The sequence below is a fragment of the Algoriphagus chordae genome, assembly GCF_003254055.1.
GTDB classification, from domain to species: Bacteria; Bacteroidota; Bacteroidia; order Cytophagales; family Cyclobacteriaceae; genus Algoriphagus; species Algoriphagus chordae.
Genome location: NZ_QKZT01000003.1, coordinates 1 through 57,671 on the forward strand (window position 1 = coordinate 1; position 57,671 = coordinate 57,671).

The following is a 57,671-nucleotide window of genomic DNA, read 5'->3' on the forward strand; positions in this document are numbered from 1 at the left end:
AAAAATAAGGAGGTGAATTATGAACAGTGATAACAAGTACCCAGCATAAGTCCGGAGGAAACTTTTTCAAGAAGTAGTCCGGCATTTTAAACAAAATTTCAACTACTAAACACGAAGGAAACATGACTGATACAATCACAGTGGATAAACAAGCCTACTACCTGGCCTTAGAGGACCACCAATGGAAGCGCCTGAGAATGGCAGTACTAGACAGAGATGGGCATCAATGTAGACTTTGCGCAAGCAAGTCTCAGCTACAGGTTCATCATAGGCAGTATCATAGATACAAGCATAGCGGAGAGTGGCTAAAGCCATGGGAATACCATCCTGCATTATTAGTTACGCTATGCGGAACCTGCCACGAGCAGGGACATTCACAATATTCAATTCCAATTAAAGAAATTATTAAAAAGACACAATTATGACATTCTTCAGCAAATTATTTAGCAAAACAGCTCCCACTATGGTTGAGCAAACTACTTCAACGGATCAAATGATGGCTACTGTGCCTCAGGTTGACAGATCTATCTTTCTGGAAGAGCGAGATCCATCCTTTCTAATCTCATCCCAAGAGACTCCTATCAAAAAGGCTCCAAAAGGCATCTTAGAAGATCTCAAGTCGGAAGACTATTACGGGATGGGTAAGCGAGATGGGTATGATGATCACGAACTCACTTTAATGGAAATGCATGTGGATATTATTGCTTCCAGATTTAAGGAGGTATTTCACAAAGCCTTAGAAGATATAGAAGAGCGGATCGCCATGATGGGGATGTACCTGACGCCAGAATTTGAGGCAGCAATGCCAGAGCAACATGAATTGGTTCATACTAAGCACGATCTATTGGTAAAACAAAGACGAGAATTGTCACTTCAATTAGACCTAGCCGTGACAGGTGAAGGATATATAGAGAAGTCGGTCCGGTATTATAAAGCCGGTTTTAGAAAAGGCATGGCCTTACACTTAGAAGAAAAAGTATTATTTCACAAACCTAAATTCCAGTAACCATGACTGTTAAATTATTTTCAAAACTATTCGGCTACAGCTATGATGCTGTCAAGACGCAGACTACGGTTTCGCGGCAAAAAATTGTCACTTTAGGTACCCTTTTGTTAATTCCTGTATTTCTATGGACTTTCTCTGGGTTTTACTTAGCACACTACGTGTTGGAAGTTTCCCTTTTCAAATCGATCATTACAGGTTTAGTATTGGGAACCATGATATTCTTTGTTGACCGCTCCTTTATTGCTACGCCAAAGGTAAAAGGTGGGAAATTCCTTGTCGCATTTAGACTGGCGTTTGCTTTGGTCTCGACGATATTGGGCTCCTTGACTATAGACCTGGTGGTTTTCTCAGGGGATCTAGAAGAGTATAGGGAAGCTAAGGCCGTCAAGTTAAAGACGGATGTTGCAGACGAATACTACGCTAGTCATAGACAGGAACTAGATCGAGTTGCAAGTGAACGCCAAGAAGCAGAGCAGCGATACCTAACATTGGACGATGCCCATATTGCAGAAATGGATGGGTCTTATGGAACTGGAAAATATGGTTCGGGTAAAGTAGCGGCGGCAAAAGGTGAAAAGGCAGCAGCAGCTTTAGAGAAATGGGGAGTGCTAGATGAGGACTATCAGAGGGAACAGAGTAAGTTGAGAGATGAGTCCTTAGTTCATGCGGAAGAGGCGGTGAGTAAAAGAGGTGATGCGCTGTTGTCTAAAGTGACTGATCTTCATGAATTCGCTATGAGCACGAAGGAAAGTGCCTTTATCTTTTGGCTATTCTTTGTGTTTGTATTTGCACTTGAGGCATATTTTATAATCTACAAGTCAGCAGTATCAGAGACTCTGTTCGAAAAACTTCTAATGAGTGAAGAAATGATCGGAGAAACTAGAATGGAGACTTTAAAAAGGCAGCGTGAGGAAATGCTTCGGCAGGATGGGCTTTTGGGGCCTCGAGCTGAAAAAATGCGCAGGATCGCCGAGGATGATGGATTCAAGCGAAAAGTTGGTTAATGTTTTAGGCCGAGATGATTTTTACTAGGGGTTAAATTTTTTAACACTCGGCCACCCCTTCAATTTCTTTTCAGACTGTAGTTGGATGTACTAAGTACACATTGACTCAATTCTATATTAAAAATATAAAGATCTAGTACTTTTCCATTAAATGTTGAATTAGGATACTGATTCACATTAGATTTATTTTTTTTCAGATTTCAAATCTTACAATAATGGTTCGAGATGGAATTTCTCTAGTTTGGTCCAAACTTCCAATGAAAAACCCAAAATTGCTAAGCTGTTTAACCTAAAGTAATTTGGGCCTCTGTGCTTGGATCAAATGCTATTTCAAAGTCTTTACCATTCCAGATAGCTTCTGCACTCTCCAAGCGATAAGCACTACCTTGGTTCCACACTTGACCAATAATGTCCTGGATCAAATCACAAATAAATACCCGTTCTCCAATTGTGATATCTTTTGGAATTAAATAGGCTGCAAAAGGTCTTTCAAAATTGTATGGGTAATAGTTTGTTCATGGGATCACTTGCTTCCAGTTAGAATCAGGATGTATGCGAAAGTCACCACTCACCAAAACCTTACCAGTATCCTTATGTTGAAAAACGGAATATTTAGTAAATATCTCGGGGGAGGGAGTCACTTTTTTCATCAAAGGATAAAACCCAGACTGAACTGCATCATTGATTTGCTGTTCATCTCTCCCAGTATAAATTATACGAAGCCCTGTATCCGTTAAGGCATCCATGGCTAAAAATTTTTTGAAGTTTATCATGCTAGGCTTATTGTTAGGTTGTCCTGATTGATATCAACCTTCAAACAGGTATTGGGCTTGGTTTTTATAGTTTGGACTAGTTCTTTTTCAGTTACTTTGGCAGTGTCAAGAATGCTATGCTCACACTGGCTACATGTTCTATGTTTCGAATCCTCAGTGGAAGGCAATGAAGACCATCCAATTCTATATGGGCAATTTAAAGTTTTGATGAGTTCTCCGTTTTCCGTGAAGAGCTTTTTTGATATAGGGTTGTATTGAAGCATTGCTAAACAATTTTAATAATAGAAAATCATATTCGATTACTTAGGCCTTGATCGGTCCCAAGCAATAAGATGTGGGTTTTTCACTTTTCAAAAATGCTTAATTAATCACCAACTCATCCACAAAGAGAAATCCTTTTTGAACATTCGGTGCAAAGACCTTGATGTATCTGCCTTGCTTGCCTTCTAGTGATCCTGTGAAATCCTTGAAAACTTTCTTCTTTTCGCTTGCTGGAATATCATTTTCGATTCGAAGTATAGGCTCAAAGTTTTCTCCATCTGCCGAGATAGAGACTTCCAGATAGTCTGGCATAAAGACTCCTGGGCCGGCTGCCTGCATAAAGGTCGCTGAGAAGGAATTTAAAGTGGTTTCCTTTTCCATATCTATAGTCACATCAAAATCGCTGGTAAAGCCTTGCCAGATGCCGTCATTATAGGATTCGCCACCGCGGTAGCCATCAGTCATAGATCCGGCATCACCTGCTGGATAGGATTTGTTCCAGGATTTTTGATACTGAACGGGTTTCCCAATTGCCTGGTGATAGTCCACCTGCTTCGTAAGTATTGGTTCGGTGATTTTGCCATCCTGAAAAACCGCTGCAACGATAGTAGCAGATCCCTTGACGTAAAACTCGCCTTCATACAGGTTTGATTCCGAAGTTGGCTGAGAGCCATCCGTGGTATAATAAATAGTTGGCTGGCTGATTTCGCTTTCTAAAGTGATCCCGATCTGCTGCTCATCCGTATCCACATGCATAAATGGAATAAGTTTCGTCGTAGGATTGTACTCGTATTTTACCCCTAACTGATCCAGACGTGGTAGCTGATTTTTGAGACGGGTTTTGAAGGAATTCCAATCCTGCGCAGAGTCTGTTGACCAAGCTCTTTCGGCCAAAGCCAAGACATTGGGGAAAAGCATCGCATCAGCTAAGGCTTCGGAAGGAATCGTTTCTGTCCAGAGACAGGCCTGCAAGCCCTTAATCTTATATCTCAATTCTTCAGGGAATTTTGAGCCTAGCAAAGGTTTGTTGTAAATATCAAATAGCTTGGAATTGGGAGTGGAGAAGTAGAATGGATCTCCAGGTGCCAATATCACCTCATTGCCATTTAGAGCTGCTTTATCTGGCACAGCCCCAACCCAGTTTCTCCAGTACATCACTTTCAAGTTGGGATCAATCCCACCTGCCATTGCATCGTCCCAGACCACTACTTCTTTGCCATTTTCTTGAAGAAAGTTTGAAACTCTGTTTACAAAGTAAGATTGCAGTTCATCTACACTTTGCATTTCGTTTTCCTTCATAAATTTTTGGGCCTCAGCTGATTCTTCCCAGGTCTTTTTCTCCACCTCATCCGCTCCGATATGGATGTATTTGGAGGGGAAGATATCCATTACTTCAGTCAAAACATTTTCCACAAAAGTGTAAACTTCCTCATTCACAGGACAGAGAGGAGTGGAAAATAAATCGCCCCAAGCAGCTTCACCATTGCAGGCAAGTTCTGGGTAAATCGCAATGGCAGCCATCATATGACCAGGCATATCAATTTCTGGAATGATCTCTACATGCTTGGATTGCGCATAGCTGACAAATTCGCGGAGTTCGTCCTGCGTATAAAAGCCACCATAATAAGGTGTACCATCTCGCATCTCTATGTGTTTTGGTTCCAAGGCAAATCTTGGATCCTCTTTGGATTTGTCTATACAAATAGAATCCTGACTGTTGAATGTCCTCCATCCGCCTAGCTCAGTGAGTTCAGGGTATTCTTTGATTTCTATTCTCCAGCCTTGATCGTCCGTCAAGTGCAGGTGAAGCTTGTTTAGCTTGTACAAAGACAATAAATCCACATAGCGACGGAGGTAGTCCATAGAGAAGAAATGCCTGGAAACATCCAGATGCATCGCGCGCCATTCGTACTCCGGCTGATCTTTGATCTCTAGGGCGGGTAAATTTATCTCTTCACTTACCTCGCCGGACTCCATGCTTTCAGGAAGTAATTGTCGCAGGCTGATCATCCCATAAAATACACCTTCTGCATTTCCAGCTTGCAAGATGATTTTGTCAGCCTTAATACTAAGCTGATAAGACTCAGGGTTCTCAGGGGCTTCTGTTTTTCGAATTTCTATGATGTTTTCTCCAGCTGTCTCAGAGAGTTTCTGGCCAATAGCCTGCTGCATCATGGATTGAAAAAATGAGATTTCTTCTGAAAATTCTCCCTGATCCTGAATAAGAAGCTGTGTGTTAGCATTCAGGGTAAATTGGCCGTTTCCTCTTTCTAAATGAGCAGGATAGGGGACAAGAGAGATTTCTACTTGTTCTGGAGCGCTGCAAGAGGCAAGAAGGAAAAGGATAATAGCGAAGATAGAAAGGTGCTTCAAGGGGAATCAGTCTAAGTGAGTTTCAAAGGTAGAGTTGATTTGCCAGAAGGGGAAATTGGTGGTGTAATTAGTGAATATATACAAAGTAAAAGCCTAGAATCATGCGAAGGTAGGTTGGGTTCGCGCCTTCTGATTTAGGGAAGTCATCGCGCATTATGATTTGTGGGCTACTATGTTTTACGGATTACAAATCCTACCATAGTGGTTCGCGATAACAAAGCACGAACAGCGGATCAATTAAAAAGTGGAATTCAAAAAGTCTATGAATCAGCAATCTGATTGCGCAGCTTACTTTTATGCTTCGGCAGCTTACTATTGTTGGACGGCATAATGTACTTTTATAGTTCAGATTTGGCAAAGAACAAGAACTTAGTGTTTTATTAAACTAGTGATGAAATGAAGGTGTTTTCGAAAGAAACTTATATAAATCGAAGGAAGGAATTGAAAAGGAAAATGGGTTCTGGGCTCTTGCTTTTTCTAGGAAATGAAGAAAGCAGCATGAACTTCAAGGACAACTGGTATCCTTTTAGACAGGATAGTACTTTCCTTTATTTTTTCGGATTGGATATGCCAGGGCTGGCAGCCGTGATTGATGTAGATCAAGATCTGGATATGGTTTTTGGCGACGATTTGACCACAGTAGAAATAATTTGGCAGGGATCACATACAGCCTTATCCGACTTGGCAGAAACTGTTGGGGTAAATAAAACCAAATCAAAAGCTGAACTTCCAACATTCCTAGACTCAATTTCTGGTCAAAGGATCCACTTTTTACCGCCTTACCGACCTGAAAACTTCCAGAAACTAGAGGCTTACTTAGGCAAATCTCCACAGGAAATCAACTCCGCTGTTTCAGTTCAATTCATCAAAGCAGTAGTCTCTTTAAGGTCCATCAAATCTGAAGAGGAGATCCTTGAGATTACCAATGCGGTGAACATGAGCGTGAAAATGCATAAGCGTCTGATGCGGGAAGCAAAGCCTGGGATGAAAGAATACGAACTCCTTGGCCTAGTAAACTATGAGGCGATTTCCGCAGGAGGAACTGTTTCTTTTCCACCGATAATTACGATTAACGGGCAGATTCTACATAATCATAATTATTCCAATACACTTACGAATGGCAAAATGCTTTTGGGTGATTTTGGTGCTGAATCTGCGATGCATTATGCCGGCGATATTACCAGGACAATTCCCGTATCAGCAAAATTTTCGGATTCCCAGCGGGATATCTACCAGATCGTATTCTCTGCTTATCAAACTGCTGTAGCGCTTATCAAACCAGGAGTCAGGTTTAAGGAGGTGCATCTTGCAGCCTGTAGAAAATTAGCTGAGCGTTTGAAAGATCTGGGAATAATGAAGGGGAACTTGGATGATGCGGTTCAGCAGGGAGCTCATGCACTGTTTTTCCAATGTGGGCTAGGACATATGATGGGCTTGGATGTCCATGATATGGAAGACTTGGGTGAGCAATATGTGGGTTATACTGATGAGCTTCTGAAAAGCAGTCAATTTGGTCTGAAGTCGCTTAGATTAGGGAAAGAACTTGAAAAAGGCTTTGTGGTTACCATCGAACCTGGGTTATACTTTATTCCACAGCTGATCGACCTCTGGGAGGGAGAGAAACGAAACAGTGATTATATAGATTATAAGGCGCTTTCCAATTTCAGAGACTTTGGGGGAATCCGAGTGGAAGATGGTTTTGAAATCACTTCAACTGGCGCGAAAGTTTTGGGTGATCCGCTCGAAATAGAAATAGGGGAAGTAGAAGCACTTAGATAAGTGTTTTGGTTTTTAGAACTCAGGCTTTCAGCCTTTTTTTTAGGAGCAAATCAATGTTTTCTACCACGGTTGCTGCATTCTCTTTGGTAAAGCAGAGCGGGGGTTTTGTCTTCAGCACATTGTCATGAGGGCCGTCGGTGCTAATGAGTATTTGACGGTTTCGCATTTCGTTTTTGATGTAGGCTGCCAATTCAGTATCTGCTTGGCTGGTTCCAGGTTTCACTATTTCCACACCGAGGAAAAGTCCTGATCCTCGGACATCGCCAATGCAGTCATATTTTTCTTTCAATTCTCTGAAAAGACCGAGGTAATAATCACCCACGACTTTTGCATTCTCCTGCAAACCTTCCTCCTCTATCACCTCCAAAACTGAAGTTCCGATGGCGCAGGAAACCGGGTTTCCGCCAAATGAGCTGAAGAACTCCACACCTAGGTTAAAAGATTCTGCAATAGCTTCGGTACAAACGACGGCTCCCATTGGATGTCCATTCCCCATGGGTTTGCCTAGGATAACCATGTCAGGCACCACTCCTTGAGCTTGGTAACCCCAGAAATAATCACCCATTCTTCCAAATCCAGTTTGAACCTCATCGCTGATGCAGATTCCACCTTGGGCTCTGATGGCTGGATAGAGATTTTGTAGATAGCCTTCGGCCAAAGGAACTTGTCCACCGCAGCCGACAATCGGCTCAGTGATAAATGCGCCCACAGTTTTACCAGCATCATGCATGATCTGCATGGCTTCTTCTGCATAAAGCTTTCCTGCACTACCATCATTGGTTTTATGCTTTCCTAAGTAAGTGTCTGGAATCGGGGCTTTGAGAATATTGCTTTTTTGCCCAAAACCCTTTTTGTTGTTGAATTTGTAATCGCTGATATCTATGGAAATCTGCGTATTTCCATGATAGCCATGCTCCATGACGAGTACATTTGGGTTTTTGGTATGCGCAAAAGCCAAGCGCATTGCCAGATCACTTGCTGCACTTCCCGAATTCACAAAATATACTTTAGAAAGCGATGCTGGGAATTTGGCTAAGAGCTTTTCTGCGTATTCTGGTAGCTGATCATAGAGATAGCGCGTATTGGTGTTGAGTTTTGCCATTTGGCGCTGTGCAGCTTCTACCACCTTAGGATGAGAATGCCCAACGTGAGGGATATTATTATAAGCATCCAAAATAGCATTGCCAGACGAATCATACATGTATTGGAAAGCTGCTCCACTTACAGAAAGCGGTGTTTTGTAGCTTATGGATAGCAATGGGCTGATGGAAGTCTGTCTTCTTAGTACTTGTGAATCTAGGCTTGGAGTCTCTGAAATCGGGAAGTTCAGCGCTTTTTTGAATGTGTTTGTAGCGCCAAGTGGATTGATGGCTATCCATTTTTTAAGCATTTGCCAAGCCGAATTTTCGCTTATGGTAGCATAGTTATTCTCGGAATCTACCTTTCGGGCATGGGCCGACTGACATACTGAAATGCATAGCCGAGCTGCAATCAAATAATATAAAACATCCAGTTCCTTGGACTCTATAGGATAAGCCTGATGATATGCTTTTAGGAATTCAGCTGTCCAGTTTAGTGGTTTTTCTTTGTCATAGCAGATATAGGTTAGCGCAATTGCTACCTCATTGATCAGCGGGGAATAGGAGAGGTCTCCGAAATCTATTATGCCCGAGACAGTCTCGTTCTGGGTTAAAATATTCCACTCATTGGCATCGTTGTGGATGACTTGATGCCTTAATTCAGGTAGAACAGCTGTGACATTCTCTTGGAATTGCAGAAAAAAATACCTGACTAAATTTCGGTTTTGAGGATTTTCAATGTCTTCAATTAGAGGTTTATTTAGGTGGAAAAATTGAATGTCCCAATCCAATTTTCTTGCTTTGAGGGTATAACTCTTGAAGTCACGAAGTGATCGATCCAAGGTGCCCAAAAAAGTACCTAAAGATCGGTATAACTCAGGACTTGGTTTCTGATCTCCGAGGAAAGATCCCTCCAGAAATGTAAGCAATCTACATATCGTCTGTTGGTTGTCTATTTCGGTTATAAAGATGGATTCACCTTGCAGGGAAGGCACAGGGCTTGGGTATTTTCCGCTTTCTGTTTGATTGAGATAAAGTAAAGCCTCGTTTTCAGCTTCTAGGGTATCGTAGAGATCTTGGTCAAACTGATATGTTTTAAAGATGTATTTGCCAAAACCATCCTCAACAGCATAATTGACATTAAAATAGCCAGTAAGCTTTTCGATTTTGGGATTTACGATCTGGAATTTTACCTCAAGTATTTTCTTTAATTCTGACATAAAAGTAATGGGCTGATCAATAGCCCTTGAACATTTTTGTATTTGCAATATCTCAAATTCCATCTCGATAAAAAATTGGATAAGTTGAGAGAAGAGAAGGTAGGCTAACCGATTGAGATTTTGGTCATGAATAGCTTTCATGCCTTGCAAATAGGAGGTGATTATTTTGAGGATTACAAATCCTACGAAAGGGTGGTTCGCGATAACAAATCACGAATAGCTACGATAGGAAAGATTTATGGCTCTGAAATGCTAAAAAAAATGTTCACCTTTTTTGCAACCTTTTACCTCAAAAAAGCCACTTCTGATTGAAGAATTCACTATCCCATCAATGCAACTAAAATCAAAAAAGCCTCAAATCTTACGAAATGAGGCTTTTGTTGCTCCTTCTCTTGGGCTCGAACCAAGGACCCTCTGATTAACAGTCAGATGCTCTAACCAACTGAGCTAAGAAGGAATTTGTCGTTTTTCCGATCTAACCTCCCGATAGCTATCGGGATGAGCTAAGAAGGAATTTTGTGTTTCATTCGGAGCTTGTTCCGAATTGGTGATGCAAATGTAGGAGGCTATTCTATTTATTCCAAACTACAGTCATGAAAAACTCCATGTTTTTGCCCTCTTACTCGTTTTTGCATTCAAAATCAGAGACTTAATTTTGCCATTTTTCTAAAAAAAGTATTTCTCCGCCCTCTTAGCTAGACATTTCTCAAAACTCAGGAAGATGTGTAACTTGAAATCTAAGAAATTATTTGTCCCACTAACTTACTTTTCATGCGAAACCCTATCAACAGACGTGACTTTGTCCGTTACTCTGCCTTATCGGCCTTAGGCTTACAGTTTTTGCCATTTCAAGGCCTGAGAGCCGCTCCCTTAGACCGTGTTCGTGTTGCTCATATTGGTATGGGAGGAATGGGACTCAACCATTTGAATTGGTTTGCAAATCTACCAGAGGTGGAAGTGGTAGCAGTCTGTGACGTAGATGAAGATCGTGCGAATGAGGCTTTGCTACAGCTAAAAAAAATCCATTCAAATACCACAGCGCAGGTCTATACGGATTTCCGTCATGTACTTGATAGGCAGGATATAGACGCGGTTACCATCGCTACACCTGATCACTGGCATGCACAGATTACCATTTTGGCTTTTCAGGCGGGGAAGGATGTTTATAGTGAAAAGCCGCTTTCTTATGCCCAGCGTGAGGGGAGGCTAATGCTGGATGCGCAAAATGAAACCAAGCAAGTCTTTCAACTTGGGAACCAGATTCATGCTGGAGATAATTACCATCGGGTAGCCGAAATCATTAAATCAGGTGTGTTGGGAAAGATCAAAAAGGTGCGTTTATGGAAATCTGGAGAACCACCTATTATTCCAAGCTTGACCTATCAGACTCCTCCTTCCAACTTGAACTGGGATATGTGGCTTGGTCCTGCGCCTTTTTCAGAATATGCGCCGGAAAAATGTCATTTCAACTACCGATACTTTATGGCATATTCTGGAGGTGTTTTTCAGGATTTCTGGTGTCATATCGCTGATATCGTCTGGTGGTCTATAGAACCAACTGGCCTCAAAAGTATAAAAGCGCATGGCGAGGTTTCTGAGGGTGTTGGGGATACGCCAAAGTGGATTGATGCTGATTTTAAATTCAAAAATCTTGACTTGTATTGGACCTCTTTTCCTCCAGGTGTGCCGGGAGCTGCGGCTAAATCTATTGGAGCATACTTTGAAGGTAGCAAGGGGACATTGCTATGTGATTATTCTAGCAGGGAAATCAGAATTGACGGGAAAGTCATGGAGGATATTCCAGAAATACCTAAGACGATCATTCGCTCTCCAGGTCATCAGCAAAATTTCATTGATGCGGTGAAAGCCAGAACCCAACCCGAATCCTATTTGGAGTATGCACGCAATATGACCATGCCCATGCATCTGGCACTTATTTCTTTTCAGCTAAAAGAGGAATTGAATTGGAATGCTAAAACTGAGCAGTTCTTGAATAATGATGCTGCGAACCAGCTGTTATTCAGACCATACCGGGAAAAATGGAATTTAATAGGAGCTTGAACATTCAATAAAAAGAGATAAATTATACAGGATATAAAAAAAACACAAATGGCTAAGTATACACTGACCGTCAATGGCGGAAGCAAAGAAGTAGATGCAGCGGCGGATATGCCACTTTTGTGGGTGATCCGAGATCTGTTGGGCATGAAAGGGACTAAGTTTGGCTGCGGTCAATCTCTTTGTGGTGCCTGCACTGTTCACCTGGATGGCGTTGCTATTCGTTCCTGTTCTATTCCGATCTCTGAGGTTGGGGATGGTCAAATCACCACAATTGAAGGGCTTTCTGAAAATGGCGATCATCCTGTCCAAAAGGCGTGGATACAGCATATCGTCCCACAGTGTGGCTACTGTCAATCTGGGCAGATCATGAATGCTGCCTCTCTCCTGAACTCCAATCCGAATCCTACGGACGAAGAGATAGAACAGGGAATGGAAGGCAATCTCTGTCGCTGTGGCACCTATAATCGTATCAAGGAAGCAATTGTGACGGCTTCCAAGTCTCTTTAATTTTTCTAATCTAACAACATCCCCATGCTTCCAAATATTCCATTTCTCAAAAAAGGCAAAAGAGAAGACCAGAGTAAGATATTCGTCGCTTCACGAAGAGATTTTTTGAAACTAGGTTCTCTGGCTACTGGAGGGCTGATTTTAGGAGTGAGTTTCCAATGTTCAGGTCCAAAAGGAGAAACAGTCACTTTTGCACCCAATGTTTACATCAATATCAATTCGGACAATGAGGTGACTTTGGTTGCGCATCGGTCTGAGATGGGAACTGGTATTCGAACGTCCCTTCCACAGATAGTTGCTGATGAACTAGGTGCGGATTGGTCTAAAATCAAGATTGTTCAGGCCGAAGGTGATGAAGAAAAATATGGAAATCAGAATACCGATGGTTCTTTTTCTATCAGAATGTTTTATGAGCCCATGCTCAGAGCAGGCGCAACTGCCAGATACATGCTGATCGCTGCGGCTGCGGCAGACTGGGAGGTAGATGCTTCCGAATGCATTACTCAGGATGGAATGGTTATTCATTCTGGAAAAGGGAAGAAAGTGAATTTTGGAGATTTGGTTGGGAAATTAAAAGATGCTCCAGCACCAGATCCAGCTCAGGTGAAATTGAAGGATTTTTCTAGCTACAAATTAATTGGAACTGATCTGCCAATCTATGATTTGAAAGATATCGTCAGCGGTAAAGCAGTGTTTGGTGCCGATGTGGATTTGCCGAATATGAAAATTGCTGTGGTAAAACGTAGCCCAGTAATCGGCGCTACTGTGATTTCATATAATGATGAGAAGGCTTTGGCAGTACCAGGAGTTCTGCATGTTGTGAAAATAGAAGGAATAGGTTTTCCTCCAGGATTAGATAAGGCTTTGGAAGGCGTGGCTGTTGTTGCTGAGAGCACTTGGTCTGCGATCAAAGGCAGAGAGGCTTTGGAAATAGAATGGGACTTGGGAGAAAATCAGAACTATAATTCTGACGAACAGCAGGCAGCAATGCTTGAGAGTACCAAAAGCAAAGGGAAAATAAGAAGAGAACGAGGGGATTTCGATAAAGCAAGTAGATCAGCTTCCAAATCCATAGAGAGAACATATGAAGTACCATTTTATGCGCACGCTACCATAGAGCCGCCAGCAGCAATTGCTGATGTAAAAGAGGATGGCTCCTGTGAGGTGTGGGCTCCAAGCCAGCATCCCCAATGGGCGAGAGGAGCAGTAGCTGCAGCGATTGGAGCGGATGTCGCCAATGTCAAAGTTAATGTGACCTTATTAGGAGGTGGTTTTGGTCGTAAATCCAAACCTGATTTTGTGGTCGAAGCGGCGGTGCTTTCAAAGGCTGTAAAAGCTCCTGTTAGGGTGCAGTGGACTAGGGAGGATGATTTGCATTTTGACTTTTTTCATTCGCACAGCGCTCAGCGCATCAAAGCCAGTTTGGATGCTGCTGGAAATCTAACAGGCTGGAATCATCATACAGTTTTCCCTGCGATTGGCTCTACGAGCAGCAAGGAGGAGGTACATCCTTCTGATGGTGAAATGGGCCTAGGTTGCACTGACTTCCCGTTCGATGTTCCCAATATTCGGATAGAATCCCATGAGTCCACAGGAAATACACGTGTAGGATGGCTTCGGTCGGTGTCCAATATTCATCATGCTTTTGCCATACATTCTATGATGGATGAAATCGCTGAAGCTAGAGGCAAGGATCCTTTGGAAAATGCTATCGAGCTATTGGGAGCGGATAGAGATATTACTTTCCAATCCGAGATGGTGGATGGAGAATATGGAAACTATGGAGAAAAAATAGAAGATTATCCATGGAATACGGGGAGGATGAAAAATGTCATTCGCACCGTTTCGGAGAAATCAAATTGGGCTACAAATAAGGCAAATGGGAAAATTATGGGCTTTGCTGCGCACAAAAGTTTTCTTACTTATGTGGCTTGTGTGGTGATGCTGGAAAAAGGCGCTGATGGAGGGACAATAATTTCAGATGTGCACTATGTGGTGGATTGTGGCGTGGCAGTCAATACAGATCGAATCAGATCTCAGTTTGAAGGTGGATCTCAATTTGCAACCAGTTTAGCGACTACTTCCAAAATCACTTTTGACAAGGGGCAGGTTCAGCAAAATAACTTTGATACTTATAAGATTATTAGAATGCCTGCATCGCCGAAAAATATCCATGTACACATTATAGAAAGTCAGATTAAGCCTACTGGAGTAGGAGAGCCTCCTGTTCCACCATTTATTCCTGCGCTGGCGAATGCCATGTACCAGTTGAATGGGAAAAGGATTTACAAATTGCCTTTTACCGTTTAATTCAAATTGATTTACTCAACTCCGCTAGAAATAGTGGAGTTTTTTTTACTTCTGATCTTTCACGCTGAATTTCCTTGTTAGTGTCTTAATGTGCTTTTTGTCCCGAAATCGAAGTGCTGACCAATCTTCATTTATGGCAATTTGCCGTACACCTTCATAATCAAATTCTCCCAAATATGCCCAGCCAGAATCACGATTGATTTTGGCCTTGTATCGCTTTGAGCTGCCCTTTGGATAAGCCATCCAGATTTGTTGATCTTTTGGAGCTAGTTTTTGCATCTCAGAAAAGTACTGTTTCACCTCATCTTCGGTCTGTACAAAGGCAAACATGAAATCTGGCTTTGCTTCAGGATTGATCAATCCATTCTTTTTCCAAGAAGAAATCAATTCCTTTAATTCAGGAGGAGCGTTCCAGATTTGAATATTCATTCCCTCTTTCCAAGTCATTTTCTTAAGTATAGGGTCCATTTTCAGATAAGTTAGAAGGCCAATTATGTAAAAATAACCAATCAAGACTCCTTGTATGCTAGACCTGTACAGTATTTTATTTACTTTTAGTATGTATATAAAGCTGTCATATGAAACTACGCTTAGCATTCATCCTTGTAATTTTTTCGTTTTCTTGTGTTAATGCTCAAGTGGAGCCAGCCCTGATTTTTGGTGAGGGAGTTCCTATAGGCACCATTACAGATAGTGGCTTAGAAGAGATTTCCGGGATAGCCTGTAGCAGAGTTCTGCCAGGTGTGATGTATGTTCATAATGATAGTGGGGGGGAGGCAGCAGTTTATTTATTAGACTCCATGGCTAACAAACTTGGAAAAATTGAATTTCTAGGGACCAGAAATAGAGACTGGGAAGATATTGCCATTGGTCCAGGCGATGATGGTAAAACTTATATCTATGTAGGAGATATCGGTGATAATAATGCTGCCTATGAGGAGATAGTCATCTATAGAATTCCAGAGCCTGATGGTATTTATCCTAGTAGCAGAACATTACCGCAAAAAACTACGCTCAAATATCCTGGAGGGGCTAGAGATGCTGAATCTTTGATGGTGGATCCTATTTCTGGAGATATCTTTATTGTTTCTAAGCGTGATAGTCTCAACACCCTATATCGATTGCCAGCGGATAAATTTGGTGAGGGGGAATCAGAGTTGGAAGAACTGATCAAACTTCCTTTCAGTAGTGCTACTGCAGCCGATATCTCAGCAGATGGTAGGCAAATCCTAGTGAAAAATTATTTAGCGATATATTATTGGAAGAGAAAATCGGGGGAATCTGTGGCACAAGCAATGGGTAGAGAACCAATTCTGATACCTTATACGGTTGAGCCACAGGGGGAAGCAATTGGCTTTAGACCTGATGGCAAGGTGTTCTACACACTTAGTGAAAAACGATTCAATTTGGACCCCGTACTATATAAGTACTCTGCCAAATAGCTCTTATGCAAAGATCCTCAACCATTCTGATGGTTCGTCCTGCCAATTTTGGGTTTAATTCTGAAACGGCCGAAAGTAATTTTTATCAAGAATCAGATAGTAGAGATACGGAAGAAATCAATAGGCTGGCGCTCCTGGAGTTTGATGGCTTTGTGGCGATGCTCCGGGACCAAGGAGTCCATGTGATAGTGGAGGATGATTCTTCAGTACCTGTCAAACCCGATGCAGTATTTCCTAATAATTGGTTCAGCACACATCCCGATGGTAAGTTGATTTTGTATCCTATGTATTCTCCTAACAGGAGATTGGAGCGGAGAAAAGATTTGATTGAAGACTTGATGAGGCGAAGGTATAGAGTTGATGAAATTATTGATTTGAGCTTTTTTGAGGACGATGAGCAATACTTGGAAGGCACAGGAAGTATGGTCATGGATCATGAGTCTAAAACAATTTTTGCAAGCTATTCTGATCGTACGCATCCTATCCCGCTTGATTACTTAGGAAAGCTTCTTGGGTATAAAGTTCTTGCTTTTCATGCCATACAGGAGATTCAAGCTGTGACTTGTCCAATCTACCATACCAATGTAATGATGCATATTGGGACTGATTTGGCTGTGATTTGCTTAGATAGTATTACGAAGGCTTCTGAAAAACTAGCGGTTCAAAAACGTTTGACTCAGGCAGGAAAAAAAGTGGTGCCAATCACTATAAAACAAAAATTCAACTTCGCAGGAAATATGCTTGAAGTTGGGAATGATGGAGGTGAGAAATTTACAGTGATGTCAGAAACTGCTCTTGATTCTTTGAATATTGGGCAGATACAGGTAATAGAAAAATATTCAACCATCATAAGTCCATCCATACCTACCATCGAGAAACTGGGTGGTGGAAGTGCTCGCTGTATGATGGCTGAGATTTTTTTGAAAAAGGAAATAAATTGAATAGGAATAGCCGTTCGTGAGTGTCATTCGTCGCCATGTGTATACTTCGCCGCCGTGAGTGTCTCCACTCACGGCATAGTATAGTTCATGATAAGCTCATTTTGATTTAGCTATTCGTGGTGGCATGAACATCAGTGTATTATTTGTTTAATAATGAGGGAGTTGTAGTCATTCCTGGAGACACGAACGACGGCAGAGCTCAGCAGCTGTTTAATAATGAGGAAATTAGTATCATTCGTCACCGTGAATATCATTCGCCGCCGTGAGTATCATTCGCCGCTGTGAGTGTCTCCACTCACGGCATAGTATAGGTCATGATAAGCTTAGTTTGATTTAGCTATTAGTGGTGACATGAACATCGGTGTATTATTTGTTTAATAATGAGGGGGTTGTAGTCATTCGTGGAGACACGAACGACGGCGTAAATATGTGACTACTTAAGTATTGTCATTCGTGAGGACACGAACGACTGAGCGGGGAAAAGAGCGACGGCAGAGCACAGCAGCTGTTTAATAATGAGGAAATTAGTATCATTCGTCACCGTGAATATCATTCGCCGCCGTGAGTATCATTCGCCGCTGTGAGTGTCTCCACTCACGGCATAGTATAGGTCATGATAAGCTTAGTTTGATTTAGCTATTAGTGGTGACATGAACATCGGTGTATTATTTGTTTAATAATGAGGGGGTTGTAGTCATTCGTGGAGACACGAACGACGGCGTAAATATGTGACTACTTAAGTATTGTCATTCGTGAGGACACGAACGACTGAGCGGGGAAAAGAGCGACGGCAGAGCACAGCAACTGTTTAATAATTTCGCATGAAGGATTAACGCTCAATTAAAGTGGTCCGTAGTGTTCTAGTATGTAGATATTTATGTAATTTAATTGTGGTCATTTAAAATTTTTTGGCGCCCCGTAACTCCAGACTTTTATGGAATTGAATCGAGTTTACTTTTTTACTGCAACTATTCGACATTGGATTCCTTTGTTAGAAAAAGATGGTTTTAAAGAAATTTTACTGTCTAGTCTGAGGCACCTAGTTACTCAAGGCTGTTTGAAAGTTTATGGATTTGTGATTATGCCTAATCATATACACCTAATCTTAGAGAGTTTGGAACTGAATGGGAAAGAGCTGCCACATGCTAGTTTTTTAAAATATACAAGTCATAGTTTTCTGAAAAAGTTAAGTTCCGAATCACCGGATCTTCTGAGCAGCTTTAAGGTAAATCAATCGAATAAAACACACGAGTTCTGGCAGAGAGACTCATTAGCTGTAGAGTTGTATAGTCCAGAATTAGTTTATCAAAAACTAGATTACGTACATAATAATCCATGTCAAAAGAAATGGATGTTGGCAAATGACCCTGTAAGTTATGCTTATTCTTCCTATTCTTTTTATGAGACAAACTTTGATAGGTTTGGTTTTTTGACTCACATCGGAGAGAGGCTATAATTTGCTGTTGCAATTCGAAAAGCCTATATCGGCGGTACCAAAATGCGAAAGCTTAAGGGTTGCCGTTTGTGGAGACACGAACGACGGCGTGAGCCTCTATCGACGGTACTAAAATGTGATACATTAAGAGTTGCCGTTCGGGCCAACAGTATTAGGTTTAAACCGCCACCGTGATTATCATTCGCCGCCGTGAGTGTCTTCACTTACGGTATCTATAAATATTGATAATTGAATAGGGCTTTACTATTCGTGGTGACATAAATATCGGTGTAATATTTGTTTAATAATGAGGGGATTGTAGTCATTCGTGAGGACACGAACTACGGCGTGAATATGTGACGTTTAAGTATTGTCCTTCCTGGAGACACGAACGACGACAGAGCTCAGCAGCTGTTTAATAATGAGGAAATTAGTGTCATTCGTGAAGACACGAACGACGGAGCGAGTGGAAGTGCTCGCTGTATGATGGCTGAGATTTTTTTGAAAAAGGAAATAAATTGAATACGAATAGCCGTTCGTGAAGACACGAACGGCGGTATTGTGTCTGATCCCAGACTTCCTTTGATTATTGGATTTCTGGATCTACTCTTTTCTTTCTTGCAAGTTCGGTTTTTCCTAGGTCAGCAATGCTTTTGGCAGTTTCTGTCGCTGACTTTTTAATTTGAGCTTCTGTAGTAGAATTGTTGTTTTTGTTAGGTTTCATCTTATTGTTGGTTTAAAAATGATAAATAGTTAAATGCATGCAATTGTACTTGATGTGCATTTTTCTGTTTGACAAAAGGAAATTAATGAATTTTTATTAGAATAGTACAATTCTTATTGATTGATTATCAGTTCATAGCATTGAATTCTTAATACTTGTCAAAAAAGTTTAAAAAAGAAGAGGGCTTAAAACCTCAAGAAATGTCTCCAAATCTTGAAATCTTAAGCCCTTAAATAACTGCTTCTGGCTGCCAGGTTGAACTGACATCCTTGACTGATTAGATTCCAGTATAATTGAATGGTGAAATTAGGCTAAGCTCAGCCTTCAATTCATCAGAAATAGGAAGATTAGAGATGAATTCTGAGATAGATTTTTCAGTGATCTTCGTGTTTGTCCTAGTCAGGTCTTTTAGCGCTTCGTAAGGTTTTGGAAAACCTTCTCTTCTCAAAACAGTTTGGATAGCTTCAGCAACAACTGCCCAATTTTCTTCCAAATCAGCATGGATAGCAGCTTCGTTCAATTCCAACTTGCCAAGACCTTTTAGTAAGGATTCAAAGGATATCAACATATGCCCAAGAGGGACTCCGATTATCCTAAGAACAGTACTATCGGTCAAATCACGCTGCAATCTCGAAACTGGAAGCTTTGCAGCCAAATGCTCAAGCAATGCATTGGCAATACCCAAATTCCCTTCGGCATTCTCGAAATCAATTGGATTGACTTTATGAGGCATCGCGGAAGATCCAATTTCTCCTGCTTTGATTTTTTGCTTGAAGTAATTCATGGCTACGTACTGCCAAACATCCTTCGAAAGATCCAGTAGAATGGTATTAATTCTTTTTAAGCCATCAAAAACAGCAGCAAGATTGTCATAATGCTCAATCTGGGTGGTTGGGTAACTTCTTTCTAATCCCAGATATTCTCCCACAAATTGGAATGCGAATTCATTCCACTCAAAAGAAGGATATGCTACATGATGGGCATTCATATTGCCTGTGGCTCCACCAAATTTTGCTGAGAATGGAATATGGTTCAGTAATATCAATTGCTTCTGAAGGCGAATTACAAATACTTCAATCTCTTTGCCCAAACGGGTAGGTGATGCAGGTTGTCCATGAGTTTTTGCCAGCATTGGAATATCTTTCCATTCTGTTGCCAAAACCTGAAGTCTATTGATCACTGCAGCTAATTGAGGTAAAATAACCTCCTGCAAGCCTTCCTTGAGCATCAATGGCGTTGCGGTATTATTGATGTCTTGGGAGGTCAAGCCAAAATGTATAAATTCTTTATAAGCTTCCAGCTTCAATGCATCGAATTTCTCCTTTAGGAAATATTCCACTGCCTTCACGTCGTGATTGGTGATTTTTTCGGTGGCTTTGATGGTGTCGGCATCATCCATCGAAAACTCTGAGACAATTGCTCTAAGTTTTTCAAATAGGCTTTTGTCAAAGTCCTTTAATTGTGGCAATGGAAGTTCGCACAGTGCGATGAAATATTCTACTTCGACATGAACACGGTATTTGATCAGCGCAAATTCAGAAAAATAAGCTCTCAATGGAGCTGTTTTGCCAGCATAGCGGCCATCTACAGAGGTTACTGCAGTCAATGCATTTAATTCCATCACTTTTCAATTTGGTTTTAGGAAGATGTAAAGTTAATTTTTTGAAGCCAAAACATGGGCTTTCAGCTAGCTAAATCAGGAAATAACATGTAATTAATTCGAACTAGCGAGAGATTATCTGGGTTAAGAATTGCAAATAATCAGCATCATGCCGAAATATTTAGCTTTGCTGGTTAATTTTGCAACCGTTTAAACAGATAAAAGCTCAGATCAGGAATGTTCAATATATTTAAGAAAAAGAAGGAAGAGGTAAAAGAGTCACAGTTTTTGCCACTGAAAGTGAGAGAGGTAGTAAGAGAGACAGAAGATACAGTAACATTGTATTTTGAGCAGCCTGAACCATTTCTTGATTATAAGCCAGGTCAATTCCTGACGCTAGTGATGGATTTTGAAGGTAAAGAACAGCGTAGATCTTACAGTTTATGTACCTCTCCTTATGTAGATCCTTTTCCAGGAATATCTGTAAAGCGTGTTCCTAAAGGGAAGTTTTCTAATTTTTTAAATGAGTTTGTTTTCCCCGGAAAAACCATCAATGTACTGAAGCCTCTGGGCAACTTTACCACTGATTTTCACTCCAAAAACAAAAAGCATTTTTTCTTAGTAGCTGCTGGTAGCGGAATCACGCCTATCATGGGAATTATGAAATCAGTGTTGGTGAATGAGCCTAATTCGAAGGTGTCTTTGCTGTATTGTAGCCGTAATGAAAACCAAATCATTTTCAAAAAGGAAATCGAATCATTGGTTGAGAAAAATACAGATAGACTTGAAGTAATTCATAATCTGAGTCAGCCTTCTACTGAATGGACTGGAATGAAAGGCAGATTGACGAAGGAAAATATCCTTGAGTTTGCTAAAAAAGCTGAAGCTGAGCCAGATTTTGAGAAAGAGTATTTTGCCTGTGGTCCAGAAGGAATAATGGATAATGTAGTCACCGTCTTGGATGAATTGGGAGTTCCGAGTGAAAAAGTGCATCGTGAAAGCTTTTATTCTGCAGCCGCAGATAAGGCACATGATGATGCCGCTCACGGGATTACCGGTGAATTAATGACCAGAGATGTGACAGTGATTCTGGAAGGTGATGAATCCTTAGTCACTGTAGCTCCAGACAAGACTATTCTTGAAGCTGGGCTCGGACAGGATTTGAATATGCCGTACTCTTGTCAAAGTGGTCTTTGTACCGCCTGCAGAGGAAGGTTACTTAGCGGAAAGGTGAAAATGGATGAGGATGCTGGCTTAAGTCCTAATGAGCTTGAGGCAGGCTATGTGTTATGCTGCGTATCACATCCATTGACTGATGATGTAAAGATCAATATTGAGTAATTCAGGTAATTTTACTAAAACCCCCATTTTGGAAATTCAGGAATACAGGAAGGTTTATAAAAACCTTGATCGACTTATTTTGATTCTTTTGGTGCTGGTACTTCCCATTTTCGGAATGATTTATCTATATCAATCCTCTGGAAAAGTAACCTGGAATTTGCCAGAATTACCCTTAGTTCTGGGGCAAATTCTAACAGGAGCAGGAGTGGGGCTACTGTTGGCGCAGTACCTGCTTTTTAGAAAAAGAGTAAAGGCTGTATTCCAAACAGATGATTTGCTGGTAAAGCTAAAAATCTATGCTAAAGCTACTCGGGAGCGCTATTTTATGCTCTTCGCTGTCGCGCTGCTTTGTTCGGTAGGCTTACTTTTCTTTGGATCAGCCATCTTTAATGTGATTTTCGCAACAGCCCTTTTCTTCTTTTCTGTAGGCAAACCTAGTCCTGAGCGTATCAAGACTTTGCTAAAGCTCAATGCAGAAGATGCTGAGCTTATAAGGTTGGCGTCGAGACCAGATTGAGATTAGATTTAAGATATTAGATTCAAGAGTTTAGAGCCAAGAAACTATTTGAGATCTGACGGAGAAAGTTTGCTTGAAAAAGAGTAAGCCTATTATTTAAGAAATCTGGCATTAGAAAAAGGTTGAACTCCCTGGATACTTCCTTGAGCCCTACACTGCAAATACATCAGAATACTCACGGGTAAAATATTCGCATAAAAAAAGCCAACCCATTCTGGATTGGCCTTTTCGGATTTATTATAGCTAATTAATTCTCGATTGTGATATTTCCTGAGGAAATAGATCCTTTCACCCAATCAGAAGCATCATTGTCAATTTCTAGGTTTTTGCCAGTATTGATACCGCCTACTTTTAGGTTTCCCGAGGATGCTTTTAGAGAGAAATTATAATCTTTCAAGTTGGAAGGAGTTTGTACTTTGAAGTTTCCAGAAGTACCGTTGAAATTTGTGTTACCACTTAATCCTGCATTGGTAGCTCGGATATTTCCTGAGGTGAATTTCAAAGAACCCAAAGATCCTATATTGCTCAGTTTGGCACTACCTGAAGTCAGTGAAACACTCAGTTGCCCTTTTATACGATCAGCAGTAAGAGATCCACTGGTAGATTGGTAATCCACATCACCACCGATATTACTGATATCAGCATTTCCTGAAGTCACTCCAGCGTCGATATCTCCAGATATTTTGTCTACGTATAAAGAACCGGAACTTGCTTTGATTTTCAAATCACCAGAGATATTTGTGGCAGAGATCTTACCAGAAGATACTCGTAGGTTAGTCATATCTCCGACTACTTTATCGACATCCACTTTACCCGAGGAGTTTTTCATATCTAGGTCAATATTCATTGGGCCGGTGATTTTGATATAGCCTTTGTTCCGGTTATTTCCCCAAGAAGAGTTTTTAGAACTGCGCTCGTGTGAGATTTTCAGCACATCGCCGACAGTTACAAAAATGATGTCCTGATTTTCATCATTTGATTCAAGATAGGCTTCCACGGTTACATTAGCGGCTGAGCCTCCTTGGAAGGAAACATCCAACCAACCGCCGCTTACCTCGATAGCCTTGATGTTGGAGTAGTTTTTATTGGCATCTACCAATACCTTTTGTGCAAAGCTGACCACTGTGATCAGCATCATGGCCAATGCCAGGCTCGATAATTTGAAGAATTTCTGCATAGTTAAGTTGTTTATCTAATGGTGACTCCGAAGCTCAGCGCTTGAACTTCTGGACCCAAATTTTCTTGGAATAGGTTGTTTAAATCATAGTTAAAGAATAAGGTGACATCACTCACTCCGATTTCTGCTCTCAGGCCATAGCGAAAGTTTTCCACGTACATATTGGACTTTTCAAATTGCTTTTGCTTTTTACCGTTTTCATCGTCATATACATATTTTCCTCGGCCCCCAATTCTCACTCCTGCATAGCCACCCATGCCAAGTCGGAGTTTTTGGTTATTGGTTAGTAGGGTAGGGACTAAAGTGAAGTTCAGGTAGGAAGCAGATATTTTGGATTTTGTTCCGGTACCAGGTCCAGTAAATTCCTCCCAGACGATACCATCTGGAGTTTTTACCGCTATTAGACTTCTATCTTCAAGTTTGAAATTGTACCAGTTTACTCCGATACTGGAATAGAGTTGGAAGTTTTTGGAGACTTTAGTTTTCCCCAAAATATTGATGGCATAGTACCAAGATCCCCAGGGTTTTACAGTGGGCATTTGATCGGTGGGAGCAACCTGATTGATTCCCAGTTCTGTATCTAATCCTACGGTAAACTTACTTCTCTTTTGAATGTCTTTGATCTTTACTTCATCGTTTTCCTCAACTGTGAGGAGCCATTTTCCGTCTTCTTTTTGCTTATAAGTCCAGTCGTTTCCGAAGACCGATATTATTTTACTTTTGGTGTAAATAACTGTGTCAGGTTCGCTCTGAGCGAAAGCTTGGCTTAAACTCAGTACAAGGAATAATAGTGGTAGTAGTGTAGTTTTCATGAAATAAAAGGTTTGACTAAAAATTTGTTTTTACATGTCAGACTGAGCCAAGTCGAAGCCAATTTCGATCCCGATAACTATCGACTTCGCTCAATTTGACTAAACTCATGATGATGAATTCCCTTAAAGTACTATTCCGAATGTGATTGGATTTAGCTCAGGTCCTTTTCCTTCCTGGAATAATTCGTTTAGGTCATATGTCGTGAAGAATTTAACTCTTCCGATTCCTAGTTCACCTCGTATGCCATATCGGAAATTCTGTAGATAAAGACCTGTGTCTTGCTTGTCTTTATGTCGACCTGAGCCTCCCAATTCACGATATACGTATTTAGATTGACCTCCCAATCTGTAGCCAGCATAAGGTCCAGCAGCAAGCCTAACTCCTCTTCGACCATTGTCTTTCATCTTCCCGAAATCCAATTCCAACATAGTCATTGCTGTGATATAGGAAGCTGAGATTTTGCTTTTAAATCCGTCTACATCAGTCCTTTGGATAAAGTCAATCGCGTCATCACCTCTTACAGCCTGATAATCTCTATTTTCGAATTTGAAGTTGTAGAACTGGAAACCTAAGCCGAAGTCCCAATAGAAACCTTTGGAGATTCGCTGGGCAGCCATAAAGTTTAGGCCTACATTCCAGCTTCCCCAGCCTTTGACTGCATATGGTTCATCGGAGGTAGGGAACTTGCCATCTTCCAAGTAGTTGTTTACGCCCAGATCCATGTTGAAGTAGGTTCTGAATGGTGGATCACTTCGTCTTTTTAGTCCTGGTTCCAAGCGAACTTTGGTGTTTTCTCCCGTTTCATCCACCAGCAATCTAAGGCCTCCGATATAGACTTCTGTTTCTGCTCCGTCTTCTGTCACCTTCACAATCTGTTTTGATGAGCCATCTTTGCGTTTGATCTCAACGATAGTGCTTTCCCCAGTGTCTTCATTTTCTTCCAGATCAAGCTCACGGATGATCTGATTAATGTTCATCAGTTTCAGCTTCTCAAAATCTTCTTTGCTGTCCACCATGATGACGATTCTTCCGGATTTCCCGAATTCTACCACAATACTGTCGCTAGGAACTTTGTGGTCTATGGATAGCATGGTACTGGCATAGCCTACCTGCACAAGTGCCATCAAGCAAAATAATAGGATGTATTTCTTCATTTTAAGTTTCGATTAATGCTAGTTGGTGAGTATTAGTCTTCAGCTCTGGTTTTTTTGGAAGTGATACTCGCGAATAGATTGTTTTTTGCATCCTGCAGGTCTGCAAATCCCTGGTCTACTTTGCCAAGTAATCCTTCCACTTCATTGACTGTTTTGCCGATTCCGGCTATTAAGTTTTTATCCTTAGGCTCTTCCTTGAGTCCACTAGAATAGATTTTCACTTTATAGGCTGGCTCTTCTTGAGCTGGCTCAGTTACTTCTGCCACTGCTTTTTCCAATTCCAATGCAGGAAGTTCTGGCTGCGTGATTTCTGGTGTTTCTATTTCTAAGGTTGGAACTATTACCTGCACTGGTTCTTCTTGCTTTGGCTCTTCTTTTACTTCATTCATCGCAACTAGATTTTGAGGAGCTGTTGACTTTGATTTCTGAGTTGTAGAAGGATTAGCTGGTTTAGTAGTGGTAATAGTTGGCTTAGTATTTAATTCCTCAGGTGTCTGCGAATTTTCTGTTTCTATTGGTGATTCCTCAGTTACTTCAGCTGAGTTTGTTTCTGTTGGAGTAGGAGTGTCAATCAGCTCTTCTGTAGAATTGTCGGCTAGCATCGGCTGTTCGACAGCTATATTTCCTTCTTTCAGTACCAAGTATCCTATGGTGAATAGGATAGTCAGAGAAGCTGCAGCTGCCCACCATATCCCTTTGTTGGATTTGGATTTTTGGGGAAGCTGAGACTCAAGTCTTTCCCAGGCAAGTGCACTTGGTTTTTCTGTATGGTTTTCGAGTTTCTCTTTGAAAAACTGATCGAGATTATTTTTTTCCTTAGCCATTGATTCTCCTTTCTTTTGGTGTTTGACTGGCAATTTTTTCCTTCAAAGTATTCCTTGCCCGATTGAGCTGGGACTTCGAAGTGCTTTCGGTAATCCCCAAGAGATCTGCGATTTCTTGGTGTGAGAAACCTTCGATTGCGTAGAGGTTGAAAACTGTCCGATATCCTACCGGGAGGCTTTCTACCATTCTCATCAAATCATCGGTTTCCATATGATTGAGTTCGTAGTTATGATCCTGATATGCAGCATCATTTTCCATATTGATCTCCATCATAAGATGACGGTTGCTTCTAAGCGTCATCAAAGCTTGTGTGACGATGATCCGCTTCATCCAGCCTTCGAAACTCCCTTTGGACTGAAACTGAGGAAGTTTTTCGAAGATTTTCATAAAGCCTTCGATCATCACATCTTCGGCATGTTCCCGATCCTTGAGGTATCGGATGCAGATGGCCAAGAATTTCCCCGAGTACTGATCGTACAAGTGGCGCTGCGCCAGTCGGTCGCCTTTGAGGCATCCTTGTACTAATCTTGATTCGGTTGAAAAATTGACTCTGCTGAACATTTGGTATAGCTTTCAATTAGGTAGATGCCCGTATTGAAAAAATGGTTGCGTGGCTAAGTGAAAAAAAGTTAATAATTTTTGATTAATGAACTGATTAAAGGATGGTGTAATCGTAATCATCTTAAAATAAGGGCTTTACAATGAATTATAAGATCACGTTTTCTGGGACTTAATATTGTATCGAAAGTAAGGATTAATGAATTGGTTTCTTGAATAGGGTTATCCGGATTTATACAAGTGTACAATTTAACTTCATTTCATTTTTTACAAACTCTATTCTTTTACTTTACAAACCCCGAAGGATTGAAACAATTCATAACCGTGATGAGGCCTCAACAGGAATATCCTTGGTTTTCTTTGTTGCTTTTGTAGTAGAGATTTTGAACCACAAAAGGAACAAAGGGCATAAAGCTTTCGAATGAGATTTAATCTGAAATGAGAATATTTCTATGTTTTGCTATGATTCTATGTGGTGAAAAAAAAATTAACCACATAGAATCATAGATTTTCATAGAACTGAAATTATATAGGCCTCATCAGGAATATCCTTGGTTTTCTTTGTTGCTTTTGTGGTAAGCACATTTCCCACTAACATAAGGGTAGAACCAATTTTTTCATAAAAAAAGGTCTCCGTCTGATCAAATTTATTGTCATGTGGAGACCTACCTAGTACTCGATTTTCTCAAATTAGAAAGCCGCCTTATAATTCACCACAATATCCAACAAAGTCCACTCACCGTCTTTCACTGTGACAGGCTGGATATTTCCTTCGCCATCGAAAATATTAGCGAAAAGCCCGTCTTCTTCCACAGTAAGGATGGAATATCTTCCAGGGCTTAAGTTAACAGAATATCTTCCGTCTTCATCAGTTTCGATTTCAGTGATTGGTTTAGCTGCCACTGATTGAAACAAACCGTTTTCTAAGGTCACATCAGAGATTTTGATGAGGGGATAGACTCTCACCGTTCTTTTGATTGGATCTCCAACAGTTATTCTCTTGTCTTTCTTTCCTTTTTTGGCTTCTTCAGTAATCATTGGCATTTGATTTCCTTCCTGCCAAGTCACTAGACCGACTACTCCTTGGCCTTCTGGTTGGTATTGGGCACATTGAAATAGGATTAACGTAAAGGCTGCGATAAAAAGGACTCTAAGTAATTTGTTCATGATAGAATGGTTTGAGGAGATTCGCCGGATAAATACACCAGCTTTTCAAATTCCCTCAAACAGCATAAATGATTCCAAATAATTTGGAATGACTGTGTTCCACCCTAATTCATCCTTAAGCTTCTGCGCGAGCACCGAGGCACTCTTTTCTTCCCCATGAATGATAAATGCAAGTTTGGGTTTTTCCCCAAATCCCTCAGCCCATTCCATCAACTCATTTTGATCGGCATGTGCAGATAAACCATCCACAGAATAGATTTTTGCTTTTACGGGTACTTCCTGACCGTAGATTCTTACTTCAGTATCACCGTTTACTAGTCTTCTTCCACGGGTTCCATCTGCCTGATAGCCTACGAAAACAACTCCATTTCTTTCATTCGGCAGGTGATGGAACAAATGATGTAGTACACGACCGCCTGTAGCCATGCCACTGGCAGAAATGATAATGGCTTTGCCTTTGAGATCATTCAGCGTCCGGGATTGCTCTTGCTTACGGAAATAATGAAGTTGAGTATGCTGGAAAGGATGCTGGTCTGTATCATCCAAAACTGCGATCAGCTGATGGTCTTGATGAAACTCTTTGTACAGTTTAGACACATTGATCGCCATCGGTGAATCGAGGTAAATTGGCACATTGGGGATTTTTCCTTTTCTCACCAATTGATATAGATAGTACATCACCAACTGGGTGCGTCCTACCGCAAATGCTGGAATAATCACCAATCCATCCCGCGAAAACACATCATTGATAGCTTTTGCGAGTTCTTCTTCCGGTTTCACAGAAGTGGAAACACGATCTCCATAAGTAGATTCTATCCAAACCACATCAGCTTCAGGAATCAAAGTAGGGGGATATAGTAAAGGATCATGATATCTTCCCAAGTCACCTGAGAAAACAAGCTTCTTGGTTTGAGTATCGCCTTTGATAACCACCTTGGTAATGGCTGCCCCGAGAATATGCCCAGCGTAATAATAGGTGATTTCTACCTGAGGATGAATGGAAAAAGGCTTCTTGAAATCCTGAGGTACAAAAAGTGGAAAAACAGCTTCGGCATCTTCCACGGTATAGAGTGGTTCTGGATTTTCGTGCCTGGAATAGCCCTTTTTTCTAGCGTAATGAGCTTCTTCTTCCTGAAGTTTTCCAGAGTCCAAAAGCAATATTTTTGCTAATTCAGCAGTAACGGCTGTACAATAAATGGGACCAGAAAAACCATCCTTGACCAGTTTAGGAAGGGCGCCGATGTGATCCATGTGTGCATGAGTGAGCACGATTGCTTCCATGTCAGTAGGAGGCAAAGGGAATTTGTCCCAGTTTCTTCGTCGCAGTTCTTTTCTACCTTGAAAGAGTCCACAGTCTACTAGAAATTCAAAATCTCCCAGATCTATTAAATATCGGGAGCCTGTCACAGTGCCGGCAGCACCTAGGAATTTTACAGTTACGTCCATTGCTATCTTGAGTTTATAGCAAAAGATACAAAAAAAGAGGCACCCATTTGGATGCCTCCTTAGCTTAGTCAATTACAGCGGTGGTATCTGCTGGGATTTTAGATTGATTAAATTTCGCTCTGCTGATACTATCGAGTTGATCTCGATTATAGTCTCCAGTGTCTGGCTCTTCTACTTCGAAATTGACGCCTGAAGAATTTTCATCCTCATCAGACTTTACCTCTTCTTTGCAGGTGAGGCAAACCAATCCTTGCTGGTTAAATGCCCAAATCGTGTTTTGAGATAGGTCACTTGATTTGAAGCCATTTCTATAGATGGTGTTTCTCAGAATTTCGAGCAGAGATCGCTCCATGATAAACGGCTTCTCGTAAGGAATCTCAAGGAATATATTCAGTTTCTGATCCCGGAAAGTACTCAGATTAGATACATCATATCCCTCGTCAAAGGTGATAATAGAATCCAATACAGTATAGTTATAGGTGATCATTTTGGCATTGTTCATCGCTTCTGCCTTGGTCTTGCCTCTTGAGAAGAAATCTTCACGAAGGGTGACCAAGCTATCAGAAGTGCCTTCGAGCTTCAGATTGACATTGTTGAAGGTAGATTCTTCACCTATAGGATTCAGTCTTAGAATCATGATTCCATCGGTGACAGGAACGTTTTGTTCTATCTTATGCCAGTTTTCTTCTTTGAACTGCGCTACGATCAGCGGGATCTGGAATGCACAGATGCCAACACAGAGTAACCATAGGCCCAGTGCTACGAAACCAAATCTTGCTCCTATCAGATTCTTTTGCATCAAGACACTTAGTCCAAGAAGAATGATGATGATCCCTGGGATAATCATCAGGAATGAAGCGCCTATCACTAGCCAGATTGGGATCAGGTTGGAGAATAACTCTACTGGGAAATTATCCATAAGAACTCTGTAATCATCGTTGGTGAATACACCCAAGTACACTGCAAGGCTAAACATCGGAGCAATGGTCAAGCCTAGGCCGATAAAGAAGACAAACAGGCCAAAAATCACGCGGATTACATTCAGGATAAATCTTCCTAATGGACCCAAAGCTGATCCTATCGCTTCTATTACTTGTCCGATAACCCTAAATGGGGTCAAAAGGATTTGTCTCGTTTTGGATTCCGGAGCTTTTGGGATGGGATTGATATTTTCCTTTAAGGTAGAATCAATATTGTCCAAGGTGATTTCTCCACCTTTCATACGGATGCGCTCAGTGATTGAGCTAGCTACTGGGGTGATAATCCAAAGAATCAGATAGATCAGGAATCCCGAGCCGCCAGCAAGAATCAAAAAGGCTAAGGCCAAGCGAGTATAGATCACTTCTACACCGAAATAGGCCGCCAATCCACTGGCCACACCACCGATTACCTTGTCATCAGGGTTTCTATAGAGCTTTTTGATGTTTTTATCTTCCTCTATTTCATAGGAAACAGGCAAAATAATCCAAAGCACGATGTATGCTATAGCAGCAAAAATCCCAAAACTAAGATTCAGTCTGAAGTCATCAAATGGCCAGATATCCAAGAATCCAAAGTTGAATCGCAAGTTGCCAGAAAACAGCAAGAGGATAGCGATCAGTCTGGTCCAAAGTGGATCTATGGAAAAGTAATGCGCCATTCCTGCACAAACTCCTCCTAGGATTTTTCGGTTTTCAAGGCGCACAAGTTTCTTGTAACCTTTTTTGCCAGCATCAGGAGGAGTTACATATTTGTAGAAATCCTGATCGTTTGAGGCATTTTCTTCTTCCTGATCAAACTCAGTTTTCTCCTCATCTACCGAAGCAAAATCTGCGATGGTCCCCATTTTCTCAATGAGTTTATCGACATTTTCGGCAGTGATCACCTGCTTATTGTTTTTCAGATTGCTCAGAAAAATCTCAGCGATTCGATTTTCAATATCAGATATGATCTCATGATTGTCTTTATATGAAGAAAAGTGAAGGTTGATCGCATCCAGATATTTGCGGAGCGTATCGTAACCGTCTTCTTCTATATGGAATAAAATCCCAGAGATGTTAATACTTATAGTCTTTTTCATGTGTTTATAATTTTCTGTCAAAGGCCACATGGAATCTCGCATTACCGATAATCATCTTTCCGTCTGTTGCCTGTTGCATGCTCGATTTCATGATCAATTCTTGGAGGTGATTAGAAGGGTGGAATTGACTAGTGAATCCCAGGTGTTGGAAAGTGTGGCTAGAAAGGCCTTTCCTTCTTCTGTAATTGAGTAGTATTTCCTCGGAGGTCCCGATTCAGATTCTACCCAGCGATATTCTACCAAGGAGGCAGACTTCAGGCGATTGAGTAATGGATAAAGCGTTCCTTCCACTACGATCATTTGAGCTTGGGTCAGCTCTTCTATCAGATCTGAAGTATAAACCTCGCCTCTGGAAATGATATGCAACACGCAAAACTCTAAGAGTCCTTTGCGCATTTGAATCTGTGTGTTGGCGACATTCATTTGTTAGGTGATTTTTGTTTCAATGTTTCAGGGAATTCTTATTCCCGTCCCCATTTGCTAAAGAAAAATTATACCAATCTTTTCCAAGCTACCTTGCATAACCTAATTCCTTGCGATAAACAGGTAGTAGGTATAGTATTGTGAGGTGAAAAACTAGCTTAAGGTTGTTTAATCGTTGATTTATAAATTTTGTCTGGAGGAGAAAAAAATAATTTGAGAATATCCAGCTCACCTGGACTTTTATGAAATGTTAAAATTATGAACATATTTGTGTACGATGGCGGACAGGGAATTGCTTGATTATCAAGAATTGTAGTTTGAATTAAAATAGCTTTGATAAAATCATTTATTTTGGACTGTGAAATATAGAAGTCGGGCGCATTTTTTTTACTTAATACTACTGCTGTCATGCTGGACAGGTCATGCAAAGCTGTTTTCACAAGATTTGGCTCCCAAATATTCCAATGAGTTTCTGAATATAGGAGTTGGTGCAAGAGCGCTAGGGATGGGGAGAGCGCAAGTTTCCGCTGTCCGGGATGTGACCGCGGCATATTGGAATCCTGCAGCCCTGATGGGAGTTCAGCACAAATATGAATTTAGCTTGATGCACTCGGAGTATTTCGCTGGAGTAGCACAATACGATTACTTGGGCTTTACCACACCAGTCAAAGATCAAAGCCAGATTGCTGTTTCCTTGATCCGATTTGGAGTTGATGATATTCCGGATACTCGATTTCTGTACGATGCCAATGGCGCTTTGAATTATAATAATATTCAGTTCTTCAATGCGGCAGATTATGCCCTGCTACTGAGCTATGCGAGAGATCTATCGGATAATTTCAAAGTCGGCATGAACGCTAAGGTTATCCATAGAAATGTGGGGAAATTTGCACAGGCCTGGGGTTTTGGACTAGATGTGGGAGGGATTTATATCAAAGATCATCTCACACTGGGATTGATGGTACGTGATATCACAACTACTTTCAATGCCTGGTCACATGATGCCGACTTGGTTCGGGAGATATATGCGCAGACCGATAATGAGATTCCTGTCAATTCGGTTGAGTTGACCTTGCCACGAGCGATTTCGAGTGTAGCTTATACTTTTCAGATCGGAAAGCAGTTTAGCTTGCTGACGACTTTGGATCTAGATATGACCTTCGATGGAGCGAGAAATACGCTGATCAGCAGTTCTTTTTTGAGTGTTGATCCGCGATTTGGATTGGAAGCAGGTTTTCAGAATATGGCCTTCCTCCGTGCTGGCATCGGAAATTTCCAATACATCAAAGATTTTGACGGAAAAGAAAGCTTGAATATGCAGCCAAGTATGGGGATTGGAGTTTTTATTAGCGAACGTTTTCAGATTGATTACGCCCTTTCAGATATTGGAAATGTGTCCGAAACTCCCTATTCCCATGTATTTAGTGTAAAAGTGAGTTTGGATAAATTGGATCCTGATTTTAGGAAATTTAAAAGCTGGACAGACAAATGATAAAAAGACTACTCATCGTTTTTCTGGCATTCCTCATGCTTTCCAATCTGGCTCTAGCGCAGCAGCCCGTTTGGTACAATTATGACCAAACCTACTACAAAATCCCTACAGCCACTGATGGCATTCACCGGGTTTCTGCAACCTCCCTTAGCAATTCTGGGATCAATTTAAGCAGCCTAGATCCAAGAAATATCAGGATGTATCATCGAGGGGAAGAGGTCGCAATTCATATTGAAGGAGAAAATGACGGGAGATTCGACACTGGCGATTACATAGATTTCTTTGGAATGAGAAATGATGGTACGCTGGATAAATTACTTTACCCTGATTTTGACCAGATCCCCAATCCTTATTTCAATACTACATCCGATACCACTGCATTTTTCCTTACCATCACAGCAGGGCAAAGTGGAAAACGGATGAATCTCCGAACTGCGCCCGAGACTAACTTACCTCAAGCGAATAGCTATTCTTCCGAAGAATTACTGGCACTTGGCGAGCAGTATTCCTTGGGTATCGGCTACTCCTTTGATTTTAGATTATCCAAGTTTGATCTGGGTCAGGGATGGATGTCGGCAGTCATCACGAAAGGGAAAACACGTCAGCTGAGCTTTGATCAATTGGGAGCAATGGGAAATTCCGGCTCCGGAAAACTGGAAATAGGTATAGTAGGTAGATCTGCCAATGCCCATAGTACCAAAATATATGCTGGAGCTACTGCTGCCTCTCAGAGGTTGCTTACGACGCTGAGTTTTACGGGATATGAATATCCTCAGCAATCACTTGAATTGCAGATGTCTGATTTCAATCCTGATGGAAGCATCCTGATTTCTATCGAATCGGCTGGATCCGAATCAGTAGATAATGTGTCTGTGGCTTTCGCCAAAATCAGCTTTCAAAACACCGTGAGCTCAGGAGATTTTGCTTCGAAACTTTTCATTTCCCCAGATGGAAATCAACAGATTCAGCTTTCACAGCTTTCGGGTACTTATTCAGCCTTGGAGATTTCAGATCCTGCAAATCCCGAGAAGGTTCAGTTAGCTACTGCTGCAGAGACCCTTTCGTTTAGATCTGCGGTGGCAAATGATTCCTCTAGGGTTTGGCTGCAAAATGAGGAAAACATCATTTCGGTTGCCGCATTGGAACCTGTGAAGTTCAGAAATTTCCTAGCTCAGCCTGCCAACTATATTTTGGTTGGGCATCAGTTGCTTGAGCGCACAAGCACACAATTCGACAATCCTTTGCAGGCCTATGCCGAACACAGGGCTTCGCCTGCGGGTGGAGGTTTTGAGGTGCTGTCTGTCAACATGGAAGAGTTGTACAATCAATTCTCTTACGGGGAATATTCTCCAGTAGCGATTTATGAGTTTCTGAAAGCCTATTACCCTGTTCATAAGCCTACTCATATGTTGTTTGCGGGAAGATCACTTGCGATGTATTCTACCGCAAGAGCTGGCGGAGTCACATATTTCTATAGAAATAATCCAGCTGCTTTTAGCTTTCAAGATCTGATTCCTGCAGGTGGATTTCCTTTTTCAGACAATATCTATACGCTAGGCCTTGATCCTTCCAAGCCTTATTCTCCTGCTTTGGCCGTAGGCAGAATTCCTGCTAGAAATTCACAGCAACTTGCAGATTACCTGAGCAAAGCAATTGAAAAAGATGCTGTGGCAATCTCAGATTCCTGGCAAAAGGAGCTAATTCACCTTTCTGGCGGGGTATCAGAGTTTGAATTGGATCGATATTTTAATTTCCTGAATGGCTTCAAGACCATTGCCGAAGGCCAATATTTGGGAGGAAATGTGACCACTTATCGTAAGCGGTCTAACTCGACGATCGAAGTAATTGATATTACCGGAGATCTGAATGAGGGTAGATCCATGCTTACGTTTTTTGGGCATGGGGCTCCTACTGTAATTGATATAGAAATTGGTTTTGCGTCAGATCCGACTTTGAATTATCAGAACAAGGGGAAGTATCCTATCATGCTCTTCAATGGTTGTGACTATGGGGCTGCTTACGGCAATAGCTATACGCAAGGTGAGGATTGGGTGATAACGCCGGATAAGGGAGCTATTTCTGTTTTAGCAAATTCTGCAATTGGCGTAGATGTCTATTTACGCAGGTATTCTGACATGTTTTACAAAAAAGCTTTTTCTGACAGTAGCTTGATTTATCGCACACTAGGCGAAGTAAAACGGGAGGCTGATGAAGCATTTGTTACCAGTTATGGTACATCTCCGCTCTCATACTCACATATGGAGCAGATGATCAATTATGGCGATCCTGGGATACGGATTTTCCCGGCAGACAAAGCTGACTATGCGATCAAAGTCGAAGAAGTATCAGTAGATAGTTTTGATGAAATCCCAGTTTCGGTGCTTTCGGATAGTTTGAAATTAAGTTTTGTGCTGAGAAATATCGGTAGGGTAGACACTGACTCTATTGAATTTGAGGTGACGAGAAAATTGCCTGATGGAACCACGGAGTCGTTTTCACCAGTGAAGATTCCATACATTGCTCGCATTGACACACTCTTTTTTACCATTCCGAATACAGGGAGAAATTCTGCAGGAGAAAACAGCTTTGGAATAGAAGTGAATTCGAATAAAGAAGTGGAGGAAATGACTTTCACAAATAATACGGTCAGCTACACCAAGTTCATTCCACTGAGTGGTACGCTGAATCTGTATCCTCTGGGATATGGAATAGTCAGCGAAACTGATACGAAACTAGTCGCTCAGGTTCCAGGGAAAAGTACCGAGGATAGAACTGTAATTATCCAATTAGATACAGCCGCAGCCTTCAATTCGGCTTACCGCAAAGAACTTCGCCTTACCACGAGAGGATTAGCAGAGATGCCTTTGTCTTTGACTGCTTTCTCAGATAGCACGACTTTCTATTGGAGATCCAAATTCCAGGAAGCCAAGCCAGGGGAGACCGATGCTTGGACCAAATCTAGCTTCACTTATATTCCCGCTGGTCCAGAGGGATGGGCTCAGCGAACGAGTTATCAACTGGGTGATGATCAATTAGCAAATCTGGAAATCAAGGAATCAGACCGAAGCTTCAAATACCTGGATGTGCAAGCGAGTATCGATGTCTTCACGGTGGGAGCTGGAGTGGATACCTTGTCCTATAAAAACACACAGTTTTACCTAGATCAGATTCCGCAGATCATTGATAATGTAAACAATGCCAACAGTAGACTTTGTCCAAATGGTTCGCTGGGATTGGTGGCTTTCGAGCAAAAGAGCCTGATGCCATACTTGGCGATTCCTGTGCCGGGTTTTGATATTCTGGATGCTCGGGCTTGTGGAAGGATGCCTCAGATGATTCAGAGTATTCAGAATGCTTGGATCACTACGCCAGGCCAGACTATGCTCGAGGAATATGTGGATAAGGTGCGAGAGGGTGATTATGTGGTTATTTTCTCAGTGGGAAATGTGACTTTCGAAGCTTGGCCAGATATCGCAGTAGAGAAATTGAAAGAATTCGGAGCGAGTGAAGCTACACTTAGAGCTCTGAAAACGGGTGATCCCTATATTCTATACGGTAGAAAAGGCATGCGGCCAGGAGAGGCAATTGAGATCGTGGGTGATAAAAACATGGAGGTGCCAGCATCCCAGCAGACGCTTTCATTCGACACCGAACTGGTAGGTTATATGACTTCTGGGCAGATCCTAACGCCGCGTGTAGGTCCAGCTTCTTCTTGGGAGCGTTTCTTCCAAAATGTGAATTCCAGAAACTGGATCAATGAGGAGGAGAAAACCTACTTTGATATCATCGGGGTGAAAGAAAATGGTGAGGAAGATCTGCTGATCAGAAATACCTATGATCGGGAAATGGACCTGTCATTTATCAGCACAGAGACTTATCCTTATCTCAAATTGCGCTACAGCATGAATGATCCTGAATCTACGGCTCCAGCTCAGTTGGACAAGTGGCAGGTGAATTATACGGGAGTGCCTGAAGGAGTCTTGATCCTGAAATCAGCCAAGGATCAGGTCAACCTTCGTGAGGGCGAGCCGGGGTTTTTGGAACTGCAGTTCAAGAATATTTCCAAGTACAACTTCCTGGATTCTATTCAGGTGGATTGGAAAATGACCAATCTGACTAGCAAGAAAGTAGAGGAGTTTTCGAAGAAATTCCCTGCGCTGAAGTCGGGAGAAGGCTTTGACTTTACCATAGAGTTCAATTCCATCGGGAAAACAGGCGAGAATAGGCTGGAGATTTTTGCGAATCCTAGAATACAGCAGGAGCAAACCTTCCGGAATAATCAGGTGGATATGGGACCTTACTTTATCGTAGAAGGGGATAATTCAACTGCCCTACTGGATGTGAACTTCGACGGAATCTACATTATGGATGGGGATATCGTCTCCCCAAATGTGCTGATCACAGCTCTTCTGAAAAATGACCAAACTTTAATTTATAAAAAGGATACAGTCGGCCTGGACCTTTACCTCAAGCAAAACTGCGAGGCCTGTGACTTCAAGCGGGTAAATTTCTCCAATCCAAACCTGACTTGGACTCCAGCTTCGGAAGATGAGGACTTTAAGGTTTCGCTCATTCCAGGGCCTCTGGAAGATGGTATTTATACCCTCCGCGTAGCCAATGAGGATTCTAGTGAGCCTTATGAGATTACTTTCGAGGTGATCAATGAATCGCAGATCACGAATTTCTATCCATATCCCAATCCATTCAGCACCTCTGTACGATTTGTCTTTACGGTGACGGGAATGGAAGTGCCTGATGAAATCAAGATTCAGATTATGACCGTGACCGGAAAAGTTGTCCGTGAGATTTTACAGAACGAACTCGGTCCAATCCGCATAGGAAACAACCTAACCGAATACGCTTGGGACGGCAAAGATGAATTTGGCGACCAACTCGCCAATGGAGTCTATATCTACCGCGTGCTAGTCCGCAAAAATGGCCAGTTTATGGAGCATAGACCTACCGCCGGAGACAAGGCATTTAAGAAGGGGTATGGGAAGATGTATTTGCTGAGGTAGGCTTTCACGTCATTGCGAACGACGGAGGAGAGAAGCAATCTGGTGTGAGAATGAAAGTATAAAAATGTCATATACTTGACTGATTTAAGCAACTAGAAAGTAATGAAAAAAATGAAAACAGAAGACACTAAAATACCTTTGATTACATTAGCCATTTTGATGATTACTTCATTTGTACCAGTTATACAGTTAACTATGCTTATGGGACAGGGAGCTTTTCTATACCCTTTCAATAGGCTTTTAGTAACGCCTGAATTTAAATCGCTTAACTATATCAATCTATTTTCAGGAATCTTGACAGTTATAGCTTTTTATATTTCTAGAAGAAGGGGATACAAAATAATATGGACAGTTTTGACGGTTTTTTTCTTCATGGGATTTTTAACCTTTGTTACCGAAAGTACTAGGTATGAAGATTACCCATATTTTATTCCAATTATGGTAATTGGGGTTATGGTAACATTACCTTTAATTATAGTAGGAATAATTAAAGAAAAAATGGTTAATCCTACCTAGACTATACCAAAAGACTTTAAAAAACATTATGTTCACTCCCCCCGCCTGAGCGTAGTCTAAGCATTGAGGTGCCTAGGTGTAGCTAAGAATGAATTAAAAAGTCACCTCTTTCTGGCTGCTCTTGAAACTACCGCAGGTTTAGTGCTACGATGGCTATTAGTAATTGCTTGTTCTCGCTTACTTCTGGAAATCCGCAATGATTTTCAATTCGGTTAGTTTTTGCTAAACTAGGGACCTAAATTAAATATACAACAATATGAAATGGTATGACGTTTTCTCAAGTTTTTATGATAATTCTTTAGAAAAATTATATTTCAGTAGCCGAAAAAGAGCAGTTGAATTGTTAGACCTCAATGACAATCAAACGGTCATTGATATAGCATGCGGCACATGCGCGAACTTCAAACATATAAAAGCGAGTAACGATAATGTTACTTTGTACGGCACTGACTACTCAAGTGGTATGCTTAAAAAAGGATTGGATTTAATCAAGAAAAATTCATGGAAGAAGACTTACCTATTTCAGGCAGATGCACGAACGTTGACCCTGTCGTCAATTGAAAAACACACCAATAACAAGATGGGTTTTGATAGGGTCATTTGCGTTCTTGGTTTATCAGTAATTCCTGAATGGGAATTAGTGTTAAATAATCTAATCGGACTGCTTAATGAAAATGGTAAAATTGTAATCGTAGATGTATTTGCTGAAAAAAGAAATTTGAACACTTGGTTAGTTGAAAAAATTGCTAAGGCTGATCTTAATAGAAAGATATGGCAAACACTTGAAACAAAAACAAATAATTTTCATCAAGAATATTTAGATGTAAAAGAAAGCAAAGTTGGAGGGAAGTTGTTTGTAGCTGTTGGCGTTAAACGACAATAAAAAAAGCCGAACCGCCATCAAAGCAGATTGCTTATGGAGGGTGAACGGATATTAGCAAAGTATTCACTACGCAGCCAGCTTTTATTTCATTGTACAGGAAAGTGCTTCGAAACCGCCATAAGCCATATGCGAACCGTTGTTTAAAAACCAAAAAGTATACATCTTTCGAAACTGTGTATAAGACCAAAGGATGATGATGTACTGATCTTTGTCTAAACAAAATATAGACAAGATGAGTACTATAAATCAATTCGGAAAACAAGGCTGGACACCCGAGAGAATAAAGGACTTGAGTGATAAAACATTCGTAATAACCGGGACCACCAGCGGTACTGGTTTTGAAGCTTCACGCATTCTTCTATCAAAAGGTGCAAAAGTGGTGATGCTAAACCGCAATCCCAAAAAAGCAACAAACACAATCGCGGCTTTAAAAGAAAAACTAGGCAATGCCATAGATGTTACCAACATTACCTTAGACTTGGGAGAACAAGCATCGGTAAAAAAAGCTGCAGCCGAACTGTTGGAGAAGGTGAATCGCATCGATGCTCTAATATGTAATGGTGCCATCGCACAAGTACCAACACAAAAGATTTCGAAAGATGGCTGGGAGAGCCAAATGGCAGTCAATTACTTTGGGCATTTTACGCTTCAAGCTTTGCTGTATCCAATGATTAATAAATCACAGGGACGTATTGTAACCGTGGGCAGTATGGGGTACAATATGGGTATCAAGGCTATCAAATTTGACGATTTAAACTGGTATAAAGATTACACCGCTAATGATGCTTATAGTCAAAGTAAATTGGCTCAGATTATGTCCATTTATGAATTACAAGACAGACTAAACAAAGTGGGAAATACCGCAGTGAAAGCCTATGCCTGTCACCCAGGATCTTCCAGGACAAACCTGATTAGCACCAGCGGTAGTTTCATGATGAAAATGATTTTTGGTCTAATGAAGATGTCGCCTCTAACACAACCTGCTGAAAAAGGTGCTTATCCTGAATTGATGTGTGCCACAGAACCCGATTTAGATCAGACAGCTTTTTATGGTCCTACAGGACGAAGTAACTGGGTTGGGCCAGTTGGAGCACATTATTTAGCGCCACATGCCAAGGATAAGGTAACAGCAAAAAGGCTGTGGGATATGTCTGAAAAAGCGACAGGAGTGCAATGGAAGTTTTAAATTAGAAAATGATAAATGTAATTAGATATGGACATTTTAAAAGCAGCAATAGACTGGGCAAAAGCCGAACTCATTTCTACACCATTTTTTGTTCTTTTTGGTGTGGTTTTTATAGCCACAAGTGCTGGTTTATGGCAAGTAGGTAAAACCGATCTGGCTAAAGCTTACATTATCCCCACATTGGTGGCAGGTGGATTATTGACCATTATTGGGCTCGGGCTATTCTTTACTAATAAATCGAGAATTCCACAATTTGAAGAAGCTTACCAAAGTGATGCTGTGGTATTTGTCGCTACAGAATTAGAACGTACGGACGCTACATTAAAGGAATACAAAAACATAGTGTTTACGACCATTCCACTCATAATTGTAGCTTGTGTGTTGGTATTGTTTTTTGTGAATACGCCTATTTGGAGGGCAAGCATGATTACAACCATTGGTATGCTGGTGGTTATCTTGTTCATTGATGGATTGGCTCATGCCCGAATTGACGAATACAACAAACTTTTACTGAAGGCGAATCAAGAATTGAATAAATAGGATGCAACATTTCAAAACATTATCAGAGTACTTAGAATACCTGGAACTTCCACCCTCAGAGCACCCAATGATTAGTGTTTTCAGTTCCGGTGATGACGGTTTTATGCCTTGCCCTAAAGAAAGTTCTCCACCGATCACCAACGATTGCTATTCTATTAGTTTTAAAAAGTTTGTTAAAGGCGATTTGACTTACGGGCGCACTCAATATGACTTTGCCAACGGTACCTTGTTCTTCATCGCTCCAAGGCAAGTTATGCAGTGGGATAAAAGCGTGGTGTTCGAACAAAAAGGCTTTTCCATCAATTTTCATAAAGATTTTCTGAAAGGCACTGAGTTGGCACATCAGATAAAAAAATATGGGTTCTTCTCATATTCTGTAAATGAAGCACTGCACCTTTCACCTAAAGAGGAAAAACAGATCAAAGCGCTAGTAGAAAGCATAGAATTGGAATACCAAAACAATCAAGATGAGTTTAGCAAAGAAATCATCATTTCGCAGCTAAGCACATTGCTGAAATATGCCAACCGCTTTTACCAAAGGCAGTTTATTAACCGCAAAGAGATGTCTACTGACTTGTTGGAGCAATTCAACAAAAAACTGGAATCATATTTTGACTCGGGGCAATTGAAGGAAAATGGCATTCCTAGTATTGAGCAAATTGCAGGGCAACTCTCGGTTTCTCAGCGATACCTGAGTGACACCTTGAAAAAAGAAACAGGTAAAACTTCAACCGAGCATTTGCAACTCTTTCTGATAGATGAAGCGAAGAATATTTTGATGGAACCCCACAAGGCTGTTTCTGAGGTGGCCTATGATTTGGGTTTTGAGTACCCCGCCTATTTTTCAAGGCTATTCAAGAAGAGAGAAGGAGTTAGTCCAAAAGAGTACAGAGAAAAGTATAGAATGAATTAATTTTTTAACTAACATCAAGTAGTTTGTAATTGAAAAATTATACAACATTGTGTTCATAAGGGTTTCAGAGGTTTTATGGTTTTATCCCCAGTACCAAATGTGGAGGTCTCCATGATAGGTTTGTAGTCCCCAATCCTTTATGAAATCATACAGGTACCGTACTTGTAACTAATTTCAGATTAGTACTTTCCCGAAAATATATCGTTATCATCACCTAGACATGAAAAAAGAAAACATTCCAAATATATTAGGTAAACTTAATTGTTCCTTAGTTCCAAAATCTTATGCTATGAGGACATTTATGTTACTTACTTTTCTTGTTCTACAAATGGGCTGTGTAAACAAGTATGAAAAGTATAAAAAAGTACCTGAGTATATTACGGGAGCAACTGGATTGAATGCAGCTTACTATAAAGCCTACGACGAGACATTGAAGCTATGGGATGTTTCTTACGAAGAACTGTATATTCCTACTACCAACGGTACTGCTCATGTGATTGTAAGCGGCCCTAGAAATTCTGAACCCCTTGTATTACTTCATGGAATGAATGCCAGTTCTACCATGTGGTACCCAAATATTGAATCTCTCAGTAAGGACCATCTTGTATTTGCAGTTGACTTTATCTTAGAACCAGGAAAATCGCATTTGTCTAATGATATTGAAAGTGTTGAAGAAGTCATTGGTTGGTATAAAGAAGTTTTAACTGCCTTAGAACTAGATAGCTATCATCTCATTGGTGCTTCTCGTGGCGGCTGGTTGGCCATGAAACTCGCATTAAGCAATCAGGAAAAAATAAAGAGTTTAGTATTGTTGAGTCCTGCTCAGACTTTCACTTGGATTAAACCAAGTATGGATTTGTTTAAAAATATTGCCACTTTATTTTCATCAAAAGAAAAGCAAATCGCCCAAAGTTTAGAAAGCATGTCAAGCGATGTTGCTAATATTAGCGATGTGTACTTAAATCAGTATAAACTAGGTTTAGAACAAGATTCTGAAAACAAATTTATCACTAGCATGAAACCTTTTTCTGATGAAGAATTAAAATCTTTGCAGATGCCTGTTTTAGTTTTAATTGGCGATGAGGATGTGATCAATGAAGAAGGAACGGTTGATAAAGCTAATATGCTAGCAAAAGGAGAAGGTAAAATCATAGAGAATGCAGGGCATTTTTTATCCATTGACCAAGCGGAAACGGTTAACAAGAAAATGGACGCCTTTTTGAATCAATAACTTATAGGAGAACCAGTTACAACAGACTTATAGTTAGTTTCTACGGATTTTTCCTTACTGAACCTAGTCTACGCCTTGAGGCTACAAGTTGAATTTGCAAATCAGGCATCCTGGCCTCTCGCCAAACTCCTGTTTTATGTGCTTGATCCTGCCTATAACATACATCTGAATTCTCTGTCCTAGTGGATCTCGGATCTTGGTTTTTGTAAGAGCTGATGTGATTTTTACTACTAATGCTGTATGTTGAAATAATAATTAGGACTATTTCAGGCTTTTTAAGGAAGATGGAGATTTTTGAACATTTAAGGGATTTTATGTGCCAGTAAGGATTGAGGATTTGAGAAATTATCCTTTAATTGAAAATAGAGCAGTGAACTTTCCTGTAAAATGAAAAGAGACATTAGGAGAATTGAGAGATATAATGAGGCCCTTTTTGATTGTCTCATCATGGATAAATACCAATTTTTTGAATTCAAGTGTGAGAAAATAACCTAAGGATGAGTAAAGAATTTGATGTGATTATCATTGGTGGTGGCTTAGGTGGCCTTACAGCCGGAGCTACATTATCCAAACAAGGAAAAAAGGTGTTGCTTTTAGAACAGCATTACATTGCCGGAGGATGCGCTACTACCTTCAAACGAAAAGAATTTATTTTGGAAGTAGGCCTACACGAATTGGATGGCCTCTATGAGAAAGATTCAAAACAAGACATTTTCAAATTCTTAGAAGTAGATAAGCACGTAGAATTTGTGCAAATACCAGAGCTTTTTCGGCTAAAAGGAAATGGAATTGATTTCACACACCCGCATGGACAGGAAGCTGCCGCGCTCGCTTTGATTGAAAAGTTTCCCAACGAAGAAAAGGGAATTCGTAGCTGTTTAGAATTCATGGATAAGGTGTTTACCGAAATCCCAAAATTTCCGAGAGAACGATGGGTGCAACTCCTACTTTACCCAATGCTGCCGCTATTATACCCAAATACTGTAAAAGCCGCGAAGACAAATTTGGGAGATTGGTTAGATAAACACATAGCTGATGATGAGCTAAAAATCATCATGCAAGCCATGCTGCTGTACTACCATGACGACCCATATTCTATGTCGATGACTTATTTCTCTGCCGCGCAAGCAAGTTACATTGGCGGTGGCGGCTACTTCGTCAAAGGCGGGTCGCAAAACTTATCCAACTATTTAAAATCGGTTATAGAACAAAGCGGAGGTCAAGTGCTGCTGGGCAAGAAAGCCAGCGAAATCATTACAAAAGATGGAAAGGCCATTGGCGTAAAATTCAAAGACAATTTTAATGAAGCTGCGCCAGAAACCAGCCAATTTGCGCAAGCCATTATTGCGAATGCCGCTGTGCCCTTGGTCAAAGATTTATTGCCTCCAGCAGAAAGCGAAAAACTAGGCAAAAAGATAGACGCGCTAGAAAAATATTGTGCTTTATTGACTGTCTATATTGGGTTTAAAAAAGAAGTAAAAGATCTTGGCAATAAGCACTATTCCACCTTTGTAGTAGGAGATGATGTAAAAACGCTGCACGATATCAAGGCAAACAATCTTGGCGATTGGAAAAACAGGAATTTCGTTTTTGTGGATTACAGCCAAGTTGATTCGAAGCTGGCCCCACAAGGCAAAAGTGTAGGTGTGATTTGTGCAGCCGATTACTTGACTGATTGGGATAAACTGGATAAAGAAGCGTATGCTAGCAGAAAGGAAGAAGTTGCTCAAATACTATTTAAACGCTTGGAAAAGGAGATTCCAGGGATATGTGAGCAAATAGAATATTATGAGGTGGGGACATCCAAAACCGTACAACGCTATACCTTAAACCCGGGCGGCACGCCTTATGGTTTTGCCCAGACTCCCAAACAATCGGGCATGGGACGCTTGCCATTAAAATCGCCTATAAAAAATCTCTATTTCGCGGGGGCTTGGAGTATGCCTGGCGGTGGATTTACAGGGGCCATCATTAGCGGATTTTTATGTGGAAATACTGTCAACAAAAGGCTCAATAAAAATTCAAATACACAACCCGTCAAACTAGTTGATGACCGCATTGTGAAATTAATTTCAAAAACAGTAATCGCAGAAAACACCCTCGAACTTCGCATTGAAAAACCAAAAGGCTTTGAATATATAGCCGGCCAATATGCCGTGCTAGAAATCCTCGATCCCGCCCACCGCGAGTTAGATACATCCTTTCGGTCACTTTCGATGGTGTCGCACCCAGACGAAGATGAGCTCCGCTTTTCGATGCGACTGAGCAACACCAGTTTTAAGCAAAGTATCAATCAATTAGCCGCTCAACATCAATTCCGCGTGTTCGGCCCAATGGGCGATTTCCTCTTGTCGGATAACAAAAAGGGCATTGTATTTCTGATTTCAGGTATTGGAATCACACCCGTTTTGCCTTTCTTGAAAGAGCTGGAAAAAAGCAAATTCGACCAACCGGTTTTTCTGTTTTACTCAAATAAAACGTCAGACGAAGCCGCTTATCATGAAACTTTTAAAGCAGCCACTCTTCTATCCTTTCAATACATTCCTGTTTTCACCAAAATAGACAGCCGAATTAACAATGAATTTCTGCAAGCTAAGCTGAAGGATTTAACCGCATTTGATTATTATGTGGTGGGCACAAAAGGGTTTTTAAATTCAATGAAGGCTATTTTACTGCAAAATAACGTGCCCTTAGAAAATATTAAAATTGATGATTTTGGGTGAAAAGTACAGCATTTTATAACCCCCACTGAGCATAGTCTAACCATTGAGACCGCTAGGTGTAATTTGTAATTACATGTTTCATTCAATTTGAATTTGTAATTCTCTATGGTGAGGAAGTTATGTGAAAACTCTCACAAACATTTGACTCCTGCATGAAATATATATTTAGAGTAATTGAAGAAGGAAACCCAACCCAATTGGAAATTGGACAAGATGTTCTTGATGTATTGATTAAAATTTCAAGCTATATCAATACTGATTTTGTCGCTTCCGATTTTTTCACTCTTGGAAATACAAGTCATCATGCTCTTACTCAATTTCTAGAGCTCTTGCAGGACGCACAAGGACAGATGAAGCTTGAAAACAATAAAGTTTTATTGACTCTTAAGAGAGACAGATTTGACAAATTCGATAGAGATCAATATCACTTGCTCAAAAACGTGCTTTGGTATGGGAGCAATTTTGGTGACGATATACCAGAACTTGAATCCTTACACGATGATATTTATAACATGTACGGTGAAATTTTTCCTTGAGGTTTAAATTCACAGGCTTTACTTAATTACCTGTTTTACCCCGCTAAAACCGTAATTTAACTTTTTCAATACCCATCCAAACCTATTCTCAATGAGATTTAAGAAAGTATCCAGCCTAGTTGCTTTTATCATTACTCTTTTTGCTACTGCCACTTTTGCGCAAAACTCAGATTCCATTCCAGTAAGGCATCATGTCACTTTACCACAAGCGCATAAAGGAACTTTGGAAATAGATACTAATCTGCTCGACAGTTATACCACATTACCTGCCAACATTAGGGAATTTTACCTTGATGCAAGAAGCATCTTTGAGAATAATACTGTTGATTTTACAGACCAGAGAATAGTTGCTGCCGCTGTGAAAAACGGAATGCCTTTGATGTCTGGTCCTATGTTAGGAGATTTGAATGAGAATGGTCTAAGTATTTGGTTCAGACCTGCTAGCAAGGATCCAATCCAAATTTATGTAAGAGATCAGACTACAAAGGAGGAGAGGGTTTATACATTGAATCCCAAAGTTCCAGGACAAGTGGAACGAGTGGTATTGACAGATTTGTCTCCGAAGACGGAGTATTCTTATAGTGTAGTGATTAATGGTTCTGAAGTAGCCGAAGGTACTTTTCAAACCCCTTCAGAAATCGGAGAAACCAGCGAGTTACGCTTGGCTTTTGCTTCAGATTTTCACAAGATAGGCCTGCACAACCCTAATTTGATGGCTGCTATTTTGAAGAGAGATCCAATTGCTATGCTGCTGCTAGGTGATCTGGCTGTGGATGATAGAGATACTAATCTGAGTATGCATAGAGCTGATTATTTGCTGCGAGATCTCTCAGAACCTTGGAAGCAGCTTGCTGCAAATGTTCCCTTGTATGCTGCTTGGGATGATCATGATTATCTCAATAATGATCTTGGCGGTTTGCCAGAAGGAGTAACGACTGAGGACAGAGAGGCCTTGCGGAATCTTTGGGCTGAAAACTGGAATAATCCCGAGAATGCTGCTCCAGGAATTTACTTCAATACTCGAATAGGAGCTATAGAGCTAATCATGCTGGATACTCGTTCTTTTCGTGAGAATGACAGAAGAGGGGAGTATAATTCCTATTTGGGAGCAAGCCAACTCAGTTGGTTGAAGGATGTGCTGGCAAAGTCTACCGCTCCCTACAAGCTGATTACTAGTGGTACGATGTGGAGTGATTATATCTCCGATGGAAAGGATTCCTGGGGGACTTGGGATACGGTAGCTAGGGAAGACGTTTACCAATTGATAGAAACAGAAAAGATACCAGGTGTTTTGTTACTAAGTGGTGACCGTCATGGCGCACGAGGTTTTACCATACCGAGAAATTCGGAATTTGAGTTCTATGAATTTGGACCAGCCTCATTGGGAGGTGTTCCTGGTCCAGAAGCGATCGCCAAGGATTCTTCAACGCAATTGTTTGGTTATCTTGGCTTGGGACTGAAGGCTTTTGGGGAGTTGACCTTTAGCATGGAAGGGGAGGTTTCTCAGGTTACTTTTAGATTGATCGATGAATATGGTAATATCATGGAAGAGCATACCGTCTCCTATGATCAATTGATCCCATAAAAGAGGAAGCTTGCAAGCTATGCAAAAGCATTTTTTGCCTAGATATTAGATTTGATCAGGGTTTCTATTGGAGTGTTACTGAGAGATCATTTGATTGATTTAATGTTGAATGAATAAAGGAATTGCAATTCCGAATAAACGCTCATTTATTCTGGTAGAACTCATTAAAATTTCTTGGTATATTTGATTTATGGACGTAGAACTTCAAAACAAAAAGATTGAACTGATTCAGTGGTTATCAACTTTGGAAGATACTTTCTTAATTGACAAGCTTATGAAGTTTAGAGAGGAAGAGAAATCTGATTGGTGGAATTCAATTTCTGAAGCAGAGAAATCTTCAATTCAAAGAGGGGTTGAAGATGCCGATAAAGGTAAACTAAAGCCTCATTCTGAAGCCCGAAAGATATATGAAAAATGGCTTTAAGGTTTTATGGACTGATCACGCATTAAGTGAATTACAATCGACTTTTGAGTATTTAGAAAATAACTGGACTGAAAAGGAAATAGTAAAGCTTGTATTGAAACTAGAGCACACCGTTGAATTGATTTCAAAAAATCCAGCAATGTTCCAAGTTTCATTAGAGAAAAATGGAATTCGGCAGGCCGTAGTGATGAAACACAACACTCTGTATTATCGAATCATCGGCGAGACCATTGAAATCTTATCTTTCTTTTCAAATAGGCAAAATCCAAGCAGGAGAAGGTTTTAATAGAGGCTTGTTTTACTTCCTCGATTTTTTCACATAACCATAGATCCCCGCCACACCTATTATCAATAAAGCAATGCCTATTCCCCATTGCAGAGGGCTATTCATGGATTGTTTGGCGGCCAAGTATGAATTAGCTAGAACTCCAGCAGCGAAGGCAATTACTGTACGAGTGAGCATGCCAGGAATCCCGAAAACCAGTACTTTCCATAGTTTGATATTCATATTGGCAAAGAGGAAATTGGAAATGGCGAAGGGGACAATAGGAGAGATCCGAACAAAGAATACCAAAGATCCTTCTTTTCCTTTGCGAGCTTCCAGTGCTTCATGAAACTTGGGGTTTTTCCTGAACAGCTTTTCCGTCAGACCCATATTGGTCACTTTTCCCAGTCCATAACCAAGTATAGAGGCCAGCGAATAACCCAAAATTAAAAATGGAAGGGAGGCCCAGCCAAAGTAAAAGCCAGATGCTAAGGCTATCAGCGTAGTGGGCAATAAGGCCAATCCCATAAACAGGGCTCCGATCACCGTATAGATAAAGTAGTCTAAGACAGTTTCTAACTGATACACTTCCAGAAAATCATATTTCGTCGCAAAAATAATACTTCCAACAAAGGGCATGGTCGTAATCCATAGCCAGGCAAATATGCCGGCGGGATGCTTACCGAAGTAGGCTCGGATAGTTTTGAAAATCCTTTCCTTTTTTGTCATCTTTGATTTATCATCCATTGATTCACTGGGGAAGTCTGCAAGTTTAACATGCGCAGCCTAAAATCACTCGGAAAATCTCAAAAGGTTTTCTATTTCCTAAGAGCCATAACAATCTTAACCATTTACAAATGAAATTTGGAACAAAAGCCATCCATGCTGGAATAGAGCCAGATCCTAGTACAGGTGCGATCATGACTCCGATCTATCAGACTTCCACTTACGTGCAAAACTCGCTAGATGGTCACCAAGAATATGCCTATGCGCGTTCTCAAAACCCCACCCGAACTGCTTTGCAGCAGAACTTGGCGGCTCTTGAAAACGGAAAGCATGGCATTTGTTTTTCATCCGGCGTAGCAGCTATCGATGCGGTGATCAGACTTTTCAGTCCTGGAGATGAGATTATTACTACAAATGACTTGTATGGGGGTACCTATCGCCTTTTCACCAAAGTGTATGAGAAATACGGTATCCATTTCAAGTTTGTGTCGATGTCGGAGGCTTCTAGCATAGCGGAGCATATCAGCGAAAATACAAAAATGATCTGGGTGGAAACACCTACGAATCCGATGATGAATATCATCGATATCGCCGCGGTAGCAAAACTAAGCACTGGGAATAAAATCATCCTTGCGGTAGACAATACCTTTGCATCTCCCTACTTGCAAAATCCCTTGGATCTCGGAGCTGATATCGTAATGCACTCGGTGACCAAATACCTAGGAGGACACTCCGATGTGGTGATGGGAGCTTTGGTGGTAAATGATGAAGAGCTAGCCAAAAAGCTGTTATTTATCCAGAATACCTGCGGTGCCGTACCTGCTCCCCAAGATTGCTTCTTAGTGATCAGAGGAATTAAGACACTTCACTTAAGGATGGAACGTCACTCTCAAAATGGTAAAACGATCGCAGGATACCTGAAGAATCATCCAAAGGTGGATAAAGTCTACTGGCCGGGATTCGAAGATCATCCAAATCATGAGATTGCCACAAAACAGATGCGTGATTTTGGGGGAATGATTTCTTTTTCCTTGCTGGGCAATAAGGAGTCAGATGCAAGAAAGGTGATGGAGAATTTCCATATTTTCGCTTTGGCGGAATCCCTTGGAGGTGTAGAGTCACTTTGTGGACATCCCGCTACCATGACACATGCGAGTATTCCTAAGGAAGAACGTGAAAAAGTAGGTTTGGTAGATTCCCTGATCCGATTGAGCGTAGGGGTAGAAGATGCTGAAGATTTGAAGAATGATCTGGCAAATGCCCTTTCTAAGATCTAAGGTTTCAGATATATAATTACAGCTACTCCTGACTTAGGAGTGGCTTTTGTAGTAAATGACTGTGTAGTGTTTCGATACCTGTTTCTAGTTTGTCCTAATGAACTTGTTCGAATGATAGGCTTATTTAGAGCTTTTCGTGCCGTCATTAGTGTTCTCTAGGTTTAATGAATTACTGATTATCTGATTTGTAAATTGGGATTTAGGCAGGAAATGGGCAATACCTTTCTCTGCTTTGCAAAATGAAAAAAGGAATAGCAGGTTGAATTTTCTAGAAATACCGCAAGATTCGGGTTTTGCTATACTTTGAATCGGATTACTTTTGGGTATACTAGCATTTAGATTATGAGCGAGACTGAGTCTATCAATTACCAGCGCATTGCCGAGGCGATTGCCTATATACAGGCCCATTTCAAAACACAACCTTCTTTGGAGGAAATTGCAGCGCAGGTACATCTAAGTCCTTTTTATTTTCAGCGCATGTTTACCGATTGGGCAGGAGTGAGTCCCAAGAAATTTATGCAGTATCTCAGCCTGGAATATGCCAAGCAGCTTTTGCAGGGTAGGGAGGCGACACTCTTTGAAGCAGCACAGGAAACTGGGTTGTCGGGGACAGGAAGACTTCATGACCTCTTTGTGAAAATAGAAGGTATGACGCCAGGCGAATTCAAGAATGGGGGAGAAAACCTCCAGATTAATTACAGCTTTGCTGAAAGTCCCTTTGGAGAAATTATCGTGGCTTCTACTCCCAAAGGTATATGCCACCTAGCCTTTTACTCAGATCAAGCCGATGGAGAGTCCACTATGAAAGCCCGCTTTCCCAATGCGAACTATCAACTCTTAGCAGACCATATTCAGCAGGAGGCTCTTTCTATTTTTCAACAAGACTGGAGCAAGGTCAATCAAATCAAGTTGCACTTACATGGTACAGCCTTTCAATTGAAAGTCTGGGATGCCCTTCTAAAGATACCCATGGGAAATCTAACTACTTACGGTACCATTGCTGGAGAAATAGAAAAACCAAAAGCTTCCCGTGCTATCGGAACTGCTATCGGGTCTAATCCTGTTGCTTTTCTGATTCCCTGCCATCGCGTGATTCAGTCCAGTGGTAAAATCGGAGGATATATGTGGGGGAATACCAGAAAATCAGCAATTATAGGTTGGGAAGCTGCGCAGCTTAATCGAGAGGGATAAGAGAAAAAATGGATTTATTCAATCAGGATTCGGTCGAGAATGTTAACCTGCTACCCAAAGACGGGACGGTTTATTACTATGGCAAAATAATGCCGACTAACAAGGCTTTGAGCTACTTGGCCTATTTGTTGAATGAGATTCAATGGAAGAATGATGTAGCAATTATTTTTGGAAAGCGCATAGAAACCAAAAGAAAAGTGGCGTGGTACGCTGAAAATCCTTTTGAGTATACCTATTCTAATACTACCAAGACAGCCTTGCCCTGGACAAAGGAATTGCTGGAGCTAAAAGCACTAATTGAGTTGAAAACTGGCGAAACATTCAATTCCTGCCTGCTGAATCTATATCACAACGGGACTGAGGGGATGGCCTGGCACAGCGATGGAGAAAGAGACCTGAAGAAGGATGGAGCAATTGCTTCGGTGAGTTTTGGTGCGGAGCGGAAATTCGCTTTCAAGCATAAAGCATCCAAGGAGACTGTTTCGCAGATTTTGGAAAATGGTAGTTTGCTGGTAATGAAAGGATCTACTCAGACGCATTGGATGCATAGGCTTCCGCCCACCAGGCTAGTTTCAAAACCTAGAGTCAATTTGACCTTTAGGACGATTGTGAGGTAAGTTTATTGTTTGTTACAGGTTCAAAGCCTGATGACTGCTAGGGTTTCACTAGTTATTTTTAGATTGATAGGATTGTGTGGTTAACAGCTTGTAAAGAATCACTTCGAATCAACTTTGGCTGCTCCAATTGGGATATTTACCATCAAAAATAATGAGCTGTTTTTTGTGCCTGATCTTTCTTTATAGACATTCACAAAACCTTGGTAATATTTTATCCCGAGCGTCATGCCTTTGCCTTTCAGAAGTTGGTAGCCCATACCTGCTGTTGCTCCGGCGTCTAGGCGGTTAACCATATCTCTATTGTACTGACGAATTCGAGCATCTTCACCCTCTACATCTGAATTGAACTCTACCCAGGATTTAGTCAGTAAACCTAATTGCGGTCCTGCTTCGAAATAGATATTATTTTTTAGTTTATACTTTGCCAGTATAGGCACGATAAAATAATTCAGTTCTTGATTATAATCACCTTCAGCTCCAAACACATCTACTTCAAGAAATTCAAGATCAGCGGCTGATAATTTATTTGTTCCAAGCTTCGATTTCACCAATAAGCCAGTATGGATATACCAAGGATCATTTATTCGAATGTCAAAATAGAAACCCAGATTGAAACTTGGCATCCTGTTGCTGGATTCCATCCCGCTGATTTGGGAGAAATTTGCACCGCCTTCAAGCCCGAATTCTAGTCCAGGAGAGTTAAGTTTATCTCCAAACAGGAGAGATATTAGTACCTGAGACTGTGCATGATACCCAGCACACATTAAGACAATAAAAACTATATATTTTTTCATATTTTATTAACTATTTTACTGTATAGCCTTTGCCTTCCATGCAGGCTGTGAATGCTTTTTTGTAATTATCCATTAAGGTTTTTTCCTGTGCCGCTGCTGCCTGATTGTCCTTTTGCTGTTCCATCTCATCTCCTACTACCTTTGCTCTTCTTCCTCTCAATCCTCCTAAGATAGCACCAATTGCAGCACCTTTGCCTGCATCTCCAGCAATTGCTCCAATTGCGGCACCAGCAGCTGCTCCTCCTGCTGCTCCTACTACCGCTGTTCCGTCGACTGATTTATCAACCTGTTCGGCTTTTATTTTAGTAGGATTTAAAGGATCAATACCCGTTTGTTCTTGTGCCCATTTATAGCAATAGGCTTCATCTGTATCTTGAGTAGCTTGATCCTGGTTTTGAGACGGAAAAACGTATAGGCCCAATCCAGTGGCAATGGAAGTACTTTTTGCGGCGGTCTGGGCTATACCCGAAAAGGATAGACTCAGGAGTACAACAAGTGCAACTAATTTGGGATTCATAATTATTGTCGTTTTCATATTAAAGGTCATTAGGATTTATGAATACATAGCCCAGTTGATTGAGTGCGTCAGCCTCGTTATAAAAAGTATAGCTTTTTACAATTTTATTATTTTCAATCTGGTAGATAGAGTTAGCCCAAATTATCACCTTAGCCTTTTCAGCCTTGTAAGTAATATGGAGCTCAGACCAGTTTGCTACCCAATCACCCTGATTATCACCAGTAGTGATTTTTATTGCTGCATTTTTGGAGTGTATGTATTCTATCTTTTCGTATAGGTTATCTACATTATGTTTCCAGTTTTGTACAGCTTGGGATTTTCCAACTGAATCCCCATAGGAAGGTCCGAGGCCAAGGTAATTTTCGTCCAGCATGGCTTCCATGCTGTCATGATCCAAATCTTCGACAGCTTTGATATAGTTTTCTATAAGCGAAATATTTTCCTCCGAATGGTCATTTAGTGTATTGCAACTAGCTATTAAGAAGCTGCTTAACAATAGTGGAAAGATTATGTTTTTCATTGTTTTTTAGAGTTATTATCAGAAAGATGAGCTTAAGAAAAGGCAATAAAATTTTCTGGTGAACAAGCTGTTTTTAGAAAGTTTTGCTCTGCTGAATTAGCCTTAAAAAAATACCTCCCGCCTATTAGAAAAGCATTAGGCGGGAGGTCATGGTATTACTGGTTACTTTTCAGGATACCAAACGCGAGAAGTGCCCATGGTTCCATTAAATACGAAGGGAGCTTCATCATAATAGTCTATCGACACTGGTGAACCTAAATCGCTACCAAAGTCTAAGCAATCGTTAGCTGTAAATGCAAAAGGTACAGTGATAGGTACCTGTCCAGAGGCTACGACATCACCATTCACCTTGAGTGTAATGTCCATTGGTGAGCCTGGCTTTGGAGCAGTCAGTCTGGAGATGACCTCTATAGTGACTTTTCCGGTTGGCAACTTTGTTTTAGACTTGATGTGCGTACGCTCGATTTCAAACATATTGTACTCAAAGGATAGGTAACCATCTTTGATATAGCAGGAGAGTCCACCAGAGAAACCACCAAGTGCGTAGAGTACACCACTAGCATTTTCGGGAACTGTAACTTCCATGCTGACATTGTTGTCAAACTTACCCAGTTTCGGTGCTGTAAATTCTGGCATTCTGACGATAGGGCCACTAAAAGTCCAGTCTGTATAAGGAGTAGCTGGTGCATCTTCAGGATGATAAATAATAGACCAAAGTCCACCACCAATAGGAAGATTTTTGTTTTTGGCAGACTCTACCAAGAACATGCTTTTCATTTCTTCCAGTTTTTTGGGATTAGTTTTGGCTAAGTCATTTGCCTGACTCCAATCCTCATTGATATTATAGAGTTCCCAGGTGTCTTCCTCTGGGTTCCATGTAGCTGCACCTGCTGGCAGCCCCGGTACCCAAGGGTTTCTAAGTCCGAAGGCAGAAGCAAACCAGCCATCATAATAGAGCCCACGACTTCCCATGATATCAAAAAACTGTGTTTTTCTAGTGCCTTCAGCATTTGGATCATCAAAAGTATAATCCATGCTCACTCCATGGATAGGATCTTGTGTAAAACCATTGACCACCTTAGGTTCAGTTATGTTAACCGCTTCATAAATTGTCGGTACTATATCGATCACATGGTGAAATTGTGATCTAGGCTTATTGTCATGCTTTATGTTCTTAGGCCAAGAAACTGCCAATGGCTGTCTAGTTCCTCCAAAATGGGCAGCAACTAATTTGGTGGATTTATAAGGAGTAGAACCTGCCCAAGCCCAACCTGCATTATACATATTGTCTGTTTTGGGAGAACCCAATACGTCCAAGCCTCCAAGCTCATCTAAGGCATCGATGTGTTGCTGAATGGTAGTAGGGATACTATTTTGTGCTAGCAATTCACTGATAGTTCCATTTTGACCTTCAGCCGAGGAACCATTATCTCCCCATATATAGAATACTAGGGTGTTATCCAATTTACCTTGTCGCTCTATTTCATCTATAAGTAATCCGGCATTATAATCTGTATGCTCAGCAAACCCTGCATAGACTTCCATTAACCTACTCTGAAAAGGTCTTTCCGATTCTGGAATGTCGCTCCAGCCTGCCATCGTTGCATTTCTCTCTGTCAGCTGTGCATCCTGTGGAATCCAACCCAGCTCTTTCTGTCTTTTGAATGCTCTCTCACGATAAGCATCCCAGCCATCATCAAACTTACCTTTGTACTTGTCTGCCCATTCTTTGGCTACATGGTGAGGTCCATGAACGGCACCTGGCGCCCAATACATTAAGAAAGGTTTATCCGGCGAAAAAGCTTGCTGTTCTCTAAGCCACTTGATAGCGTCTTCGGTAATGTCCTCTGTAAGATGGTAGTAGTCATGTCCTTGCGTGGTTTTTGGGTGCTCTACCACAGTTGTATTCCGAACCATGTGTGGTTCGTATTGTGATGCTTCTCCAGCGAGGAATCCATAAAAGTACTCAAAACCGTAGCCTGTAGGCCAGTAATCAAAAGGACCTTTGGAGGTTGTCAATTCAGCTGGAGTATTATGCCATTTTCCAAAAGCACTTGTATTATATCCATATGCTTTCAGGACTTCCGCCACGGTGGCAGCAGTTTTTGGGATAGTTCCACTAAATCCGTCCCAATCATTTGCGATTTCCGCAATTTGCCCATTCCCTACAGCGGTGTGATTTCTTCCTGTTAGGATAGACGCTCGTGTAGGTGAACACATAGCTGTAGAGTGAAATCGATTATAGGAAATTCCTAGATCTGCAATGCGGCTTAGATTTGGCGTGTTTATTTCACCACCATAAGTAGAGGGAGTAGCAGGTCCTGCATCATCGATAAGAATAATGAGAATGTTGGGTGCATCTTTTGCTAAACGATCTGGAGCCACTCTTTTATTATAGGTGGATGTTTTCATGGTTAGCCCGGCTTTACTGGCCGATGGAGTGGGAGGGAAGGGCAAAACATCCTGTGCCTTCAGCGTACCCATACAGGCTAACACCAACAAAAGTGGGAGATAAGCTGAAATCGAGTAATTGTATTTCATATCGAGAGGTAATGATGGTTTATCAATGGTAGGTATTTATTGGCTCCGATATAAGTTAAGTACCGTTACTTAACCGTTAAATGAGGTTACCTTGATCCAAGGTGAGCAAAGCTTAGTGGTAAGTTCTTTTTTTATTATATTGGCAAAGGAGGTAAAAAGATAGAAGTCCTTTTATCCTTAG

Annotated in this window: 48 protein-coding genes and 1 tRNA gene; 28 read left to right on the forward strand and 21 right to left on the reverse strand. The window is 41.0% G+C overall.

The features are described from left to right. Positions 1–122: 122 nt before the first annotated feature. From LV85_RS03735 to LV85_RS03745, 3 genes are read left to right on the forward strand one after another with little or no spacing between them, the layout of a single operon-like run. A complete protein-coding gene (locus LV85_RS03735; protein WP_111316851.1) occupies positions 123–425 on the forward strand; it encodes an HNH endonuclease in 303 nt (100 codons plus the stop codon). A gap of 38 nt (positions 426–463) precedes the next feature. After that, positions 464–1,006, forward strand: a complete 543-nt coding sequence (locus LV85_RS03740) for a hypothetical protein (RefSeq protein WP_146260421.1) — start codon at positions 464–466, stop codon at positions 1,004–1,006. A gap of 2 nt (positions 1,007–1,008) precedes the next feature. Continuing rightward, positions 1,009–2,010 carry a DUF4407 domain-containing protein gene (locus tag LV85_RS03745; protein WP_111316853.1) on the forward strand — a complete coding sequence of 334 codons (1,002 nt, stop codon included), beginning with the start codon at positions 1,009–1,011 and terminating at the stop codon, positions 2,008–2,010. Between the two features lie 515 nt (positions 2,011–2,525). On the opposite strand, the gene LV85_RS03750 is transcribed toward LV85_RS03745, so the two are convergent. Then, positions 2,526–2,783 carry a hypothetical protein gene (locus tag LV85_RS03750; RefSeq protein WP_146260422.1) on the reverse strand — a complete coding sequence of 86 codons (258 nt, stop codon included), beginning with the start codon at positions 2,781–2,783 and terminating at the stop codon, positions 2,526–2,528. A 360-nt stretch (positions 2,784–3,143) separates the two neighbouring features. Further along, a complete protein-coding gene (locus LV85_RS03760; RefSeq protein ID WP_111316856.1) occupies positions 3,144–5,417 on the reverse strand; it encodes a glycoside hydrolase family 20 protein in 2,274 nt (757 codons plus the stop codon). A 396-nt stretch (positions 5,418–5,813) separates the two neighbouring features. Between LV85_RS03760 and LV85_RS03765 the strand changes: the two genes are divergently transcribed. Then, positions 5,814–7,196: an aminopeptidase P family protein gene (locus LV85_RS03765; protein WP_111316857.1), complete on the forward strand. Its 1,383-nt coding sequence runs from the start codon at positions 5,814–5,816 to the stop codon at positions 7,194–7,196. Positions 7,197–7,215: 19 nt separating this feature from the next. Here LV85_RS03765 and LV85_RS03770 read toward each other — a convergent pair whose 3' ends face one another. Together LV85_RS03770 and LV85_RS03780 are read right to left on the reverse strand one after the other, a co-directional pair. Beyond that, on the reverse strand, positions 7,216–9,495 hold the full coding sequence (locus LV85_RS03770; protein WP_111317153.1) for an aminotransferase class III-fold pyridoxal phosphate-dependent enzyme: 2,280 nt from the start codon (positions 9,493–9,495) through the stop codon (positions 7,216–7,218). 383 nt (positions 9,496–9,878) lie between these two features. Then, positions 9,879–9,952 (reverse strand) — tRNA-Asn (locus LV85_RS03780). Positions 9,953–10,266: 314 nt separating this feature from the next. Here LV85_RS03780 and LV85_RS03785 point away from each other — a divergent pair. The 3 genes from LV85_RS03785 to LV85_RS03795 are packed head-to-tail and all read left to right on the forward strand — an operon-like array spanning position 10,267 to position 14,373. Further along, complete coding sequence (locus tag LV85_RS03785; protein WP_111316859.1) at positions 10,267–11,556, forward strand: Gfo/Idh/MocA family protein; 1,290 nt, start codon at positions 10,267–10,269, stop codon at positions 11,554–11,556. Between the two features lie 48 nt (positions 11,557–11,604). Beyond that, positions 11,605–12,063 carry a (2Fe-2S)-binding protein gene (locus LV85_RS03790; protein ID WP_111316860.1) on the forward strand — a complete coding sequence of 153 codons (459 nt, stop codon included), beginning with the start codon at positions 11,605–11,607 and terminating at the stop codon, positions 12,061–12,063. 24 nt (positions 12,064–12,087) lie between these two features. Further along, positions 12,088–14,373, forward strand: a complete 2,286-nt coding sequence (locus tag LV85_RS03795; RefSeq protein WP_111316861.1) for a xanthine dehydrogenase family protein molybdopterin-binding subunit — start codon at positions 12,088–12,090, stop codon at positions 14,371–14,373. A 45-nt stretch (positions 14,374–14,418) separates the two neighbouring features. Here the strand turns inward: LV85_RS03795 and LV85_RS03800 are convergent, their stop codons facing one another. Next, positions 14,419–14,841, reverse strand: a complete 423-nt coding sequence (locus tag LV85_RS03800; protein WP_111316862.1) for a hypothetical protein — start codon at positions 14,839–14,841, stop codon at positions 14,419–14,421. Between the two features lie 110 nt (positions 14,842–14,951). On the opposite strand from LV85_RS03800, the gene LV85_RS03805 reads away from it, so the two are divergent. From LV85_RS03805 to LV85_RS03815, 3 genes are all read left to right on the forward strand, one after another. Further along, positions 14,952–15,815, forward strand: coding sequence for a hypothetical protein (locus LV85_RS03805; RefSeq protein ID WP_111316863.1), 864 nt, complete (start codon positions 14,952–14,954; stop codon positions 15,813–15,815). A 5-nt stretch (positions 15,816–15,820) separates the two neighbouring features. Next, positions 15,821–16,756, forward strand: a complete 936-nt coding sequence (gene ctlX / locus LV85_RS03810; protein WP_245942132.1) for a citrulline utilization hydrolase CtlX — start codon at positions 15,821–15,823, stop codon at positions 16,754–16,756. A gap of 934 nt (positions 16,757–17,690) precedes the next feature. Continuing rightward, positions 17,691–18,212, forward strand: a complete 522-nt coding sequence (locus tag LV85_RS03815) for a transposase (protein ID WP_111316864.1) — start codon at positions 17,691–17,693, stop codon at positions 18,210–18,212. A gap of 565 nt (positions 18,213–18,777) precedes the next feature. On the opposite strand, the gene LV85_RS22020 is transcribed toward LV85_RS03815, so the two are convergent. Beyond that, a complete protein-coding gene (locus LV85_RS22020; RefSeq protein ID WP_158531133.1) occupies positions 18,778–18,915 on the reverse strand; it encodes a hypothetical protein in 138 nt (45 codons plus the stop codon). Between the two features lie 277 nt (positions 18,916–19,192). Beyond that, the gene (gene purB, locus LV85_RS03820; RefSeq protein WP_111316865.1) at positions 19,193–20,536 is read right to left on the reverse strand and encodes an adenylosuccinate lyase; all 1,344 of its coding nucleotides are present in this window, start codon (positions 20,534–20,536) and stop codon (positions 19,193–19,195) included. A 216-nt stretch (positions 20,537–20,752) separates the two neighbouring features. Here purB and LV85_RS03825 point away from each other — a divergent pair, with 216 nt between their 5' ends. Together LV85_RS03825 and LV85_RS03830 are read left to right on the forward strand one after the other, a co-directional pair. Further along, entirely contained in the window at positions 20,753–21,856 is a 1,104-nt protein-coding gene (locus LV85_RS03825) for a ferredoxin--NADP reductase (protein WP_111316866.1), read from the forward strand. A gap of 28 nt (positions 21,857–21,884) precedes the next feature. Continuing rightward, entirely contained in the window at positions 21,885–22,373 is a 489-nt protein-coding gene (locus LV85_RS03830) for a hypothetical protein (protein WP_146260423.1), read from the forward strand. 247 nt (positions 22,374–22,620) lie between these two features. Here the strand turns inward: LV85_RS03830 and LV85_RS03835 are convergent, their stop codons facing one another. The 9 genes from LV85_RS03835 to LV85_RS03875 form a co-directional block, all read right to left on the reverse strand. Then, complete coding sequence (locus tag LV85_RS03835) at positions 22,621–23,550, reverse strand: DUF4097 family beta strand repeat-containing protein (protein ID WP_111316868.1); 930 nt, start codon at positions 23,548–23,550, stop codon at positions 22,621–22,623. An 11-nt stretch (positions 23,551–23,561) separates the two neighbouring features. Beyond that, positions 23,562–24,362, reverse strand: coding sequence for a hypothetical protein (locus tag LV85_RS03840; RefSeq protein ID WP_111316869.1), 801 nt, complete (start codon positions 24,360–24,362; stop codon positions 23,562–23,564). A gap of 123 nt (positions 24,363–24,485) precedes the next feature. Continuing rightward, positions 24,486–25,517: an outer membrane beta-barrel protein gene (locus tag LV85_RS03845; protein WP_111316870.1), complete on the reverse strand. Its 1,032-nt coding sequence runs from the start codon at positions 25,515–25,517 to the stop codon at positions 24,486–24,488. A gap of 32 nt (positions 25,518–25,549) precedes the next feature. After that, entirely contained in the window at positions 25,550–26,341 is a 792-nt protein-coding gene (locus LV85_RS03850) for a hypothetical protein (RefSeq protein WP_111316871.1), read from the reverse strand. Continuing rightward, a complete protein-coding gene (locus LV85_RS03855) occupies positions 26,334–26,903 on the reverse strand; it encodes an RNA polymerase sigma factor (RefSeq protein WP_111316872.1) in 570 nt (189 codons plus the stop codon). The genes LV85_RS03850 and LV85_RS03855 overlap by 8 nt, the downstream gene beginning before the upstream one ends. A 687-nt stretch (positions 26,904–27,590) precedes the next feature. Then, the gene (locus LV85_RS03860; protein ID WP_111316873.1) at positions 27,591–28,067 is read right to left on the reverse strand and encodes a carboxypeptidase regulatory-like domain-containing protein; all 477 of its coding nucleotides are present in this window, start codon (positions 28,065–28,067) and stop codon (positions 27,591–27,593) included. Positions 28,068–28,112: 45 nt separating this feature from the next. Next, positions 28,113–29,513 (reverse strand): MBL fold metallo-hydrolase RNA specificity domain-containing protein, encoded by a 1,401-nt coding sequence (locus LV85_RS03865; RefSeq protein WP_111316874.1) that lies wholly within the window; start codon positions 29,511–29,513, stop codon positions 28,113–28,115. Between the two features lie 64 nt (positions 29,514–29,577). Beyond that, positions 29,578–31,572, reverse strand: a complete 1,995-nt coding sequence (locus LV85_RS03870; RefSeq protein ID WP_111316875.1) for a PspC domain-containing protein — start codon at positions 31,570–31,572, stop codon at positions 29,578–29,580. A 93-nt stretch (positions 31,573–31,665) separates the two neighbouring features. Beyond that, the gene (locus tag LV85_RS03875; RefSeq protein ID WP_111316876.1) at positions 31,666–31,995 is read right to left on the reverse strand and encodes a PadR family transcriptional regulator; all 330 of its coding nucleotides are present in this window, start codon (positions 31,993–31,995) and stop codon (positions 31,666–31,668) included. A gap of 394 nt (positions 31,996–32,389) precedes the next feature. Here LV85_RS03875 and LV85_RS03880 point away from each other — a divergent pair, with 394 nt between their 5' ends. From LV85_RS03880 to LV85_RS03940, 13 genes are all read left to right on the forward strand, one after another. Then, positions 32,390–33,487 carry a putative type IX sorting system protein PorV2 gene (locus LV85_RS03880; protein WP_111317155.1) on the forward strand — a complete coding sequence of 366 codons (1,098 nt, stop codon included), beginning with the start codon at positions 32,390–32,392 and terminating at the stop codon, positions 33,485–33,487. After that, entirely contained in the window at positions 33,484–38,505 is a 5,022-nt protein-coding gene (gene porU2, locus LV85_RS03885; RefSeq protein ID WP_111316877.1) for a putative type IX secretion system sortase PorU2, read from the forward strand. The genes LV85_RS03880 and porU2 overlap by 4 nt, the downstream gene beginning before the upstream one ends. A gap of 111 nt (positions 38,506–38,616) precedes the next feature. Further along, the gene (locus LV85_RS03890; RefSeq protein ID WP_146260424.1) at positions 38,617–39,021 is read left to right on the forward strand and encodes a hypothetical protein; all 405 of its coding nucleotides are present in this window, start codon (positions 38,617–38,619) and stop codon (positions 39,019–39,021) included. 256 nt (positions 39,022–39,277) lie between these two features. After that, positions 39,278–39,904: a class I SAM-dependent methyltransferase gene (locus LV85_RS03895; RefSeq protein WP_111316879.1), complete on the forward strand. Its 627-nt coding sequence runs from the start codon at positions 39,278–39,280 to the stop codon at positions 39,902–39,904. 232 nt (positions 39,905–40,136) lie between these two features. Beyond that, positions 40,137–41,090, forward strand: coding sequence for an SDR family oxidoreductase (locus tag LV85_RS03900; protein WP_111316880.1), 954 nt, complete (start codon positions 40,137–40,139; stop codon positions 41,088–41,090). A 27-nt stretch (positions 41,091–41,117) separates the two neighbouring features. Continuing rightward, positions 41,118–41,630, forward strand: a complete 513-nt coding sequence (locus LV85_RS03905) for a hypothetical protein (protein WP_111316881.1) — start codon at positions 41,118–41,120, stop codon at positions 41,628–41,630. A 1-nt stretch (position 41,631) separates the two neighbouring features. Further along, a complete protein-coding gene (locus LV85_RS03910) occupies positions 41,632–42,543 on the forward strand; it encodes a helix-turn-helix domain-containing protein (protein ID WP_111316882.1) in 912 nt (303 codons plus the stop codon). A gap of 220 nt (positions 42,544–42,763) precedes the next feature. Further along, positions 42,764–43,774: an alpha/beta fold hydrolase gene (locus LV85_RS03915; protein WP_211318375.1), complete on the forward strand. Its 1,011-nt coding sequence runs from the start codon at positions 42,764–42,766 to the stop codon at positions 43,772–43,774. A gap of 497 nt (positions 43,775–44,271) precedes the next feature. Next, the gene (locus LV85_RS03920; RefSeq protein WP_111316883.1) at positions 44,272–46,497 is read left to right on the forward strand and encodes an FAD-dependent oxidoreductase; all 2,226 of its coding nucleotides are present in this window, start codon (positions 44,272–44,274) and stop codon (positions 46,495–46,497) included. Positions 46,498–46,649: 152 nt separating this feature from the next. After that, complete coding sequence (locus LV85_RS03925) at positions 46,650–47,033, forward strand: hypothetical protein (RefSeq protein ID WP_111316884.1); 384 nt, start codon at positions 46,650–46,652, stop codon at positions 47,031–47,033. 91 nt (positions 47,034–47,124) lie between these two features. Beyond that, the gene (locus LV85_RS03930) at positions 47,125–48,618 is read left to right on the forward strand and encodes an alkaline phosphatase D family protein (protein WP_111316885.1); all 1,494 of its coding nucleotides are present in this window, start codon (positions 47,125–47,127) and stop codon (positions 48,616–48,618) included. A 190-nt stretch (positions 48,619–48,808) separates the two neighbouring features. After that, entirely contained in the window at positions 48,809–49,042 is a 234-nt protein-coding gene (locus LV85_RS03935; RefSeq protein WP_111316886.1) for a hypothetical protein, read from the forward strand. Then, positions 49,026–49,328 carry a type II toxin-antitoxin system RelE/ParE family toxin gene (locus LV85_RS03940; RefSeq protein ID WP_111316887.1) on the forward strand — a complete coding sequence of 101 codons (303 nt, stop codon included), beginning with the start codon at positions 49,026–49,028 and terminating at the stop codon, positions 49,326–49,328. The genes LV85_RS03935 and LV85_RS03940 overlap by 17 nt, the downstream gene beginning before the upstream one ends. Positions 49,329–49,340: 12 nt before the next feature. Here the strand turns inward: LV85_RS03940 and LV85_RS03945 are convergent, their stop codons facing one another. Next, positions 49,341–50,036, reverse strand: a complete 696-nt coding sequence (locus tag LV85_RS03945) for a TVP38/TMEM64 family protein (protein WP_158531134.1) — start codon at positions 50,034–50,036, stop codon at positions 49,341–49,343. A gap of 74 nt (positions 50,037–50,110) precedes the next feature. Between LV85_RS03945 and LV85_RS03950 the strand changes: the two genes are divergently transcribed. The 3 genes from LV85_RS03950 to LV85_RS03960 all read left to right on the forward strand — a co-directional run bounded on the left by LV85_RS03950 (position 50,111) and on the right by LV85_RS03960 (position 53,118). Continuing rightward, positions 50,111–51,310, forward strand: coding sequence for a cystathionine gamma-synthase (locus LV85_RS03950; RefSeq protein ID WP_262510134.1), 1,200 nt, complete (start codon positions 50,111–50,113; stop codon positions 51,308–51,310). 342 nt (positions 51,311–51,652) lie between these two features. Further along, positions 51,653–52,501, forward strand: a complete 849-nt coding sequence (locus LV85_RS03955) for a methylated-DNA--[protein]-cysteine S-methyltransferase (protein WP_111316890.1) — start codon at positions 51,653–51,655, stop codon at positions 52,499–52,501. Between the two features lie 8 nt (positions 52,502–52,509). Continuing rightward, positions 52,510–53,118 carry an alpha-ketoglutarate-dependent dioxygenase AlkB family protein gene (locus tag LV85_RS03960; RefSeq protein ID WP_111316891.1) on the forward strand — a complete coding sequence of 203 codons (609 nt, stop codon included), beginning with the start codon at positions 52,510–52,512 and terminating at the stop codon, positions 53,116–53,118. A gap of 98 nt (positions 53,119–53,216) precedes the next feature. Here LV85_RS03960 and LV85_RS03965 read toward each other — a convergent pair whose 3' ends face one another. From LV85_RS03965 to LV85_RS03980, 4 genes are all read right to left on the reverse strand, one after another. After that, a complete protein-coding gene (locus LV85_RS03965; protein WP_111316892.1) occupies positions 53,217–53,912 on the reverse strand; it encodes a porin family protein in 696 nt (231 codons plus the stop codon). 10 nt (positions 53,913–53,922) lie between these two features. Further along, positions 53,923–54,447 (reverse strand): glycine zipper domain-containing protein, encoded by a 525-nt coding sequence (locus tag LV85_RS03970; protein ID WP_245942135.1) that lies wholly within the window; start codon positions 54,445–54,447, stop codon positions 53,923–53,925. A 1-nt stretch (position 54,448) separates the two neighbouring features. Beyond that, positions 54,449–54,949, reverse strand: a complete 501-nt coding sequence (locus LV85_RS03975; protein WP_111316893.1) for a nuclear transport factor 2 family protein — start codon at positions 54,947–54,949, stop codon at positions 54,449–54,451. Positions 54,950–55,111: 162 nt separating this feature from the next. Further along, positions 55,112–57,490 carry an arylsulfatase gene (locus tag LV85_RS03980; protein ID WP_111316894.1) on the reverse strand — a complete coding sequence of 793 codons (2,379 nt, stop codon included), beginning with the start codon at positions 57,488–57,490 and terminating at the stop codon, positions 55,112–55,114. Positions 57,491–57,671 lie beyond the last annotated feature (181 nt).

Coding starts and splice junctions, on each gene's coding strand:
- LV85_RS03890 (WP_146260424.1), top strand. CDS start 38,617: ATGAAAACAGAAGACACTAAAATACCTTTGATTACATTAGCCATTTTG.
- LV85_RS03765 (WP_111316857.1), top strand. CDS start 5,814: ATGAAGGTGTTTTCGAAAGAAACTTATATAAATCGAAGGAAGGAATTG.
- LV85_RS03825 (WP_111316866.1), top strand. CDS start 20,753: ATGTTCAATATATTTAAGAAAAAGAAGGAAGAGGTAAAAGAGTCACAG.
- LV85_RS03785 (WP_111316859.1), top strand. CDS start 10,267: ATGCGAAACCCTATCAACAGACGTGACTTTGTCCGTTACTCTGCCTTA.
- LV85_RS03980 (WP_111316894.1), bottom strand. CDS start 57,490: ATGAAATACAATTACTCGATTTCAGCTTATCTCCCACTTTTGTTGGTG.
- LV85_RS03945 (WP_158531134.1), bottom strand. CDS start 50,036: ATGACAAAAAAGGAAAGGATTTTCAAAACTATCCGAGCCTACTTCGGT.
- LV85_RS03870 (WP_111316875.1), bottom strand. CDS start 31,572: ATGAAAAAGACTATAAGTATTAACATCTCTGGGATTTTATTCCATATA.
- LV85_RS03735 (WP_111316851.1), top strand. CDS start 123: ATGACTGATACAATCACAGTGGATAAACAAGCCTACTACCTGGCCTTA.
- LV85_RS03905 (WP_111316881.1), top strand. CDS start 41,118: ATGGACATTTTAAAAGCAGCAATAGACTGGGCAAAAGCCGAACTCATT.
- LV85_RS03860 (WP_111316873.1), bottom strand. CDS start 28,067: ATGAACAAATTACTTAGAGTCCTTTTTATCGCAGCCTTTACGTTAATC.
- LV85_RS03850 (WP_111316871.1), bottom strand. CDS start 26,341: ATGGCTAAGGAAAAAAATAATCTCGATCAGTTTTTCAAAGAGAAACTC.
- LV85_RS03965 (WP_111316892.1), bottom strand. CDS start 53,912: ATGAAAAAATATATAGTTTTTATTGTCTTAATGTGTGCTGGGTATCAT.
- LV85_RS03920 (WP_111316883.1), top strand. CDS start 44,272: ATGAGTAAAGAATTTGATGTGATTATCATTGGTGGTGGCTTAGGTGGC.
- LV85_RS03940 (WP_111316887.1), top strand. CDS start 49,026: ATGAAAAATGGCTTTAAGGTTTTATGGACTGATCACGCATTAAGTGAA.
- LV85_RS03740 (WP_146260421.1), top strand. CDS start 464: ATGGTTGAGCAAACTACTTCAACGGATCAAATGATGGCTACTGTGCCT.
- LV85_RS03915 (WP_211318375.1), top strand. CDS start 42,764: ATGAAAAAAGAAAACATTCCAAATATATTAGGTAAACTTAATTGTTCC.
- LV85_RS03800 (WP_111316862.1), bottom strand. CDS start 14,841: ATGGACCCTATACTTAAGAAAATGACTTGGAAAGAGGGAATGAATATT.
- LV85_RS03925 (WP_111316884.1), top strand. CDS start 46,650: ATGAAATATATATTTAGAGTAATTGAAGAAGGAAACCCAACCCAATTG.
- LV85_RS03865 (WP_111316874.1), bottom strand. CDS start 29,513: ATGGACGTAACTGTAAAATTCCTAGGTGCTGCCGGCACTGTGACAGGC.
- LV85_RS03770 (WP_111317153.1), bottom strand. CDS start 9,495: ATGTCAGAATTAAAGAAAATACTTGAGGTAAAATTCCAGATCGTAAAT.
- LV85_RS03970 (WP_245942135.1), bottom strand. CDS start 54,447: ATGAAAACGACAATAATTATGAATCCCAAATTAGTTGCACTTGTTGTA.
- LV85_RS03745 (WP_111316853.1), top strand. CDS start 1,009: ATGACTGTTAAATTATTTTCAAAACTATTCGGCTACAGCTATGATGCT.
- LV85_RS03795 (WP_111316861.1), top strand. CDS start 12,088: ATGCTTCCAAATATTCCATTTCTCAAAAAAGGCAAAAGAGAAGACCAG.
- LV85_RS03875 (WP_111316876.1), bottom strand. CDS start 31,995: ATGAATGTCGCCAACACACAGATTCAAATGCGCAAAGGACTCTTAGAG.
- LV85_RS03930 (WP_111316885.1), top strand. CDS start 47,125: ATGAGATTTAAGAAAGTATCCAGCCTAGTTGCTTTTATCATTACTCTT.
- LV85_RS03750 (WP_146260422.1), bottom strand. CDS start 2,783: ATGATAAACTTCAAAAAATTTTTAGCCATGGATGCCTTAACGGATACA.
- LV85_RS03960 (WP_111316891.1), top strand. CDS start 52,510: ATGGATTTATTCAATCAGGATTCGGTCGAGAATGTTAACCTGCTACCC.
- LV85_RS03900 (WP_111316880.1), top strand. CDS start 40,137: ATGAGTACTATAAATCAATTCGGAAAACAAGGCTGGACACCCGAGAGA.
- LV85_RS03835 (WP_111316868.1), bottom strand. CDS start 23,550: ATGCAGAAATTCTTCAAATTATCGAGCCTGGCATTGGCCATGATGCTG.
- purB (WP_111316865.1), bottom strand. CDS start 20,536: ATGGAATTAAATGCATTGACTGCAGTAACCTCTGTAGATGGCCGCTAT.
- LV85_RS03805 (WP_111316863.1), top strand. CDS start 14,952: ATGAAACTACGCTTAGCATTCATCCTTGTAATTTTTTCGTTTTCTTGT.
- LV85_RS03935 (WP_111316886.1), top strand. CDS start 48,809: ATGGACGTAGAACTTCAAAACAAAAAGATTGAACTGATTCAGTGGTTA.
- LV85_RS03840 (WP_111316869.1), bottom strand. CDS start 24,362: ATGAAAACTACACTACTACCACTATTATTCCTTGTACTGAGTTTAAGC.
- ctlX (WP_245942132.1), top strand. CDS start 15,821: ATGCAAAGATCCTCAACCATTCTGATGGTTCGTCCTGCCAATTTTGGG.
- LV85_RS03895 (WP_111316879.1), top strand. CDS start 39,278: ATGAAATGGTATGACGTTTTCTCAAGTTTTTATGATAATTCTTTAGAA.
- LV85_RS03845 (WP_111316870.1), bottom strand. CDS start 25,517: ATGAAGAAATACATCCTATTATTTTGCTTGATGGCACTTGTGCAGGTA.
- LV85_RS03955 (WP_111316890.1), top strand. CDS start 51,653: ATGAGCGAGACTGAGTCTATCAATTACCAGCGCATTGCCGAGGCGATT.
- LV85_RS03910 (WP_111316882.1), top strand. CDS start 41,632: ATGCAACATTTCAAAACATTATCAGAGTACTTAGAATACCTGGAACTT.
- porU2 (WP_111316877.1), top strand. CDS start 33,484: ATGATAAAAAGACTACTCATCGTTTTTCTGGCATTCCTCATGCTTTCC.
- LV85_RS03855 (WP_111316872.1), bottom strand. CDS start 26,903: ATGTTCAGCAGAGTCAATTTTTCAACCGAATCAAGATTAGTACAAGGA.
- LV85_RS03975 (WP_111316893.1), bottom strand. CDS start 54,949: ATGAAAAACATAATCTTTCCACTATTGTTAAGCAGCTTCTTAATAGCT.
- LV85_RS03790 (WP_111316860.1), top strand. CDS start 11,605: ATGGCTAAGTATACACTGACCGTCAATGGCGGAAGCAAAGAAGTAGAT.
- LV85_RS22020 (WP_158531133.1), bottom strand. CDS start 18,915: ATGAAACCTAACAAAAACAACAATTCTACTACAGAAGCTCAAATTAAA.
- LV85_RS03815 (WP_111316864.1), top strand. CDS start 17,691: ATGGAATTGAATCGAGTTTACTTTTTTACTGCAACTATTCGACATTGG.